We start from the raw sequence: 54,826 nt of genomic DNA, 5'->3' as shown, positions 1-54,826 counted from the left end.
CGGTTGCGGCGGGCGACGAAGATGATGTCGCCGCACTCGGCCAAAGCCCTCCGCAGTCCCCCCAGCCGCGCGGCCGAGACCTTGGCATCGACATGGACCGCCACCCGGGCGCCGCCATCCGCCCAGATGCGCGCCAGCCGCGCGACCAGGTCCAGATCGCCATGGCACAGCACCACCACCCCCAGGCGCACCGCCGCCGTCATGCCCAGCTCCCGCGAGAGATCAGGCCCAAATCCTCCAGCTGCCGCCAGTCGCGGTATTCGCGCGATTCGCTGCACCACAGGTCTACGCCCCGATGCAGGCCGTCGTGATAGGCGCGGTATTCCCGGCTGTCGCCGTAATGCTGCCGCCGATCAAGTTCCTCGGCCGACTTGGCGGCGAAGCTGGACAGGAACTTGGCGTGCAGCAGACAGCCCGAGATCAGCTCGCCCCCGTCCTCGTCATAGACCAGGTTCAGGCCGCGCGGCAGCAGCATGTGGGTCGAACTGACATAGGCATAGCGCGCGTCCCATTTCACCAGCGGGATCTTGTTCAGCGCCGGGCTGGCCAGCGGGTCATGGGAAAAGAACGCCCGCCTGCGCGGCCCGCCCTGGATCCACAGGTTGCCGAAATAGCCGTTCTTCTGGATCGAATAATTGGCCGGATCGAACCAGCGGGCGACCGCGAAGGGATCCTGGCCTTGGGCGCAGAAGGCATCCTCGATCGGGCCCTTGGGATACATGTCCAGCAGCATCGCCGGAAAGGACCGCCGCCCGGACGCCTCCAGCCAGCTTGTCAGGGCCGTCAGCGGACGCTGATCCATATGCGGATAGACCAGGAATTCGTCGGGATCGACCGTCAGACACCAGTGCCCCCGGCCATGGCGCCGCAGCAGCGCGTTCATCCAGTCCATGCCGAATCGCGCGGCCTTGTAGCTGGCATCGGTCCACCACAGCGACACGTCGGGCTGGGCGCGCAGGTAATCGGCGCCGCCGTCGCTGCTGTCGTTGTCCACCATCAGGAAGTGGCGGACCCCCAGCCCACGATAATAATCCAGGAACCAGGGCAGACGCGCGCGCTCGTCGCGCAGGGTGACAAGGCACAGAATGTCGCCTGGCCCGATCCGGCGGGTGCGGTCCGACAGCGCGCGCAGGGCTCCGCCGCCCAGGATGCCGCGCGCGATCAGGCGCTGGCGTTCCGCACGGCGGCGCAGGCGGCTGACCAGGGGATGCCCGCCTAGGCCCCGCATCGCCACCCCTGCCGATCCCCACCCTGACGCCTGCCTGTCATGATGTCCGAATGCGTCGAATACACGCATTTGGCAAGAGCGTTGATCGCCCCTTCAACCGTCGGACGACAGCCATGCTCCTCGGCCCATCAGCCGCAGGTCAAGCAACTGCCGCCAGCCGGAATATCGGACGGATCCGCCATGCCACAGGACCGGCGCCGCCGCGACGGCGCGATGATAGGGGCGATAGCCGTCCGGATCGACGAAATACTGCCGCCGGACCAGCTCCTCGGCGGCGCGGGCGGCGCTGTCGGGCAGGAACTTGCCATGCAGCAGCACCCCGGACAGGCGCGGATCGCCGGGGCCGTCATATTGGTCGTTCAGCCGGGGCGGCAGCAGCGAGTGAGTCGAGTTGACATAGACATAGCGCCGGTTCCACCGCACCAGAGGCAGCTTGTTCAGCGTCGGTCCCCGGTCCGGCTCGCCGGGAAAGAACACCCGTTCGCGGACCCCGCCATGCAGGATGCGGTTGCGCCTGGGCGACATCACGCGGCAGCGATAGGGGGCGGGATCGAACCAGGGCAGTCGGTCGGCCAGAGGCGCCTGCGGTCCGGCCTCGGCCCGGTCCAGCGGGCCGCGCGGATACAGATCCAGCATCATCGCCCCCATCGCCGGGCGGCGGGCGGCGTCCAGGTGCGCGGCCAGGTGCGGCAGCGGGCGGCGGTCCCAATCGGGATAGATCAGCAACTCGTCTGCATCGACGGTCAGGCACCAATGGCCGTGGCCGTGCCTGAACAGCAGCGCGCCCAGCCAGTCCATCCCGAACCGCGCCGCGCGATAGCTGCCGGGCGCCTGCCACAGCGACACGTCGGGCTGGTCGCGCAGCAGGCGGTCGCTGCCATCGGTGCTGGCATTGTCGACGATCAGGAAATGCGCGACGCCCAGCCTGCGGTAATGATGCAGGAATTCGGGCAGGCGCAGGGTTTCGTTGCGGATAGCCGCGAAACACAGGATGTCGCCGGGGCGGATCGCCGNCCGCAGTGCGATCCGCCAAGGGGATCAGGTCACGGCCCGCGCGCAGGCAGCGCCACAGCAGCGCGCGTCGTTTCCAGCGCAGGCGCCAGGCCGACCAGGCGCGCCGCAGGGCTGGCGGGCCGCCGGTCACGCCTGGTAAGAGCCGTTCTGATGCCAGCGCCAGGCATCCGCGATCATCTGCTTCATGGTGGACCGATGCGGCTGCCAGCCCAGTTCCGCCTTGGCGCGAGTGCTGCCGCAGACCAGCTTGACGGCATCGCCGCCCCGGCGCGGGCCGTCCACCATCGGCACCGGGCGGTTGGTGACATGGCGGGTCGCGTCCACGACCTCGCGGACCGAGAAACCGTCGCCGGTGCCCAGGCAGAAGACCCGGCTGGCCTTGCCCGCGCGCAGCCATTCCAGGCCCCGGACATGCGCATCGACCAGATCCATCACATGCACATAGTCGCGGATGCAGGTGCCGTCCGGCGTCGGATAGTCGGTGCCATGCACCGTCAGCGCCGCGCGCTTGCCGTCGACCGCATCCAGGATCAGCGGGATCAGATGGGTTTCGGGGCGGTGATGTTCGCCCACCTCTCCGTCGGGATCGGCGCCCGCGACGTTGAAATACCGAAAGATCACCGAGCGCAGCCCGTGGGACGCGCCGAAATCGGCCAGCATGTCCTCGATCGCGCGCTTGCTGGCGCCATAGGCGTTCAAGGGCGCCTGGGGGGTATCTTCGTCCAGAACCTCTCCGTCGCTGTCGCCATAGGTCGCGCAGGTGGAACTGAAGACGACATCCAGGCAGCCCGCGTCGATGGCGGCCTCGATCAGGTTCAGCGATCCGCTGACATTGTTGCGCCAGTACTTGCCGGGTTCGGCCATCGCCTCGCCCACCTGGCTGAGGGCGGCGAAATGCAGGACGGCGGCGGGGCGATGTTCGGCGAAGGCCGCGTCAAGCGCCGCCCGGTCCAGCAGGTCGGCCTGCACGAAGGGTCCGAACTTCACCGCATCGCGCCAGCCGGTCGACAGATTGTCCAGCGTGACGGGCAGATAGCCCGCCGCAGCCAGGGCCTTGCAGGCGTGCGAGCCGATATAGCCCGCGCCCCCCGTCACCAATACCGTTCGCGACATGCGTTTATTCGGCCGCCCGGCGCATCGACATGATGTCGTGCAGGTATTCGGCGAATTCTTCCTTCAGTTCGTCGCGCTCGAGCCCGAAGGCGACGGTCGCTTGCAGGAAACCGGCCTTCGATCCGCAGTCGAAACGCTGGCCCCGGAAGCGCAGGCCGAACACGTCGCGGCCTGCCGCGATGTCGTCGGCGATGGCGTCGGTCAGCTGGATTTCCCCGCCCGACCCAGCCTTCAGCTTGTTGAGGTTCTGCATCACCGTCGGCGCCAGGATATAGCGGCCGATCACCGCCAGGTTCGACGGCGCAGTGCCCAGCGGGGGCTTTTCGACCATGCCGCGCGCCCTGACGATGGCGCCCATATCCTCGGCCACGTCCAGGACGCCGTAGGCCTGGGCCTTTTCGGGCGCGACCTCCATCGTGGCGACCATGCTGCCGCCGGTCTCGCCATAGGCCTCGATCATCTGTTGCAGGCAGGGGGGTTCGCCCATGATCACGTCGTCGGTCAGAACCACCGCGAAGGGTTCGTCATCGGCCAGCAGGCGGCGCGCGCACCAGACCGCGTGGCCCAGGCCCAAGGCCTTGTGCTGGCGGATATAGGCGATGGCGCCCGATTCCATGTTGGTGCCGCGCAGGGTTTCCAGAAGCTCGGTCTTGCCGGATTTCTTCAGGCTGCTTTCCAGTTCGTGCGCGTGGTCGAAGTAATCCTCCAGCGCGCCCTTGCCGCGAGAGGTGACGAAGATGAATTCGGTGATGCCGGCGGCCCGCGCCTCGTCGATCGCGTATTGGATCAGGGGCCGGTCGACCAGGGTCATGATCTCTTTCGGGATGCTTTTCGTGGCGGGAAGGAAGCGTGTCCCCAGACCAGCCACGGGGAAGATGGCCTTGGTAACTTTACGAGTCATCGTGCTGACACCTTTTTCGATCTTTCGCGGCGGACAATGGCCCGACACAGCTTAACGCTAAGTCATCCACAAACGCTGCATCTGCAAGCCGCATCATAACGGCGTCGGCAACTTGGCGCCAATGCAATCGCAGAAAAGCGCGTCGGATTTACAACGAATGCTGCCGATTTCCGAAAAGCAGGGGCTTTCAGTCCAGATTCATCGCCCGCATCATCTCCTCCAGCCGCGGCACGTCCTGGGGATTGTTCAACTCCCAGAATTGGCGGCCCCGCGATTCGACCTCGACGCAGAGGATCCGGCGGCCGCGTTCCAGGAACCGCAGCTGCTCCAGCCCCTCCAGCCTTTCCAGCGGGCCTTCGTCCCAGGTCGCGTATTCGGCAAGGGCTGCGGGGCGATAGGCATAGACGCCCACATGGTGAAAGACCGGGCTGGGATCGTCGTCGCCGAACGGACCCGCCGCGAAGGGGATCACTTCCTTCGAGAAATACAGCGCCTGCCGGTCATGGCCAAAGACCGCCGTGGTCCCGCCCACCCGGCCCGCATGGCGGTCGGCGATCAGGTCCGCGCGCATCCGCCCGGTGCAGCGCAGGACCGGGGTCGCTACGTCCGATTGCGGATCGGCGCGCAGACCCGCCACCAGATCCTCGACGAACCAGGCGGGGGTCAGGGGCGCGTCGCCTTGCAGGTTGACCACGATCTCGGGCGTCAGGCCCAGGTTGGCCACGGCTTCGGCGCAGCGTTCGGTGCCGTTGCGGCAGGTCGTGGCGGTCATCACCACCTGCGCGCCGAAGCCCTGCGCATGGTCGCGGATTCGGTCGTCGTCGGTGGCGACCACCACCCGGTCGACGCCCGTCACCGCCATGGCTGCGTCCCAGCTGCGCCGGATCAGGCTGCGCGCCTGACCCGACGCGCCGCGCAGATCGACCAGCGGCTTGCCCGGATAGCGGGTCGAAGCATGGCGCGCGGGAATGACGATCAGGACCGACATCAGGCTTTCACCAGCAACACGCCTGGGGCGAAGGCGATGAAGAACGGGTTCTCGAACCCCGGCTTGCCATAGGCCAGCGGCGTGTGGTCGTCGAAGCGCACCACCTCTCCGCCCGCGCCGCGCAGCACCGCATCGCCCGCCGCCGTGTCCCATTCCATCGTGCGGCCCAGGCGCGGATACAGATCCGCCTCGCCGGTCGCCACCAGGCAGAATTTCAGCGAGGATCCCGCACTGGTCATGTCGCGCACCGCATATCTGGCGATGTAATCGTCGGTCGCCGCGTCGCGATGCGACTTCGAGGCCACCACCATCAGCCCGCGATTGTCCGGGATCGGGTTCACGCCGATGGGCACGACCTGGCCCGGCTCGTCCCCGAACGGCCCCGTCTCCTCGACCGAGCGGCCGTCGGCGGTGGTATAGAACAGCCGACCCCTGGCGGGGGCATAGACGACGCCCAGCCGCGGCACGCCGTTTTCGACATAGGCGATGTTGACGGTGAAATCGCCGCGCCGCTGCACGAATTCCTTGGTCCCGTCCAGCGGATCGACGATCAGGAAGGTCTGCGCCGTCCGGGCATGGCTGGCGGCCTGTTCTTCGGTGATCAGGGGGATGTCGGGAAAGGCCTGGGATAGCCCGGCCGAGATCAGCGCATCGGCGGCCTCGTCTGCGGCGGTGACGGGCGAATCGTCGGATTTGGCGCGAACGTCGAAATCCTCGGCCTGATAGATCTCCATGATCCGGACCCCGGCCTGCAACGCCAGGCGCCGCATCTGTGCGATCAGTCGTTCCAATTCCATCTTCTTTCCTTCCCGCACGGCCCGCCTGGCGCGGTCCCGCCGATTGTGACGGGCACCAATCCCCCTTATGATCGCGGCCGACGGCTTGGGCAAGCGCCCCAAGGTCGCAGGCAAGGCGCGGCGCGGGCTTTGTTCAACCAGCGGAAGACCAGAACGATCGTCCAGGCCGCCGGCGCCACGCTGGGCCTGATCTATCACCAGACCGTCTACAACCTGCGCAACGACCATCGCAACGCGGTGGTGGGGCTGCTGCTGACGATCCTGCAATCGGCGATCTTCATGATGGCCTTCCTGCTGATCTATCTGGTCATGGGGGTGCGCAACTCGCCCATCCGGGGCGATTTCATGCTGTACCTGATGTCGGGCATCTTCATGTTCATGGTCCATGTCCAGACATCGGGCGCGGTGGCGGGCAGCCATTCGGTCTCGGGCGGGCTGACCAAGCACGAACCGCTGAATCCTGCGGTCCTGATCGCCTCGGCCGCGCTGGCGGTGCTGTATCGCCAGACGATCAGCTGCATCGCGATCCTGTGGCTGTATCAAGTCCTGGTCGCGCCCATCCATGTCGACTTCTGGCCCGGAAGCCTGGGGATGTATCTGCTGGCCTGGTTCTCGGGCGGGTGCATCGGCCTGATCTTCCTGGGCGTCCGGCCCTGGTCGCCGCGCGGATCGCGGCTGGTCACCACGGCCTATCAGCGCATCAACATGTTCGCCTCGGGCAAGATGTTCGTGGGCAACGTGGTTCCCAACGCGCTGCTGCCCTGGTTCATCTGGAACCCGCTGTTCCACATCATCGACCAGCAACGGGGGTTTCTGTTCATCAATTATACCCCCCTGAAAACCGATCCGCTTTATGCGCTGTGGTTTTCGCTGGCGGCGATGATGGTGGGGCTGCTGATCAACTTCACCACCCGCAAATACGAATCCCTCAGCTGGACGGCGGCCGATTGATCGCGCGCAAAATGCCCGCATCGGGCGCTTGCGGGGCTTGAAACCATCCCTATATACACCCCCGAAGCGTCCGGGTTCCCGGACTTGGAACCGCATTTGGGATCGGGCCTCGGGGGCCATAACGGACCTGAAGCCCTCTGGAATCGCCGCAAGAAGGAAACAAGCATGTCAAAAGTCATCGGCATCGACCTCGGCACCACCAACAGCTGCGTCGCGATCATGGACGGCAGCCAGCCCAAGGTCATCGAGAACAGCGAAGGCGCCCGCACCACGCCGTCCATCGTGGGCTTCACGGATGGCGAACGCCTGGTCGGCCAGCCCGCCAAGCGCCAGGCCGTCACGAACCCCACCAACACCGTCTTTGCCGTGAAACGCCTGATCGGCCGCCGCATCGGCGACGAGGCCGTGGAAAAGGACCGCAAGCTGGTTCCCTATGCCATCGTCGACGGCGGCAACGGCGACGCCTGGGTCGAGGTGAAGGGCGAGAAATATTCCCCCGCGCAGGTCAGCGCGATGATCCTTCAGAAGATGAAGGAAACCGCGGAAAGCTATCTGGGAGAGCCGGTGACGCAGGCCGTCATCACGGTCCCCGCCTATTTCAACGACGCCCAGCGTCAGGCCACCAAGGACGCGGGCAAGATCGCGGGCCTGGAAGTCCTGCGCATCATCAACGAACCGACCGCGGCCGCGCTGGCCTACGGGTTGGACAAGAAGGACAGCAAGACCATCGCCGTCTATGACCTTGGCGGCGGCACCTTCGACATCACCATCCTGGAAATCGACGACGGCTTGTTCGAGGTGAAGTCCACGAACGGCGACACGTTCCTGGGCGGCGAAGACTTCGACATGCGGATCGTCAATTACCTGGCGGACGAGTTCAAGAAGGAACACGGCGTCGATCTGACCAAGGACAAGATGGCCCTTCAGCGCCTGAAGGAAGCCGCCGAAAAGGCCAAGATCGAACTGTCCTCGTCCTCGCAGACCGAGATCAACCAGCCGTTCATCAGCATGGACAAGAACAGCGGCACGCCGCTGCACCTGGTCATCAAGCTGACCCGCGCCAAGCTGGAAAGCCTGGTGGGCGACCTGATCAAGCGCACCATGAAGCCGGTCGCCGACGCCATCAAGGACGCGGGCGTGTCGAAATCCGACATCGACGAGATCGTCCTGGTCGGCGGCATGACCCGGATGCCCAAGGTGATCGAGGCCGTGACCGAGTTCTTCGGCAAGGAACCCCACAAGGGCGTCAACCCCGATGAGGTCGTGGCCCTGGGGGCCGCCATTCAGGCGGGCGTTCTGCAAGGCGACGTGAAGGACGTGGTCCTGCTGGACGTGACGCCGCTGTCGCTGGGGATCGAGACCCTGGGCGGCGTGTTCACCCGGCTGATCGACCGCAACACCACGATCCCGACCAAGAAGTCGCAGATCTTCTCGACCGCGGAAGACAACCAGAACGCGGTGACGATCCGGGTGTTCCAGGGCGAACGCGAGATGGCGGCCGACAACAAGCTGCTGGGCCAGTTCAACCTGGAAGACATCCCGCCCGCGCCGCGCGGCCTGCCGCAGATCGAGGTGACCTTCGACATCGACGCCAACGGCATCGTCTCGGTTTCGGCCAAGGACAAGGGCACCGGCAAGACCCAGAACATCACCATCCAGGCCTCGGGCGGTCTGACCGACGAGGATATCGAGCGGATGGTGAAGGACGCCGAAGCCAATGCCGAGGCCGACAAGTCCCGCCGCGAGCTGGTCGAAGCGCGCAACCAGGCCGAAAGCCTGATCCATTCGACCAAGAAGTCGCTGGAAGATCACGGCGACAAGGTGGACAGCTCGACCGTCGAGGCGATCGAACTGGCGGTCGGCGCGCTGGAGGAATCGCTGAAATCGGACGACGCGGGCAAGATCCGCGGCGGCATCCAGAACGTGATGGACGCGTCGATGAAGCTGGGCGAGGCGATCTACAAGTCGCAGCAGTCCGCCTCTGACGGCGGCGACGATGAGGGCGACCAGCCCCGCAACGTCGACGACGACATCGTGGACGCCGATTTCGAGGATCTCGGCGAAGACAAGAAGCGCGGCTGATCCGGGCCGCACCCTCTCGGGCCGGTCCGCCGAATGACGCGGGCCGGCCCTTTCGTTGGGGAACCAGACAGGACGAAACATGGCCAAGCGCTGCTACTACGAGGTTCTGGGCGTAACGCGCGGGGCCTCGGCCGAGGAAATCAAGAAAGCCTATCGCCAGAAGGCGAAGGAACTGCATCCCGACCGCAACAAGGACAATCCCCAGGCCGAAGCCCGCTTCAAGGAAGCGAACGAGGCCTATGATTGCCTGAAGGACGACCAGAAGAAGGCGGCCTATGATCGGTTCGGCCATGCAGCCTTCGAAGGCGGCGGCGGCGGTTTCGGCGGGCGTGGCGCGCATCCGGGCGATTTCGGCACGGCCTTCGCCGATGTGTTCGAGGATCTGTTCGGCGACATGATGGGTCGCCGGGGCGGCGGCGGCCGGACCCGCGCGCAACGCGGCCAGGATCTGCGCTATAACCTGCGGGTCAGCCTGGAAGAGGCCTATACCGGCCTCAAGAAATCGATCACCGTTCCCGGCTCGATCGCCTGCGACGAATGCGCGGGCACCGGGGCCGAGGGCGCGACCCAGCCCGCCACCTGCCCGACCTGCGCGGGCATGGGCAAGGTCCGGGCGCAACAGGGCTTTTTCACCGTCGAACGCACCTGCCCGACCTGCGGCGGTCAGGGCCAGATCGTCAAGAATCCCTGCCAGGCCTGCCACGGTGCGGGCCGCATCGAACGCGAACGCACCCTGTCCGTGAACATCCCCGCGGGCGTCGAGACCGGCACCCGCATCCGCCTTGCCGGTGAAGGCGAGGCCGGGCTGCGTGGCGGTCCTGCGGGCGATCTCTATATCTTCATCGAGGTTCAGGACCACCCGATCTTCCTGCGCGACGGCAAGATCCTGGCCTGTCAGGTGCCCGTCAGCATGGCCACCGCCGCCCTGGGCGGCGAGGTCGAGGTGCCCACCATCGACGGCGGCCGCGCCCGCGTGAAGGTTCCGGCGGGCAGCCAGTCCGGCCGCCAGATGCGCCTGCGCGGCAAGGGGATGCCGCCGCTGCGCCACGGCCCCAGCGCCTCGGGCGAACCGGGTGACATGCTGATCGAACTGACCGTGGAAACGCCCGTGAACCTGACCGCCCGGCAGCGCGAACTGCTGCGCGAATTCGAGGCCGAGCAGGCCGACAACAGCCCCCAGTCTGACAGTTTCTTCAACAAGGTCAAAAGCTTCTGGGACGGCATGACGCGCTGATGCGGCGTTAACCTTTTCTTCACCGGCACGGGTCCATGCTGGCGCCATGGACCCGAATCGCACCTTTGGCGAAATGCCCCTGCCGCTGTTTGCGCCGGCCCCGGACGAGGCGCCGCCGCTGCCGCTGCCCCAGGGCAAGGCGCCGTCCTATCTGGCCGATCACCGCGCCCGACTGCGCGACCGCTTCATGACCGGCGGCGCGGCGGCCATGCCCGATTACGAATTGCTGGAACTGGTGCTGTTCCGCGCCATCCCCCGCCAGGACGTGAAGCCCCTGGCCCGCCGGCTGATCGAAACCTTCGGCGACTTCAACCGCGTGCTGACCGCCCCCACCGCCCGTCTGGACCAGGTCGAGGGCGTCGGCCCCGCCGTGGTCACCGAACTCAAGATCGTCGAGGCCGCGGCGCAGCGCATGGCCCGCGCCCGCGTCATGCACCGCCCCGTCCTGTCCGGCTGGGACGCGCTGCTGGATTACTGCCACACCGCCATGGCGCATCGCGAGATCGAGCAGTTTCGCGTCCTCTATCTCGACCGCAAGAACGTGCTGATCGCGGACGAGGAACAGGCGCGCGGCACCGTCGATCACGTCCCCGTCTACCCGCGCGAGATCATCCGCCGCGCCCTGGAACTGAACGCCTCGGCGCTGATCCTGGTTCACAACCACCCCTCGGGCGATCCCACCCCGTCGGACGCCGACATCACCATGACCGCCCGTATCGCCCAGGCCGCCGACAGCATGGGAATCACCATCCACGACCACCTGATCATCGGCAAGTCGCGCGAACTGTCCTTCCGCAGCCAGGGCCTGCTTTAGGTTTCTTCTTTGCGAAAATACCTTGGGGGGTGAAGGCCGCGCCAGCGGCCGAGGGGGCTGAAAGCCCCCTGCGCACCCCGGCCCTGCGACGAAATGCCCGCGACAATTTTCCAACAGCGGCAGGGGAATGGACCGGCGGCGCGGGGCTTACCCGCTGGACTGACGCAGAATTGAAGGCTAGAACCGCGGGCGCGAAGGCTGCGACGATGCGCGGCCCGGATTGTCGTATCGGCCGGTCCCCGGCCCGAATTGGAGAATGACCCGTGTCCCACGCAGACGAACACGTAGGCACCCGGAGGGATTTCCTCTATTATGCCACGGCGGGCGCAGGCACGGTGGCTGCCGGAGCCGCCGCCTGGACGCTTGTGAACCAGATGAACCCCTCGGCCGATGTCCAGGCGCTCGCCTCGATCCAGGTCGATGTCAGCGGCGTCGCCGAAGGCACGCAGCTGACCGTCAAATGGCTGGGCAAGCCCGTGTTCATCCGCCGCCGCACCCCGGCCGAGATCGAGGCGGGCCGCGCCGTGGACCTGAACGACCTGATCGACCAGAACGCGGAAAACGCCAACAAGCCGGGCGAACCCGCGACCGACCAGAACCGCACCCTGGACGAGGCCGGGGAATGGCTGGTCCAGATCGGCGTCTGCACGCATCTGGGCTGCGTTCCCATCGGCGACGGCGCCGGCGATTTCGGCGGCTGGTTCTGCCCCTGCCACGGCTCGCATTACGACACCGCCGGGCGCATCCGGCGCGGGCCCGCGCCGCAGAACCTGCATATCCCCGTCGCTGAATTCATCAGCGACACCACCATCCAGCTGGGCTGAGGAGGGCTTCGCATGGCCGGAATTCCGCACGACCATTACGAGCCGAAGACAGGCTTCGAGAAATGGCTCCACCGCCGCCTGCCGATCGTCAGCCTGGTCTATGACACGCTGATGATCCCCACCCCCAAGAACCTGAACTGGTGGTGGATCTGGGGCATCGTCCTGGCCTTCTGCCTGGTCCTGCAGATCGTCACCGGCATCGTGCTGGTGATGCATTACACGCCGCATGTCGACCTAGCCTTCGCCTCGGTCGAACATATCATGCGCAACGTGAACGGCGGCTACATGCTGCGCTATCTGCATGCGAACGGCGCCTCGCTGTTCTTCGCGGCCGTCTATATCCACATCTTCCGCGGCCTCTACTACGGCAGCTACAAGGCCCCGCGCGAGGTGACCTGGATCGTGGGGATGCTGATCTATCTGTGCATGATGGGCACCGCCTTCATGGGCTATGTGCTGCCTTGGGGCCAGATGTCCTTCTGGGGCGCGACCGTCATCACCGGCCTGTTCGGCGCCATTCCCGGCATCGGCGGCGCCATCCAGCAATGGCTGCTGGGCGGACCGGCCGTGGACAACGCCACGCTGAACCGCTTCTTCTCGCTGCACTATCTGCTGCCCTTCGTGATCGCGGCCCTGGTCGCCGTGCATATCTGGGCCTTCCACACCACCGGCAACAACAACCCCACCGGGGTCGAGGTGCGCCGGACCAGCAAGGAAGAGGCGCAGAAGGACACCCTGCCGTTCTGGCCCTATTTCGTGATGAAGGACCTGTTCGCCCTGGGCGTGGTGCTGATCGTGTTCTTCGCGGTCGTGGGCTTCATGCCGAACTATCTGGGCCACCCCGACAACTATATCGAGGCGAACCCGCTGGCGACGCCCGCCCATATCGTGCCGGAATGGTACTTCCTGCCCTTCTACGCCATCCTGCGCGCCTTCACGGCGGATGTCTGGATCGTGCAGATCGTCCAGTTCCTGTCCTTCGGCATCATCGACGCCAAGTTCTTCGGCGTGCTGGCGATGTTCGGCGCGATCTTGGTCATGGCGCTGGTGCCCTGGCTGGACACCTCGCGCGTGCGCTCGGGCCGCTATCGGCCGCAGTTCAAGTGGTGGTTCTGGCTGCTGGCCTTCGACTTCATGCTGCTGATGTGGTGCGGCGCGATGCCGGCCGAGGAACCCTATGCCTCGATCTCGCTGGTCGCCTCGGCCTATTGGTTCGCCTATTTCCTGATCATCCTGCCCCTGCTGGGCGTGATCGAGAAGCCCGAGCCGATGCCCGCCACGATCGAGGAAGACTACCTTGCGCATTACGATTCGCCCACGCGCATGGCCGAGTAAGGAGAGCCAGACAATGACCCTGAGAACCAAGACGCTCTCGGCTGTTGCGGTGCTGGCGATCTCTGCGGGGGGCTATGCCCTTGCGCAGGACGCGGCCACGCCCGCCCCGGTCCAGCAACCGACCGGGACGCAGCAGTCGTCCGAACCCTCCGCGATCCCTGCCCCCGCCGGGCAGGATGCGGCCCAAGCGCCCGCCGCGCCGGCGGAAGCCGGATCCGGGCAGTCCCCGACCGGGGAAACCGCGACCGCCCCCACGCAGTCGTCCGAGCCGACATCGACTCCGGCCCCGGCCGAGCAGACCCCGATGGAGGCGCCCGCCGCGCCGTCGGCCACCGCCGACACCGCAGCCGAGCCTGCCGAAGCGGCCCCCGCTGCGGAGGAACCCGCAGCTGAAGCCCCCGCCGCCGACGCAGCTCCGGCCGAAGAGCCTGCCGCCGAAACCGCCGCGCCGGAGGCCGCCGGTGAACCCGCCGCGGATGCCGTTCAGGTGACCGAGGGCGAGGAGGCCGCCGTTCCCGCCGAAACCACCGGCACCGTGGTGGCCGAGGAAGGCCATGACGACATCGAAGGCGCGGCCGGGGAAGAACACGCCGCCGCCAGCCACGGCGCCCCGCATATCGAGGACATCTCGTTCAGCTTTGAAGGGCCATTCGGGAAATACGACCAGTTCCAGCTTCAGCGCGGCTTGCAGGTCTATACCGAGGTCTGCGCGGCCTGCCACGGCATGAAGTTCGTGCCGATCCGCACGCTGCATGACGACGGCGGTCCCGGCCTGCCGGAAGATCAGGTCCGTGCCTATGCAGCGAACCTGACGCCGATCCTGGATCCCGAAACCGGAGAGGAGCGTCCGCGCCTGCCGACCGACCATTTCCCGACCGTGTCGGGCGATGGCATGGGCCCGGATCTGTCGCTGATGGCCAAGGCCCGCGCGGGCTTCCATGGTCCGCAGGGCACCGGCATCAACCAGTTCCTGCGCGGCATCGGCGGACCGGAATACATCCACGCCATCCTCACCAGCTATACCGGCGAGGAAGTGGAACAGGCCGGCAGCGTCTTCTATCAGAACACCGCCTTCGCCAGCGGCAACATCGCCATGCCGCCGCCGCTGTCGGACGACCTGGTGACCTACGAGGACGGCACTCCCGCGACGGTCGACCAGATGGCCCGCGACGTGTCGGCCTTCCTGATGTGGACCGCCGAACCCAAGCTGACCGACCGCAAGCAGGTCGGCCTGGTGTCGGTGCTGTTCCTGATCGTGCTGACCTCGCTGCTGTATCTGACCAACAAGCGGCTGTGGGCGCCCCACAAGGGCAAGCTGCACCGCAAGCAGTAACCCGCAGTTCAACGAACCGGACGCGCCCCCAGCGGGGCGCGTTTTTCATTGCGTGGGCGGGCTGGACAAGCCGCGCGCTTCCGGCAACATCGCACAAGGCAGCGGAGGGGCGGTCTTATGGCAATCTGGAACCTGGGGTCGATCAATATCGACCATGTCTATCGGCTGGACCACCTGCCGCGACCCGGAGAGACGCTGGCCGCGCCCCGCTATGTCCAGGGACTGGGCGGCAAGGGCGCGAACCAGTCGGTCGCCGCGGCCTGCGCGGGCGCAGACACCCATCACCTGGGCGCCATGGGTCAGACTGACGACTGGGTCATCGACCGGCTGTCGCGGCGGGGCGTCGTCACCACCGACATCCTGCGGATGGCGGACCAGGTCACCGGCCATGCCATTATCCTGCTGGACGGGCAGGCCGAAAACGCCATCGTCATCCATCCCGGCGCCAACCGGGCGCTGACGCCCGTGATGCTGGCCGATCCGCTGTCGGAAATCGCGGCGGGCGATACGCTGCTGATCCAGAACGAAACCAGCTGCCAAGTCGAGGCCGCGCGCGCCGCCCGGCAGGCAGGCGCCCGCGTGATCTATTCCGCCGCGCCCTTCGACATCGCCGCCGTGCGGGCGATCCTGCCCCATGTCTCGATCCTGGCAATGAACGCGGGCGAGGCCGAGGCGCTGTTCGCAGCCATCCCCGGCGACCTGCCGGTCGAGGGCCTGCTGATCACCCGAGGCGGAGAGGGGGCGGAATATCGCGACCTGACCACCGGCACGGTTCATCGCCAGGCGGCCTTTCCCGTCGATCCGGTCGACACGACCGGCGCGGGCGATACCTTCGCAGGTTATTTCGCGGCATCGCTGGATCGCGGCGAGGCAATTCCCCAGGCCCTGCGGCTGGCCTCGGCCGCCGCCGCGCTGAAGGTCACGCGGCACGGCGCGGGCGAGGCGATCCCGACCCGGGCCGAAGTGCTGGACTTCCTGGCCGCACGGCCGGCAGATCAGCCCAGCGAATAGCCGGTGCCGCGCACGGTGCGGACCGGGTTGTTGCCGCCGTTCTGCATCAGCGCCTTGCGCAGGCGGCCCACATGCACGTCGATGGTGCGCGTATCCACATAGATGTCGCGGCCCCAGACCCGATCCAGCAGTTGTTCGCGCGTCCAGACCCGGCCCGGCTTTTCCATCAACGTGGACAGCAGCCGGAACTCGGTCGGTCCCAGATGCAACGCCTGGCCCGCGCGAAAGACGCGGTGTTCGGCGGCGTCCAGGATGATGTCGGCGAAGGACAGGCGTTCGCCCATGCTTGCAGGCCGGGTGCGGCGCAGTTGCGTGCGCAGCCGCGCCATCAGTTCGACCACGGAATAGGGCTTGACGACATAATCGTCGGCCCCGGTTTCTAGGCCCCTCACGCGGTCCGTTTCCTCGCTGCGCGCCGACAGCATGATGATCGGGATACCGCGGGTCGAGGGATCGGCCTTGACCTGGCGGCAGACCTCGATCCCCGAGACCTTGGGCAGCATCCAGTCCAGCACCATCAGGTCGGGCTGTTCTTCCTGGACCAGCAGCAGCGCGTCCTCGCCATTGTCGGCGACGACGACCTCGAACCCCTCGGCCTCGAGGTTGTATTGCAGAACCTCGCGCTGTGCGCATTCATCCTCGACCACCAGGACGCAGGGGGCTTGCCGTGCCATCGATCAGCCCCCGCTGGCCGCGTCCGTCTCGACGAACGGCACGCTGTTGTCCTTGGGGCGCGAATCGTCGGGCAATTCGCCGCTGACCAGATAGATCACCTGTTCGGCGATGGCGGTGGCCAGATCGCCCATGCGTTCGACGTTCTTGGCGATGAAATGCAGGTGCATGCAGGGGGTGATGTTGCGCGGATCCTCCATCATGTGGGTCAGGAATTCGCGGAACAGCGCGTTGTACATCTGGTCCACCTCAAGATCGCGCTGGCGCACGTCCTCGGCCAGTTGGGCGTCGCGGCGGATATAGCTGTCCAGCGCGTCCTGGACCATCTTGCCGACCGCCGTGCTCATCCGGCGCAGCGCCAGGCCCGAGCCTTCGATGGGCGGCATCTGCGACAGGACATGGGTGCGCTTGGCCATGTTCTTGGCATAGTCGCCGATCCGTTCCAGCGAATGCGAGATCTTCATCACCGCCAGGACCATGCGCAGGTCGGTGGCGGTCGGCGCGCGCAGGGCGATCAGCCGGGCGGCGTCCTCGTTCAGTTGCAGTTCAAGCGCGTCGATGGCCTTGTCGCGGCGGCGGACCTGTTCGGCCAGCTCCTCGTCGCGGGTCTCCAGGGCGGTCGCGGCGTCCTGGATCGCGGCCTCGACCATGCCGCCCATCTTGACGGCAAGGGCCTGGATGGTTTCCAGGTCGCGGTCGAAGGCCGACGAGATATGTTTTTCGCGGTTCATGGGTGCTGCCCTTCTGTTGCCTCAGCCGATCCGGCCCGAGATATAGGCCTCGGTCCGGCTGTCCTGCGGCTTGGTGAAGATGTCGTCGGTATCGCCGTATTCGACCAGGCTGCCCAGGTGGAAGAAGGCGGTCTTCTGGCTGACGCGGGCGGCCTGCTGCATCGAGTGGGTGACGATCACCACGGAAAACTGGCTGCGCAGTTCCTCGATCAGCTCCTCGACCTGGGCGGTGGCGATGGGGTCAAGGGCCGAACACGGCTCGTCCATCAGCAGAACCTCGGGGCTGGTGGCGACGGCGCGGGCGATGCACAGGCGCTGCTGCTGGCCGCCGGACAGGCCGGTGCCGGGTTCGTGCAGGCGGTCCTTGACCTCGTTCCACAGGGCGGCGCCGCGCAGGGCCTTTTCGACGATGGCGTCCAGTTCCGCACGGTTGCGCGACAGCCCGTGGATGCGCGGGCCGTAGGCCACGTTGTCATAGATCGACTTGGGGAACGGGTTCGGCTTCTGGAACACCATGCCGACCTTGGCGCGCAGCTGCACGGGATCGACGCGGCGGTCATAGACATCCTCGCCGTCCAGCAGGATCCGCCCCTCGACCCGCGCGATGGGGATCGTGTCGTTCATGCGGTTGATGCAGCGCAGGAAGGTCGATTTGCCGCAGCCCGACGGGCCGATGAAGGCAGTCACGGTCTTGTCCTGGATGTCCACGTCGACATCCTTCAGCGCGTGCTTTTCACCGTAATAGACCTGGACCTTGCGGGCCGAGATCTTGATGTCTGTCTGGGTCACGGCGTTCTCCGCGCGGTTTATGTCGTACATCATAATGTCCTCTCTCGGTCCGATTACCAGCGGCGTTCGAACTTGCGGCGCAGCCAGATGGCAAGCAGGTTCATGCACAGCAGGAAGATCAGCAGCACGATGATCGCCCCCGATGCCCGTTCGATGAAGGCCGGATCCGACCGCTGCGTCCAGTTGTAGACCTGCACCGGCAGGGCGGATGCGGGATCCATCAGCCCGCCCGGCAGCCCATCGGGGAAGTTGCGCACGAAGGCGACCATGCCGATCAGCAGCAGGGGCGCGGTTTCGCCCAAGGCCTGGGCCAGGCCGATGATCGTGCCGGTCAGGATGCCGGGCATCGCCAACGGCAGGACGTGGTGAAACACCGACTGCATCTTCGACGCGCCGACGCCAAGGGCCGCGTCGCGGATCGACGGCGGCACCGCCTTCAGCGCCGCACGGGTCGAGATGATGATCGTGGGCAGCGTCATCAGCGTCAGCACCAGACCGCCGACGATGGGCGCCGATTGCGGCAGGCCGACGAAGTTGATGAAGGCGGCCAGACCCAGGATCCCGAAGACGATGGAGGGCACCGCCGCCAGGTTCGAGATATTGACCTCGATGATGTCGGTCAGGCGGTTCTTGGGGGCGAATTCCTCAAGATAGATGCTGGCAGAGACGCCGATCGGCACTGCCAGCACCAGCACCACCAGCATCATGTAGAACGATCCCAGGATGGCGACGCCCACGCCGGCGGCTTCGGGACGCTGGTCCGAGGCATCGGCATTGGTCAGGAAGTTCCAGTTGAAACGGGTGACCATCTCGCCCCGGTCGGCCAGTTCCTGCGCCAGCTGCAATTGCTGGGGCGAGGTGTTGCTGTCGCGCGCGGCGCTGTCCATGGTGACGCGGCCCTTGAAGAAGCCGTCGATGCGGCCCCCCACCAGCACGTCAAATTCGACGGTCTGGCCGACCAGGTCGGGATCGGCCAGCACCCGGTCGCGGACCTGGGCCGAGGCCTCCTTGGAAATCAGGCTGTCGATGTCCTTTTCGGTCAGCCCCTCGATCTGGATGCCGTGGCGAGCGACTGTCGCCTCGACCGCCGCGTCCAGCACCCGGCCATAGGACAGGGTCAGGACCTTGGCCATCTCGTCAGGGTTGCGGTTGCCCTGGGGATCCAGGACGGCGGCGTCCAGGGTGACGGGAATGTTCAGGTAGGTCTGGCGGAAGGCGCCCGACCCGTCGCGAAGGATCGTCGCCAGCAGCACCACAAGCGCCAGCATGGAGATGGCGATGGCGGCGACCCCGTATCCGCGGAAGCGGCTTTCGGCGGCATTGCGGCGGCGGGTGCGGGCATCCTGGGCCAGCAGCGATCCGGTGCGGCGCTCGGGCGCGGCGGCGGGCTGGGAAAGCGGCATGTCGGTCATTCGTACTGCTCGCGATATTTGCGCACGATGTAGAGCGCGACCACGTTGAGGGCGAGGGTGATGACGAACAGCGTCAGACCCAGGGCAAAGGCCACCAGCGTCTCGGGCGAGTTGAAGTCGCTGTCGCCGGTCAGCTGGCTGACGATCTTGACGGTGATCGTCGTCATCGCCTCAAGCGGGTTGAGGCTCATCTGCGCGGCGGCACCGGCGCCCAGGACCACGATCATCGTCTCGCCGATGGCGCGGGACGCGGCCAGCAGGACCGCCCCGACGATGCCCGGAAGGGCCGCGGGCAGCACCACCTGGCGCACGGTTTCCGACGGCGTGGACCCCAGGCCCAGGGCGCCGTCGCGCAGGCTTTGCGGCACGGCGTTGATGATGTCGTCGGACAGCGAACTGACGAAGGGGATCAGCATGACGCCCATCACCAGCCCCGCCGTCAGCACCGACGATCCCGAATTGCCCAGGCCCAGCGGTTGCGCGAAATAATCGCGCAGCAGCGGCCCCACGGTGATCAGGGCGAACAGGCCATAGACGATGGTCGGGATCCCGGCCAGCACCTCGATCGCGGGCTTGGCGATGCTGCGGACCCGGCGGGTGGCGTATTCCGACATGTAGATCGCCGCGAACAGGCCGATGGGGACCGAAACCAGCAGCGCGATGAAGCTGATATACAGCGTGCCCCACAGCAGCGGCACGATGCCCAGTTGCGAATTGCCCTGGAAGCGCGGCGTCCATTCGGTGCCGAAGAAGAAGGTTTTCCAGTCGTAAAGCTGGAAGAAGCGCCCGGTCTCGAAGACCAGCGACAGCACGATCCCCGCCGTGGTGACGATGGCGATCAACGAGCACAGCATCAGCAGGCCCAGCACCATACGTTCGACCGCGTTGCGGGCCTGGAACTGCTGGCCGACGCGCATCACGCCCCAGGCCAGCCCGGCCACGGCGGCGGCCAGCGCCACCAGCCCGGCCACCGGACCGGCGCTATCGGACAGCACCCCGGCCATGCGCAGGATCGAGGCGACGGCCAGCACCGCCAGCGGCGGCAGCAGCGCGGTCAGCGCGACGCTGTAGCCGTGATAGGTCGGACGGCTGTGCAGCTTGCGGACATCCGGGCCGGCCGTCGCGAAGGCGCGGCTGCGGCCAATGACATAGCCGGCGGCGGCCAGCAGGAAACTTGCGAAAACGGCCCATGACAGCGGCATTCGGGCGGTCCTTCATGAGGAACGGAAAGGACGGGCGGCGCGGATCGCCCGCGCCGCCCGCCTGGGCGTCATTGCATGGTGGTTTCGTTGGCGACGGCTTCCTGGGTCGCGGCCAGTTCCGGGTCCGACACCAGGCCGTATTCGGCCAGCGGGCCGTCGGGACCGGCCACCTCGTCCGAGACGAAGAATTCCACGAAGTCCTTCAGGCCGTCGATCTGGCCGATATGGGCCTTCTTCACATAGAAGAACAGCGGGCGCGACACCGGGTATTCGCCCGAGGCGATGCTTTCGGTCGACGGCGTGACGCCGCTGATCGTGCCGACCTTCAGCTTGTCAGTGTTGTTTTCATAGAAGGACAGGCCGAACACGCCGATGCCGTTGGGCGAGCTTTCGATGCGGGCCAGCGTTTCCGTGTAATCGCCGTCGATGTCCACGGCCTTGCCGTCGGTGCGCAGCGTGGTGCAGGCTTCCTCGGCCGCGTCCTCGTCCATGCCCGAGGCCTTGAAGGCTTCCAGCGCGCCCGATTCCTCGCAGCCCGCCGCGATCACCTTTTCCTCGAAGACTTCACGGGTGCCGTGCTTGGTGCCGGGGATGAAGGCCAGGATTTCCTGCTGGGGCAGATCCGGGTTCACCTGGTCCCAGGTGGTGTTCGGGTTGTCGACGACCTGGCCGTCCTTGACCACCTTGGCGGACAGGGCGTTGAACCAGTCGGCGGGGGTATAGGCGAAATCCGGGCCGCTGGCGGAATTGGCGAAGACGATCCCGTCATAGCCGATGCGGACTTCCATGATGTCGGTCACGCCGTTGGCGGTGCAGGTCTCGCGTTCCTTGTCGCGGATCGGGCGGCTGGCATTGGCGATGTCGACGGTGTTTTCGCCGACGCCCTCGCAGAATTTCTGCAAGCCGCCGCCGGTGCCGCCGGATTCCACGACCGGGACCGGGAAGCCGGCGTTCTCACCGAACAGTTCGGCAACGATGGTGGAATAGGGCAGGACGGTGGACGACCCCGACACCTGGATCTGATCGCGGGCGGCAGCGGCAGTGGCCGAGGCGGCGATCACGGCCAGGGCCGAGACGGTGAATTTCACGGTGGACATGGATCTCTCCTGTTACTTCACGCCCAGAGTGGGGCTGTGCGTGACCTAAGCGCCACAGGTGACGCTTGTGCGAAAGAAACATGACAGTCGTGTGACAAGACGCGGATTCATGGCGATTCCGCGCCGAAATTGTGACAATCAGCCGATCCGACCGCGCGCGCCGCCGGTCTGGGCGCGGTCCATCAGCAGGTGGTCCAGAATCACGCAGGCAGCCATGGCCTCGGCCACGGGTACCGCGCGGATGCCCACGCAGGGGTCGTGGCGGCCCTTGGTGATCAGGTCGATGTCGCGCCCCTGACGGTCGATGGTGCGGCGCGGCGTGGTGATGGAGCTGGTCGGCTTGACCGAGAACCGCACCACGATCGGCTGTCCGGTGCTGATCCCCCCCAGGATGCCACCCGCGTGATTCGACAGATAGATCGGCCCGTCGTTGCCCATGCGGATCTCGTCGGCATTGGCGGTGCCGGTCAGGGCGGCGGCGGCCATTCCCTCGCCGATCTCGACGCCCTTCACGGCGTTGATCGACATCATCGCGGCGGCCAGGTCGGTGTCGAATTTCGCATAGACCGGCGCGCCCAGGCCGGGCGGGCAGCCCTCGACCAGCACCTCGATGGCGGCGCCGACGCTGTTCTGGTCCTTGCGGATGGTGTCCAGGTAATCGGACCACTGGTCCACGGCGGTGGCGTCGGGCAGGAAGAACGGGTTTTCCGCGATGGCGCGGGCGTCGAATTTCGCCCGATCCAGATGCAGCGCGCCCATCTGCACCATGTATCCGGTGATCCGCAGGCCGGGCAGCAGATCGCGCAGCACCGCCTGGGCCACGCCGCCCGCCGCGACCCGCGCCGCCGTTTCGCGCGCCGAGGACCGCCCGCCGCCGCGATGATCGCGATGGCCGTATTTCAGGTGATAGGTGATGTCGGCATGTCCGGGGCGGAAGGCTTGCGCGATCTCGCCGTAATCCTTGGACCGCTGGTCGGTGTTCTCGATCATCAGTTGCACGGGCGTGCCGGTGGTGCGGCCCTCGAACACGCCCGACAGGATGCGGACCTGATCGGCCTCGCGCCGTTGCGTCGTGTGCTTGCTGGTGCCGGGGCGGCGGCGGTCCAGGAAGGCTTGGATGAACGCTTCGTCCAGGGCCACGCCGGGGGGGACGCCATCGACGGTCGCGCCCAGCGCGGGGCCGTGGCTTTCGCCCCAGGTGGTGAACCGGAATTCGCGGCCGAAGGTGTTGTAGCTCATGCGGTCTCTCCGGTCAGGGCCTTGAGTTCATAGATCAGATCCAGCGCCTCGCGCGGGGTCAGGGCGTCGGGATGAATGTCCTTCATCCGCGCGTCCAGCGGGCTGTCCTTGGTCCTGGCGGGCGCAGGGGCGGGCGGCACGGCGCGGAACAAGGGCAGGTCGTCGATCAGCGCCGCGGGGCGGGCGGCGCCCTCTCGTTCCCCGGATTCGAGCGCGTCCAGAACCTGCCGTGCCCGATCCACCACGGATGCGGGCAACCCCGCCAGTCGCGCGACCTGCACACCATAGCTGCGGTCGGCGGCGCCCTTCCTGACCTCGTGGAGAAAGATCACCTCACCTTCCCATTCGCGCACGGCGACGGTGGCGTTGTCCACCCCGTCCAGCTTGGCCGACAGGGCCGTCATCTCGTGGTAATGGGTGGCGAACAGCGCGCGGCAGCGGTTCGCCTCGTGCAGATGCTCCATCACCGCCCAGGCGATGGACAACCCGTCCCAGGTGGCGGTGCCGCGCCCGATCTCGTCCAGGATCACCAAAGCGCGGTCATCGGCCTGGTTCAGGATGGCGGCAGTCTCGACCATTTCCACCATGAAGGTGGACCGGCCCCGCGCCAGATCGTCGGCGGCGCCCACGCGGCTGAACAACTGGCTGACCAGCCCGATATGGGCGCGGCGGGCGGGCACGAAGGCCCCCGCCTGCGCCAAGACCGCGATCAGCGCGTTCTGGCGCAGGAAGGTGGATTTTCCGGCCATGTTCGGCCCGGTCAGCAGCCAGATCGCCGGGGTATCCCCTTCGGTCAGGGCGCAGTCGTTGGCGACGAAGCTTTCAGCCTTGCGCTTCAAGGCGCGTTCCACGACCGGATGGCGGCCCCCCTCGATCACGAAGGCGCGGCTGTCATCCACGACGGGCCGCGTCCAGCCCTCGCCCGTGGCAATGTCGGCAAAGGCTGCGGCCAGGTCGATTTCCGCCAGCGCACGCGCCGCCTGGCCGATCTGCGGCGCACGGTCCAGCACCGCCGCGCGCAGGCGGTCGAAGATGCCCCGCTCGATCTCCAAGGCGCGGTCGCGGGCATTGAGGATCCGGGTTTCCAGTTCCGACAGATCCACCGTCGTGAAGCGGATCTGGTTGGCGGTGGTCTGGCGGTGGATGAAGGTCGCGTTCAGCGGCGCGGCCATCATCCGTTCCGCATGGGTGGTGGTCGTCTCGATGAAATAGCCCAGCACGTTGTTATGCTTGATCTTCAGGCTGGGCACCCCGGCCAGCGCGGCATAATCGGCCTGCATCCCGGCGATGACCCCACGGCCTTCGTCGCGCAGCCGCCGGGTCTGGTCCAGGTCGTCGTCATAGCCCGCCGCCACGAAGCCGCCATCGCGCGCCAACAAGGGCGGTTCGGCCACAAGCGCGTCGTCCAGCAGCCGGATCAGATCATCGTGCCCGATCAGGTCGCGCGCGGCATCCGCCAGAACCGACGCCGCATCGCCGGGCAGGCGCGCGGCAATCGCCGCGCCCTGCGACAGCCCCGCCCGGATCGCCGCCAGATCGCGCGGCCCGCCCCGGTCCAGCGCCAGACGCGACAAGGCCCGGTCCATGTCGGGAACACGCGCCAACGCGGCCCGCAGATCCGCCATCAGGCGCGGATCGTCGGCCAGCATCGCCACCGCATCCTGCCGCGCATGGATCAGCGGCAGGTCGCGGCTGGGCGCGCTGATGCGCCGCTCCAGCAGCCGCGCCCCCGGCGCCGTCACCGTCCGGTCGATGGCCGACAGCAGCGACCCCTCTCGCCCCCCGGACAGCGCCTGCGTCAGTTCCAGATTGCGCCGGGTCGCAGCGTCGATCTGCATCGCGCCGCCCGCGCGTTCCCGCACCGGGGGGCGCAGCAGCGGCAGTTTGCCCTTCTGCGTCAGGTCCAGATAATCGACGATGGCACCCATCGCCGACAGTTCCGCGCGGGTGAAGCTGCCGAACCCGTCCAGCGTTTCGACGCCATAGAGCGAACACAGACGCCGCGCCCCCGCCGCGCTGTCGAAGGCGGAGGCGTGCAGGTCGGTCAGCGCCGCCCCCGCCTCGGCCGCCAGATCGTCCAGCCCCGAGCCGTCGCAGGCCAGCACCTCGCGCGGCGCCAGACGCGCCAGTTCCGGGGCCAGGCGCGGCAGCGGGCAGTCCATCACCTGGAACGCGCCCGTGGAAATATCCACCCAGGCCAGCGCGCATTCCTCGCGCACCTGGGCAAACGCCGCGAGATAGTTGTGCCGCCGCGCCTCCAGCAGCGATTCCTCGGTCAGGGTGCCGGGGGTGACAAGGCGCACCACGTCGCGGGCCACGACCGACTTGGAGCCACGCTTCTTCGCCTCGGCCGGATCCTCCATCTGCTCGGCGATGGCCACGCGGAACCCCTTGCGGATCAGCGTCAGAAGATAGCTTTCGGCGGCATGGACCGGAACCCCGCACATCGGGATCGGCTCGCCCCCATGCGTGCCGCGTTTCGTCAGCGCGATGTCCAGCGCGGCCGATGCCGCCACCGCGTCGTCGAAGAACATCTCGTAGAAATCGCCCATCCGATAGAACAAGAGCGCGCCGGGATTGGCGTCCCGGATCGCCAGGTATTGCGCCATCATCGGGGTCGGCTGGTCGGTCATGTCCTTCGTCATGGCGCTGTTTCTATCCGCTTGCGCGAGCGCGCGAAATCCCTACATTCAAACCCTACCTCGGGGGGCCATCCTGGCTGAGACGCGCAAGCGGACCCGTTGAACCTGATCCGGCTAGCACCGGCGGAGGGAAGGTGACGCTGTCCTTTCTTTCGGAACCCTTGTGGAAAGGAGACAGCGATGCGCATACCCCTGCTTTTGGCCGCCCTGGCCGCGACCCCGGCGATGGCCCAGGACAAGCCCGTCCTGACCGTCTATGCGGGCGAATCGATCACCAGCGAATGGGGCCCCGGCCCGAAGATCGAGGAAGGGTTCGAGGCGATCTGCGCCTGCGACCTGCGCTTCGTCACCGGGGACGAGCTGTCGCGCGTGCTGATGGAGGGCGAGCGGACCGAGGCCGATATCGTCTTCGGCCTGAACACCGACGTGACCGCCCGCGCCCGCGCATCGGGCCTGTTCGCGCCGCATGGGCAGGACACGTCCGACCTGTCGCTGCCCGTTGCATGGACCGATCCGATCTTCCTGCCCTACAACTGGGGCGAGACCGCCTTCATCTATGACGAAACCCGGCTGGAAAACCCGCCCGCCAGTTTCGCGGACCTGCTGGACGCGCCTGACGACCTGAAGATCGTGATTCAGGATCCGCGCTCCTCGGTCTCGGGGCTGGCGCTGCTGCTGTGGGTCAAGGCGGTTTACGGCGATGACGCGCCCGAGGCCTGGGCCAAGCTGGCCCCCAAGGTGCTGACCGTGACCAAGGGCTGGTCGGAATCCTATGGCATGTTCACGGAAGGAGAGGCCGACATGGTCCTGTCCTATACCACCTCGCCCGCCTATCACATCGCCTCGGAAAACGACACGACCAAGAAGGCCGCGATCTTCCCCGAGGGTCATTACTTCATGGCCGAACTGGCCGCGCAGATCCGCACCACCGACCAGCCGGAACTGGCGCAGCGATTCATGGACTGGATCCTGACGCCGGAATTCCAGGCGATGATCCCGCTGGCCAACTGGTCGCTGCCCGCCAAGCTGCCGCAGGACCAGTGGCCGCAGGTGATGCGCGACCTGCCGCGCCCGGACAAAACCCTGTTCTATACCGAGGACGAGGCAGAGGCCGCGCGCGGTCCCGCGCTGGACGAATGGCTGCGGGCCTTCGCGGGCTGACCGCGCCCGAGGTCGGGGGCGCCGTCGCCGCCGCCGGCCTTGCCCTGCTGGTCGGCGGCACCCTGGCCGCTGTGGCCTGGGCCGCGCAGGGGCTGGGCGGGCTTGGCCCCTGGGACTGGCGCGCGGTCTGGTTCACGATCTGGCAGGCCGCGTTGTCGGCTACGCTGTCGGCGTTCTGCGCAATTCCGGTTGCCCGCGCCCTGGCGCGGCGGCGCTTTCCGGGGCGGGGGATCCTGGTCACGCTGCTGGGCGCGCCCTTCATCCTGCCGGTGATCGTGGCGATCATGGGACTGATCGCGGTCTTCGGGCGCAGCGGCGCGGTAAACGACGGCCTGCGCCTGCTGGGCCTGCCCGAGATCAGCATCTATGGCTGGCAGGGCGTAATCCTGGCACATGTCTTCTTCAACCTGCCCTTGTCGGTGCGGCTGATCCTGCAAGGCTGGCAGGCGATCCCGGCCGAACGGTTCCGCCTGGCCGAAGGCCTGGGTTTCGGCCCCCGCGACGTGGCCCAGCATCTGGAACGCCCGATGCTGCGGGCCGTGCTGCCCGGCGTCTGGCTGGCGGTGTTCCTGGTCTGCCTGACCAGCTTCACCGTGGCCCTGGCGCTTGGCGGAGGGCCGCGCGCGACCACGGTGGAACTGGCGATCTATCAGGCCTTCCGCTTCGACTTCGATCTGGGCCGGGCGGCCAGCCTGGGGCTGATCCAGGTCGTCCTCTGCGTGGCGGCGATGGGTCTGGCCCGCTGGATCGCGATCCCGGCAGCGTTCGGCGCAGGGCTGGACGCGGCCCACCGCCCCGCCGCGCCCGGCGGCTGGCGGCGATGGAGCGATGCGCTTGTGATCACAGCGGCGGCGGGCTTTCTGGTCTGGCCGATGGCGGCGGTCACGGCGCGCGGGCTGCCCCGCATCCCCGCCCTGCCGCCCGAGGTGTGGGAGGCTACGCTGCGGTCGGTCGTGATGGCGCTGATCTCGGCCCTGCTGGCCCTGATCCTGTCGCTGCTGCTGGCCTTGTCGCTGGCGCGCGGACGGCTGCGCTGGATCGAGACGGCGGGAATGCTGCCGCTGATCGCCTCGCCCCTGGTGCTGGGGACCGGGCTGTTCATCCTGCTGCGCCCGTGGATCGCGCCGCAGGCGATGGCGCTGCCGGTGACGGTCGGGGTCAATGCGATCATGGCCCTGCCCTTCGGCCTGCGCGCGCTGATCCCGGCGGCGCGGACACTGCATGGCGATTACGGGCGGCTGGCCGATTCGCTGGATCTGCGCGGGCTGGCACGGCTGCGGCTGCTGACGGTGCCGCGTCTTGCCCGTCCGCTGGGCTTCGCGGGCGGGCTGGCGGCAGCGCTGGCGATGGGCGACCTGGGTGTGATCACACTGTTCGCCGCCGACCGGCCGACGCTTCCCTTGCAGCTGTTCCAGTTGATGAATTCCTATCGCATGGACGACGCGGCGGCTTGCGCGGTGCTGCTGATGGCGATCAGCTTCGGCCTGTTCTGGATCTTCGACAAGGGGGGCCGCCTTGCTTGAATTCGACGCCATCCGCGTGACGCGCGGCGCTTTTACCCTTTCCGCCGATCTGTCGGTGGACCAAGGCGCGCGGGTTGCAGTGATCGGCCCGTCCGGGTCCGGCAAATCCACGCTGCTGTCGCTGGTCGGCGGGTTCCTGGCGCCGGATCACGGGCGGATCCGGCTGGACGGGCAGGACATCACCGCCCTGCCTCCGGGGCGGCGCCCGGTGTCGATGCTGTTCCAGGACCAGAACCTGTTCCCGCATCTGACGGTGGCGCAGAACGTTGGCCTGGGCCTGCGCCCCGACCTGCGCCTGTCCGAACCACAGCGCTGCCGCGTGGCGCAGGTTCTGGCCGAGGTCGGGCTGGAGGGGACCGAGGGTCGCCGCCCCGCCGACCTCTCGGGCGGCCAGCAAAGCCGCGTGGCCCTGGCCCGCGTGCTGCTGCGGGCGCGCCCGGTTCTACTGCTGGACGAGGCCTTCGCGGCCCTTGGCCCGGCATTGAAGGCCGAGATGCTGGCCCTGCTGGGGCGCATCGCCGACCAGACCAGGGCCACGGTGCTGATGGTGACGCATAATCCAGGCGACGCACGCCGCTTCGCCCCGCAGACGATCCTGGTCGAGGGCGGCGTGGCCCATCCCCCGGTCGCGACCGGCCCGCTGCTGGACAACCCGCCGCCGGGGCTGAGGGCTTATCTGGGGTGAACGACCGCAGGTGGCGAAGGCCCTGTAAAGCGATCTACAGGTTGAACACCCGTTCCGGCTGGACCGTGCCGCCCTGATACCGCCCGATGCAGACCGGCCCCTTGGCATCCGCGACCCAGACCAGATCGCCCCATTCCGCCGTGCCCGTCACCTGTCCCGGATTGCCGTTGCGGATCCGCACCGTGCCCTCGGGCGTGGCGCGCAGCATCGGCAGGTCGGTCAGCGCCGTTTCCAGCGGCAGAAGCTGCGTGTCCAGCCACTCCTGCGCGTCCCGGTCGATCCTGTCGAAGGGCACCGCGCCCTCGACCTCGAACGGGCCGGACCAGGTGCGGCGCAGATGGGCCACATGGCCCAGGCAGCCAAGCGCGCGCCCCAGGTCGCGGGCGATGGAGCGGACATAGCCGCCCTTGCCGCAGACCATCTGGAATCGCGCGCTGTCCTGGTCGCACTCCAGCAGGTCCAGGCTTTCGACCCACAGGGGGCGGGCGGCCAAGTCCAGATCCTCGCCCTCTCGCGCCAGGTCATAGGCGCGCTCGCCATCGACCTTGACAGCGGAAAAGGCGGGCGGCACCTGCATGATGTCGCCGATGAACGCGGGCAGCGCGGCCAGAATCGCGGCGCGATCGGGGCGGGCGTCCGACCGGCGCACGACCTGACCCGAGGCGTCGTCGGTCGTCGTCTCGGCCCCCCAGTTGACCGTGAAGTCATAGCATTTCAGCGCGTCGGTGATGGTGGCGACGGTCTTGGTCGCCTCGCCCAGGGCCACGGCCAGGACGCCTGTCGCATCGGGGTCCAGCGTGCCCGCATGACCCGCCTTCTTCGCATCCAGCGCCCAGCGGACCTTGGCGACCACCGCGGTCGATCCGACCCCGGCGGGCTTGTCCACGATCAGCCAGCCATTGATGTCGCGGCCCTTCTTGCGTGCCATGGGATCCCCTTGCAAACGGAAGGCGGCGGCATAGCCAGCCGACCGCGCAAGGTCAACCGGCCCGGTTCACTCGGCGCCGTCCACCAGCCCGATGATCGGCCCCAGCGAGCGCCCGAAATCCGCCCGGTTCACCCTTGGCGCATAGAGCCTGCTGATCGACCCGTCGAAATACAGCGCGTCGCGCACCCCCAGGCCGTCGCGGAACAGCCGCCCGAATTCATGGAAGGTGACGGCCCGGTCGGAAATCGCGAACCACGCGGTCTGACCGTCCGGCGACACGCCGACGCCGTTGCGGATATAGCGGCTGTCGGAATCGACCAGAAAGCGCGGGTGCAGGTCGCCGTCGATGACCAGCATCGGCCCGGATTGCGTGGCAAGGCGGCAGTCGGGGCGCGCGGCGGCAAAGGCGCGGCTTTCGATCACCTGGAAGGGACGCGCGCCGCCGGTGCAGAAGACGCCGTTCGGCAGCATCCCGAAATTGTCGCGGCTTTCCCCGGTGACGATGGGTTGCAGTTCGATCCCGTCGATGACCAGCAGGCCCACGGGGCGATAATCGGCGTGATACATGCCCGCGTTCATGGCGAAGGACAGGCGCTCGCCCTGGCGCAGCGTGGCGCGGACATTGGCGAAATTGCGCAGCGGCTGGCCGTCCTGCCCGTCCTGCCACAGGCGCAGGGCGGGCTCCTGCGCGGCGGAAACCTCGCAGACGACATAGCCCTGGCCGTCATGGGTCATCCGCCCGCAGCCGTCCGCCGCCGCCGGGATCGCCCAGGCCAGCAGCATCCCGACCGCCACCCCAAAGGGGCGCAGGTCAACCGGCATCGTCGTCCGCGCCGCCTTCCACATCGCGGCGGACGCGTTCGTCGGCGAACAGGCGGCGGGTGTCGTCCATGCGGTCGAAGGTCTCGTCCAGCTGGAAGCGCAGCTGCGGCGCGTATTTCAGCGTCATCGCCTTGGCGACCAGGTGGCGCAGTTCGGGCGCGTTGCGGCGCAGGGCGGCCAGCGCGTCCTCGGCATCGTGGCCGCCGAGTGGCAGCACATAGGCGGTGGCCACCTTCAGGTCGGGCGAGGTGCGGACCTCGCCCACGGTGATCGAATGGCGGTTCAGATCCGGGTCATGCACGTCGGCGCGCAACAGCACGTCCGACAGGGTGCGGCGGATCAGTTCGCCCACGCGAAGCTGGCGCTGCGAGGGGCCGGGGCCATGGGAAAAACGGTTCTGTGCCATATGTCCCGATGTAGGGGGTCGCGGGCCGCGCCGCAACGGGATATGACGCGGCAAACCCCGCGAAAGGAGGCCCCGCCATGAGCGATCTGCAGAACACCGACGCGCCCGCCCTGCCGGGGATCGTCGTCACCGGCGCATCCGGGCGGATGGGGCAGATGCTGATCCGGCTGATCGCGGACAACCCCGAGGTGCGGCTGGCGGGCGCCCTGGAACGGCCCGGCCATGCCTGGATCGGCCAAGATGTGGGCGAATGCATGGGCGGCGCGCCCCTGGGTGTCGCGGTCAGCGACGACGCGGTGACGGTGATCGCGCAGGCGCAGGCGGTGATCGATTTCACCGCGCCCACAGCGACCGTGGCATTCGCCGAACTGACCGCGCAGGCCCGTGCGGTGCATGTGATCGGCACAACCGGGCTGGAACAGGCGCATCTGGATTACCTGAAGGCCTGCGCCCGCCACGCGCCGATCATCCGCGCAGGCAACATGAGTCTGGGCGTCAACCTGCTGGTCGGCCTGACCCGCAAGGTCGCCGCCGCCCTGGGCGAGGACTGGGACATCGAGGTGGTCGAGGCCCATCACCGCATGAAGGTCGACGCGCCCTCGGGCACCGCGCTGATGCTGGGAGAGGCCGCCGCCGAAGGGCGCGGCAAGACGCTGGCCGACCTGCGCACGCCGGCGCGCGAAGGGATAACCGGCGCGCGGGCGCCGGGATCCATCGGCTTCGCCGCCATCCGCGGCGGCGACGTGGTGGGCGAGCATGACGTGATCTTCGCGGGCGAAGGCGAACGGATCGTGCTGCGCCACCTGGCGACCGACCGGGCGATCTTCGCACGCGGCGCCATCCGCGCGGCGATCTGGGGCCAGGACAAGGGGCCGGGCGAATACGACATGCAGGACGTGCTGGGGCTGAACTGATGGCCAGCGAAGATTGCCTGTTCTGCCGGATCGCGGCGGGCGGCCTGCCTGCCCATGTCCTGCACGAGGACGACCATATCCTGGCCTTCCTGGACCTGTATCCGGTGCGGCCGGGCCACACCCTTGTGATTCCCAAGGCGCATCATGTCTGGTTCGAGGATCTGCCCCCCGACCTCGCGACCCGCATCACAACCTGCGCGCAGGGCCTGGCCCGCGCGATGAAGCGGCTCTATGGCGTCCCGCGCGTGTCGATGCTTTATACCGGCATCCATGTCGCCCATGCCCACGCCCATGTCGTGCCGATGCACCATGTCCATGACGTGACCTCGCTGGCCTATCTGGGCGAGGGGCCCCAGGGCTTCACCGCCCCGCCGCAACTGCCGCCCGAGGAGATGGCGCGGATCGCCGGCGACCTGAAGGCGGCGTTGCGGGCCTAAGCCCCGAACCCGATCAGGATATTGATCGACGTTCACCCTTCTGATTCGCTCCATGCTTGTCATGGGGGGACGGAGAATGGCGTCAGGATTTGGGCTTGGACGGCCATCGAGCCGTTGTTGCCGCGCAACCAGCCGGGGACGTGGCGGGGGCCGCCGGTTTCGGTCCTGGTTCGGCGCTCTACCAGCCGGGCCGCGCAACGCCGAACGGGAACGCCGCGACCTCGCTTGACTTGGGGGACGGTTCGTGGCTTGGCTGGCGGTGCTGGTTCCTGCCTGTGGCAGGCGAAGAGGGAATGCGCCAGGCCACCCGGCCCAAGCGCAGCCGCCCCCGCGACCGTGACCGGAGAGGATGTCCACCGCCACTGGCCCCCAAGCCGGGAAGGCAGGACAGCCGCCAGGGCCAGTCCCTGACATCCGCAAGCCGGGAGACCTGCCAGCACCCGCCCCGGAAGGGGCCGTGAAACGCGCGCGACCGGGGTGATGTCGCTGTGCCGGATGGTCCTGGCCCATGGCCGACGACCCTTTGGCCCGTCCATCCCGCCGCCACAAGGCATCTGGCCGGAGGGGCCGTGGCTGAGACATATGAACTGGTGGTCTGCACCACCTGCCGCCTTCCGGGGGCCGACCCCCAGGCCGAACGCGACGGCCGTCGCCTGTCCGACGCCCTGGCCGCCGCCGGGATCGGCCATCGGCGGCAGGAATGCCTGTCCGCCTGCGCGCGCGGCTGCGCCGTGGTGCTGCGCGGGGCGGGACGCTGGACCTATGTCCAGGGCGCGCTGGATCCCGACCGCGACTTGGACGACCTGATCGCCATGATCCGCGCCTATGCCGCGTCCGACGACGGCGTGGTGCCCTGGCGCGACCGCCCCCCCGTCATCCGCAAGAACACCATCGCCCGCATCCCGCCGCAGGAGGCCTGAATGTCGCTTGAGAAAACCCCCGTCACCATCGTCACCGGATTCCTGGGGGCCGGAAAGACCACGCTGATCCGGCACCTGCTGCAACATCCCGGCGGGCGGCGGCTGGCGGTCCTGGTCAACGAATTCGGCGACGTGGGCGTGGATGGCGACCTGATCCGCGACTGCGCCGACGCCAATTGCCCCGAGGCGAATATCGTCGAACTGACCAACGGCTGCATCTGCTGCACGGTGGCCGACGAATTCATCCCATCGATCCAGCGGCTGATGGCGATGGACCCGCGCCCCGATCACATCGTCATCGAGACATCCGGCCTGGCGCTGCCCAAGCCGCTGTTGAAGACCTTCGACTGGCCCGACCTGCGTTCGCGCATCACCATCGACGGGGTGATCGCGGTGGCCGACGCCGAGGCCGTGGCGGCGGGCCGCTTCGCCCCCGATCCCGCCCGGCCCGGCAATGCCGATACGGGCGACGGCGCGGATGCCGATCACGAGACGCCGCTGTCCGAGGTCTTCGAGGACCAGATCGCCTGCGCCGACCTGGTGCTGCTGTCCAAGCCCGACCTGGCCGGCCCGGACGGCCTGGCCCGCGCCCGCGCGGCGATCGAGGCCGAGGCCCCCCGGCCGCTGCCCATGCTGCCTTTGGCCGAAGGCGTCATCGACGCCCGCGTGGTCCTGGGCCTGGGTGCCGCGGCCGAGGACGGGTTGGACGCCCGCCCCTCGCACCATGACGGGGCCGAGGATCACGACCATGACGATTTCGACACCATCGTCGTTGACCTGCCGGAACAGGCCGATCCCGACGCGCTGGCGGACAGGATCCAGGCGTTGGCCAGCCGCCGGAACATCCTGCGCGTCAAAGGCCATGTCGCGGTCTCGGGCAAGCCTCTGCGGCTGCTGGTGCAGGCGGTGGGGCCGCGTGTCCGCCATCAGTTCGACCGCCCCTGGGGCGACCGGCCCCGGCGCGGACGGCTGGTGGTGATCGCCGAAAAGGGCGACATCGACCGCGCCGCCATCGAAGCCGCGCTTTCCTGACATGCACGTCCTGTTCCGCGAAACCCACGGGCTGGAGGAAGCAGCCGCGCCGCGCGATCTGGGGCAGACGCCCGCAGATCTGGTGCTGCTGTCCTTTTCCGACAGCGACCTGGGCGCCTTCGCGGCGGGATGGCACCGGGGGCGGACCTCGCTGCCCTCGCTGCGGCTGGCGAACCTTGCGGGGCTGACGCATCCGCTGTCGGTCGATACCTATATCGAGCGCACCCTGTCGCAGGCCAGGGGCATCCTGGTCCGGCTGATCGGCGGGGCATCCTGGTGGTCCTATGGGGTGGAACAGCTGTCCCGGCTGGCCCGGCGGAACGGCATCGCCCTGGCCGTTCTGCCTGCGGACGGCCGCCCGGACGAGGCGCTGGACCGGGCCTCGAACCTGCCGCCGTCGACGCTGCGGCGGCTGACCGCGCTGTGCGATGCGGGCGGAGAGGTCGCGGCGCAGGCGGCGCTGGCCCAGCTTGCGCTGGCCGCAGGGCTGTATGCGGGGCCGGTGGCGGGGCCGAAGGCGCTGCCGCCCTTCGGGTTCTGGCATCCCGGCACGGGTCCGTCGGACGGTCCGCCCAGCGGCGATGGCCCCCTGGTGGCGATCCCCTTCTATCGCGCCTGGCTGGCGGCGGCGGATACCGATGGAATCGGCGCGCTGATCGCGGCTTTCGACGCAAGGGGCTTCCGCGCCGCGGGCCTGTTCCTGCCCAGCCTCAAGGACAGGGCCGCGGCGGACTGGCTGCGCGCCACGCTGCCCGGCCTTGCCCCGGCCGCCATCGTCAACGCCACCGCCTTTTCGGCGCGCTCGGACAAGGGATCGCCGCTGGACGCCGCCGGGGCGCCGGTCTTCCAGGTGATCCATGCGACCAACGACCGCCGCGCCTGGGCCGGATCGGATCGCGGCGTATCGCCCTCCGACCTGGCGATGCACATCGCCCTGCCCGAGGTCGACGGTCGCATCGGCGCCGGGGCGATCTCGTTCAAGGATGCCGCCGCGTGGGATTCCGACCTGCAATTCGCCCGCGCCCGGCACCGCGCCGATCCGGCCCAGGTCGCGGCCGCCGTGGACCGGGTGGCGGGCTGGCACCGGCTGTCCACGACCCCGCCCGCGCGGCGGCGCGTCGCCCTGATCCTGTCCACCTATCCCGGCAAGGCGCATCGGATGGCCCATGCGGTGGGCCTGGACGCCATCGCCTCGGCCCAGGCGATGCTGGCCGATCTGGGACAGGACGCGGGCGCGGCGCCGCTGGAACAGGCGCTTGCGACCGGCCGCATCCGCTGGCCCCTGGCGGAATACCGGCGGGCGCTGTCCCGCCTGCCGGACCCCCTGCGCCAGGCCCTGCATACGGTCCATGGCGCGCCCGAGGATGACGCGGCCATCGAAGGCGGCGCCTTCGCCTTTGCCGCGATCCGGCGCGGCAACGCGCTGATCGCGCTGCAACCCGAACGCGGCCAGCCCGCCGACCGCGAAGGCGAATACCACGACACCACCCGCACTCCGCGCCACGCCTATGTCGCCTTCTACCTGTGGCTTCAGGACCAGGCCGACGCGCTGGTCCATATCGGCGCGCATGGCACGCTGGAATGGCTGCCCGGCAAGGCCGCCGCGCTGTCGCCCGCCTGCTGGCCCCAGGCGCTGACCGGGGCGCTGCCCGGGGCGCTGCCGGTGATCTATCCCTTCATCGTCAACGATCCGGGCGAGGCGGCGCAGGCCCGTCGCAGGCTGGGCGCGGTGACGCTGGGCCACCTGCCGCCGCCGCTTGCGCCCTCGGGCACGCCCGCGCCGTTCCTGCGCCTGGAACGGCTGCTGGACGAATATTCGCTGGCCGATGGGATGGACGCCCCCCGCCAGGCCCGGCTGGTCGCCGCCATCCGGGCCGAGGCGCAATCGGCCGGGGTCGAGGACGACCTGGGCATCCCCGGCCATGCCAGCCCGGCCGAGGCGATTCCGCTGATCGACCGCTTCGTCTGCGACGTGAAGGATTCGCAATTCGCCGAAGGTCTGCATGTCTGGGGGCGCGGCACGCCCGATGGCCGGGGCTTCACGGGCGACGCGGCTTCGGCCGCCGCCGAAAAGGCCGCGCTGCTGGACGCCCTGGCGGGCCGCCGGATCGAACCGGGACCGTCGGGATCGCCCTGGCGCGGGCGCAGGGACGTGCTGCCGACCGGGCGCAATCTTTTCGGCACCGATCCCCGCGCCGTGCCCTCGGCCGCCGCCCATGCGCAGGGCGTCAGGCTGGCCGAGGAACTGCTGCGCCGCCATTTGCAGGACCAGGGCGACTGGCCGCGCGGGCTGGTGGTGAACCTGTGGGGGTCGGCCACCATGCGCACGGCGGGCGAGGAATTCGCCATGGCGCTGCACCTGGCCGGGGCGGCGCCGGTCTGGGACGACCAGTCGGGCCGCGTCACCGGATTTCAGATCGTGCCGCTGGCGCTGCTGGACCGGCCGCGCATCGACGTGACGCTGCGCGTCTCGGGCCTGTTCCGCGACGTGTTCCCCGACCTGGCCCGGCTGTTCGAACAGGCGACGGCGGCGCTGGCCCGGCGCGACGAGGCTGCCGACATGAACCCCTATGTCGCGGCGCCGTCCGGGCCGCGCGTCTTCGCCCCCGCCCCCGCCCGCTATGGCCTGGGGCTTGCGACGGGACCGTTCACCCCCGAGGCCCGGCAGGCGGCCGGAGAGGCATGGCTTGCCGCCTCGGGCCACGATGCCGAAGGCGCCCCCGCGCGCGCGATGCTTGAGGCCCGGCTGCGCGGCGCCGACGCTTTCGTCCACCTTCAGGATCTTCCCGAAACCGACCTGCTGATGGCCGAGGATTACGCCAGCCACGAGGCCGGTTTCGCCGCCGCCCTGGCCACCCTGGGCGGTCAGGCCGCCCTCTACCACCTGGACGCGACCCGCCCCGACGCCCCCCGCGCCCGCACCCTGCCCGAGGAGATCGCGCGCGTGGTCCGCGCGCGAGCCGTCAATCCCCGCTGGCTGGAATCGATGATGCGGCACGGCTTTCGCGGCGCGGCGGAAATCGCCGCCACCCTGGACCACATGGCGGCCTTCGCGCATCTGGCCGGGGTGGTGCCGCCGCATCTGTTCGATCTCTATCACGCCGCGACCCTGGGCGATCCTCGGGTGGCGGATTTCCTGGAGGCCAGCAATCCCCAGGCCCAGGAGACGATGCGGGCGACATTCGCGGCCCTGGCAGACGCCGGGCTGTGGCAAAGCCGGTCCAACAGCATCGCGGCGGGGATCAGATGAGCGGTCGGGTCAAGGGCTGGTGCCCCGGCGCGCTGACGCCGATGCCGTCCGGCGACGGGCTGGTGCTGCGCGTCCGCCCCCGTTCCGGGCGGCTGACGCCCGCGCAGATGCTGGGCCTGGCCGATCTGGCAGAGCGGTTCGGCGACGGCGCGGTCACGCTGACCAGCCGGGCGAACCTGCAACTGCGCGCGGTCGCGCCTGCCGATCTGGAGGCCGTCCAGGCGGATCTGCGGCGGCTGGATCTGATCGACACCGATCCCGCGCAGGAGACGCGCCGCAACATCCTGGTGTCGCCGATCTGGACACAGGGCGATCCCACGATGGCCCTGGCGGCCGAACTGGCGGCGCGCCTGGCCGAATTGCCGCCCCTGCCCGCCAAGTTCGGCTTTGCGATCGACACCGGCCCGGCGGCGATCCTGACCGGCGCATCGGCCGACCTGCGGATCGAGCGGTCGTCATCGGGCCTGATCCTGCGCGCCGAGGGCATGGCGCGCGGCCAAGCGGTCCCCGCCGCGCGGGCCGTGACCCGCCTTGTCGCGCTGGCGCACTGGTTCGCGGCGCAGCCCGGCGCGCGGCGGATGGGACTGCTGGTGGGCGGCGGCGCGCACCCGCCGCTGGCCGCCGATGCCGCGCCCCTGACGACCCCGCCGCTGCGGCCCGGCCCGGCCGCGCCGGGCACCTGCGTCGCCGCGCCTTTCGGGCGGATGGCCACGGATGCGCTGCGCGCCGTCGCCGTCGCGCCCGCGCGGCCGACCCCCTGGCGGTCGCTGGTCATCGAGTCCGCGTCGCCGCCCCCGCATCCCCAGGCCATCACCCACCCGGACGATCCGCGCCTGCGGGTGGCGGTCTGCGTGGGCAAGCCCCGTTGCCCCTCGGCCAGCGTCGAGACGATGCGCCTTGCCCGCGACCTTGCGCCCCTGGTGCCGCCGGGCGCGGTCCTGCATGTCGCCGGATGCGCCAAGGGCTGCGCCCATCCCCGGCCCGCCGACCTGGTGCTGACCGGACGAGACGGCCGCTTCGATCTGCTGCGCGGCGGCCGTCCCGGCGATCCGCCGCAGCGCCGCAGCCTGGATCCCGCCGACATTGCCGCTCTGCTGAAAGACCCCCATGCCCCATCTTTATGAAACCGACGGCGCCGCGATCTATCGCGCCTCTTTCGCGACCATCCGCGCCGAGGCCGACCTGTCGCGCTTTGCCCCCGACGAGGAGATCGTCGCCGTCCGCATGATCCATGCCTGCGGGATGGTGGATCTTGCGGCGCATATCCGCTTTGCCCCCGGCTTCGCCATCGCCGCGCGCCGGGCGCTGGAAGGGGGCGCGCCGATCCTCTGCGACGCGCGCATGGTCAGCGAGGGGATCACCCGCGCCCGCCTGCCCGCCGCGAACCCCGTCCTCTGCACCCTGCACGCGCCCGAGGTTCCCGGCCTGGCCGCCAGCCTGGGCACGACCCGTTCGGCCGCCGCGCTGGAACTGTGGCGGCCGCATCTGGCGGGCGCGGTCGTCGCCATCGGCAATGCGCCGACCGCGCTGTTCCACCTGCTGAACATGCTGGAGGATCCGGCCTGCCCGCGTCCCGCCGCGATCATCGGCTGCCCGGTCGGCTTCATCGGCGCGGCGGAATCCAAGGCTGCCCTGGCGGCCGACGGCCCCACGCCCTGGTGCATCGTGGACGGACGGCTTGGCGGGTCGGCGATCACCGTCGCTGCGGTCAACGCCCTGGCGAGCCGGGTCGAATGATGGGCAAAATCCTGTGCATCGGCCTTGGCCCCGGCGACCCCGACCTGATGAGCCTGCGTGCCCACCGGCACCTGACACGGGCGCGCGTCGTCGCCTATTTCCGCAAGGGTGGCCGCCCCGGACAGGCGCGCCGCATCGCCGAGGGGCTGATCCCGGCGGGCGCCGTCGAACTGGCGATGGAATATCCCGTCACCACCGAAATCGCCGTCCAGGATCCCGCCTATGGCGCCGCGCTGCGGGCCTTTTACGACGACTGGGCCGCGCGGCTGCAAGAAGCCGCCCTGACGGACGATGTGGTGGTGCTGTGCGAAGGCGATCCGTTCTTTTTCGGATCCTTCATGCACCTGCACGCCCGCCTGCCGCGCGATCTGGTCGAGGTGGTTCCGGGCATCCCCGGCATGGCCGGATGCTGGACCGCGACGGGCCAGCCGATCACCTGGGGCGACGACATCCTGACCGTGCTGCCCGCGACCCTGCCCGAAGCCGAACTTGCGCGCCGGATCGCCGATACCGACGCGCTTGTGGTGATGAAGATCGGCCGCAACCTGGGGCGGCTGCGTGCGGCGCTGACCGCCGCCCGACGGCTGGACCAGGCCTGGCTGGTCGAATACGGCACCATGCCGGGCCAGCGGGTGCGCCGCCTGGCGGATGTCGAGGGGCCGGTGCCCTATTTCTCGATCGTGCTGATCCACGGCCAGGGGCGCAGGCCGTGACCGGCTGGCTGGTCATCGCGGGGCTTGGCCCCGGCGCCGCCGGGATGATGACGGCCGAGGTGCGGGACGCCCTGGACCAGGCCACCGACGTGATCGGCTATGGTCCCTATGTCGCCCGCATCGCGCCGCGCGCGGGGCTGGTGCTGCACCCCTCCGACAACCGGGTGGAACTGGACCGCGCCACGCGGGCGTTGACCCTGGCCGCCATGGGGCGGCGGGTGGTGGTCGTCTCGTCCGGCGATCCGGGGGTCTTCGCCATGGCCTCGGCCGTGTTCGAGGCGATGGAGCGCGGCCCGGCCGACTGGCAGGGCCTGGATCTGCGGGTGCTGCCGGGGATCACCGCGATGCTGGCGGCGGCGGCGGCGGCGGGCGCGCCCCTGGGGCATGATTTCTGCGCCATCAACCTGTCGGACAATCTCAAGCCGCTTGATCTGGTGCTGGAACGCGTGCGGCTGGCGGTCCAGGCCGATTTCGCGATGGCCTTCTATAATCCCCGCTCGGCCAGCCGCCCGCATCAGTTCGGCGCGGTGCTGGATCTGCTGCGCGGAATCTGCGGCCCCGGCCGGCTGATCACCTTCGCCCGCGCCGTTTCGACCCCCGGCCAGCAGATCCGCACCGTCGCCCTGTCGCAGGCCACGGCCGAGATGGCCGACATGCGCACGGTGGTTCTGGTCGGCTCGTCCCGGACGCGGCGCGTCGGCCGCTTCGTCTATACGCCGAGGTCGGCATGACACCAGGCCAGCACATCCTCGACCGTCGCGGCGGTGGGGCGATCCGGCACGGGCGGCCGGGCGATCATCACCACCGGAATGCCCAGGGCGCGGGCAGCCGCCAGCTTGGCGCTGGCCCCGCCGCCGCCCGCGTTCTTGGCGACGATCAGGTCGATGCGGTGGCCTTCCAGCAGCGCCCGGTCGCCCGCCACATCGAAGGGTCCGCGCGCGATCACCACGGTCGCATCCGGCAGCGGCAGCGGATCGTCGGGACGGTCCACCAGACGCAGCAGATAATGGTGCTGCGCCTGACCCCTGAAATCCGCAAGCTGCTGGCGGCCGATGGACAGGAACACCCGGCGCGGCGGGCCGTCCAGGGCGCGCGCCGCCGCGGCCATGTCGGCCACCTCGGTCCAGTCGTCGCCTGGACCGGGCTGCCATGCGGGCCGCTCCAGCGCCAGCAGCGGCAGGCCGGTCAGCGCGCTTGCCGCCACCGCGTTGCGGCTGATCCGCGCGGCAAAGGGATGGGTCGCATCGACGATCCGGGCGATCCGGTTCGCCCGCAGCCAGTCGGCCAGCCCTGCGGCCCCGCCGAAGCCGCCCACCCGCACCGGCACCGGCTGCGGGCGGGGCGACTGGACCCGGCCCGCATAGGACAGGATCGCGGCCATCCCCCGCTGGGCCATCGCCGCGGCAAGGCGACTGGCCTCGGTCGTGCCGCCAAGGATCAGGGTCGTCATGGCTGAATGGCTTTCCATCATCGGTATCGGCGAGGATGGCCCGGACGGTCTGTCCGCCGCAAGCCGCCATGCGCTGCGATCGGCGGCGGCGGTGTTCGGCGGGCCGCGTCATCTGGCGATGATCGACCATCCCGACCGCCGCCCCTGGCCGGTGCCCTTTTCCATCGCCCCGGTGCTGGCCCTGCGCGGGCAGCCGGTGGCGGTCCTGGCATCCGGGGATCCGTTCTGGCACGGCGCGGGCGGCACGCTTGCGGCCGCCCTGGCGCCCGGCGAATGGCGGGCCTTCCCCGCGCCCTCGGTCTTTTCCCTGGCCGCCGCGCGCATGGGCTGGCGGATCGAGGACACGCTGTGCCTGGGCCTGCACGCCGCGCCGCTGGGGGGACTGCGCCCACATCTCGCGCCGGGCCGTCGCGCGATCCTGACGCTGCGCGACGGCGCGGCAGTGGCCGAGCTGGCCCGCTGGCTGGCGGCCGAGGGGTTCGGGGACAGCGCCCTGGCGGTCATGGAGCATCTGGGCGGCGCGCGCGAACGGATCCGCCATGCCCGCGCCGAGGCGCTGGACCTGGCCGATATAGGCGCCCTGGTCGCGGTCGCCGTGACGGTCCAGGGCGCGGGCCGGGTCATGCCCCGCGCCTCGGGCCTGGCGGATGACTGGTTCGACCATGACGGCCAGATCACCAAACGGCCGGTCCGCGCCCTGGCGCTGTCGGCCCTGGCGCCGCGCCCCGGCGAGATGCTGTGGGACATCGGCGCCGGGTCGGGATCGGTGGGGATCGAATGGCTGCTGGCCGACCCGTCCTGCCGCGCCGTCGCGATCGAGCGGGACGCGGCACGCGCCGAACGGGCGCGCGGGAACGCCGACCGGCTGGGCGCGGGGCGGCTGGCGATCCGGGCGGGAGAGGCCCTGGACCTGCTGGACGGACTGCCGCCCCCCGATGCCGTCTTTGTCGGCGGCGGCGGCGACGACGCCCTGCTGGCCGCGCTGTGGGACCGTCTGCCCGCGGGGTGCCGCCTTGTCGCCCACGCCGTGACCCTGGAAACCGAGGCGCTGCTGGCCGCCTGGCACCATGCCCAAGGCGGCAGCCTGCTGCGGATAGAACTGTCCGAGGCCGCGCCGCTGGGGCGCAGGCGAGGCTGGAAGGCAAGCTATCCGGTCGTGCAATGGAGCGTGACGCGATGAGACATGCAGGCGTCGGATTTCGCAGCGGGGCCACGCTGGATTCGGTCCGCGATGCGCTGCGCCGCGCCGGAGGCGGCGGGCTGACGCGGATCGCCATTCCGGCAGTCAAGGCGGCCGATCCGCTGGCCGCCGAACTGGCCGCGTCCGGTCTGGCCCTGACCCTGATCCCGCCCGATGCGCTGGCCCGCACACCGACCCCCACGCAAGGCCCGCCGTCGCTGCGCACCCACCGCACCGGCAGCGTCGCCGAAGCCTGCGCGCTGATCGCCGCCGGGCCTGGCGCGCGCCTGCTGGCGCCCCGCACCATCAGCCAGGACCGCATGGCGACCGCCGCCGTCGCGGAAGGAGTCGATCCATGACCGTCCATTTCATCGGCGCCGGTCCCGGCGCCCCCGACCTGCTGACGCTGCGCGGGCGCGACCTGATCGCGGCATCGCCCGTCTGTCTCTATGCCGGGTCGCTGATCCCCCCGGCGGTGCTGGCCCATTGCCCGCCCGGCTGCCGGATCGTCGACACCGCCCCGCTGGACCTGGACGCCATCATGGCCCAGATCGCAGCGGCACATGAGCGCGGCCTTGACGTGGCGCGGCTGCATTCGGGCGATCTGTCCGTCTGGTCGGCCATGGGCGAACAGTTGCGCCGCCTGCGCGCGGCGGGGATCCCCTATACGGTGACGCCGGGCGTGCCGTCCTTTGCCGCCGCCGCCGCCGCCCTGGGGGCGGAACTGACCCTGCCGGGCCTTGCGCAAAGCGTGGTGCTGACCCGCACGGCGGGCCGCGCCTCGGCCATGCCGCAGGGCGAAAGCCTTGCCGCCTTCGCCGCGACGGGCGCGACCCTGGCGCTGCATCTGTCGATCCACCGGCTGGCCCAGGTCGCAGCCGAACTGATCCCCCATTACGGCGCCGACTGCCCGGCGGCCGTCGTCTGGCGGGCAAGCTGGCCCGACCAGCGGCTGGTGCGCGGCACCCTGGCCGACATCGCCGCGCAGGTCGGCGACGGGATCGAGCGCACCGCCCTGATCCTGGTCGGCCGCGCCCTTGCGCAAGAGGGATTCGACGACAGCCGCCTGTACGCCGCCGATTACGACCGGCGCTTTCGCGGCGGGCGCGGCGACGCGGTGACGCCGTGACGGCGGGGCTGATCGTCTCGGCCGCGCGGTCGGGCAGCGGCAAGACCACGGTGATGCTGGGCCTGCTGCGCTGCCTGGCCGAGGACGGCTTGGCCGTGCAGCCGTTCAAATGCGGCCCCGACTATATCGACCCGGCGTTTCACCGCGCGGCCTGCGGGCGGGCGTCCTTCAATCTGGACAGCTGGGCGATGCCCATGGGCCTGCTGACGACGCAACTGGCGCGGGCGGACGGCTTCGCCCTGGCCGAGGGGTCGATGGGCCTGTTCGACGGCGTGGCGGCGGACGGCGAGACCGGCAACGGCGCCAGCGCCGACATCGCCGCGCTGACTGGCTGGCCGGTGCTGCTGGTGCTGGATGTCTCGGGCCAGGCGCAGACGGCGGCGGCCCTGACCCTGGGCATGGCCGGGTTCCGCGACGATGTGCGGGTGGCGGGGGTGATCCTGAACCGCGTCGCCTCGGCCCGGCACGAACGGCTGTGCCGCCTGGCCTTCCAGGCGCGGGGCATCCCCGTCCTGGGGGCACTGCCCCGGCGCGGCGACCTGACCATCCCGGAACGGCATCTGGGCCTGGTGCAGGCGGCGGAACACCCGGATCTGGAAACCGCGATCCGCTCCTATGCGGCCTTCCTGCGCGCCCATGTCGATCTGGACGCCGTCCGGGCCGCAGCGCGGGGCGGTGCCGTGCCGGGGACCGGCGGGCGCCCGGTGCCGCCGCCCGGCCAGCGGATCGCGTTGGCGCAGGATCAGGCGTTTTCCTTTGTCTATCCGCATCTTCTGGACGGCTGGCTGCGGCAGGGGGCCGAGGTGCTGACGTTCTCTCCTCTGGCCGATCAGCCGCCGCCGGACGCGGATGTCTGCTGGCTGCCGGGGGGCTATCCCGAACTGCATGCCGGGCGGATCGCGGGCGCGGCCCGGTTCCTGGACGGGCTGCGCCGCTTTGCGGCCACCCGTCCGGTGCATGGTGAATGCGGCGGCTACATGGTGTTGGGCCGGGCGCTGATCGACGCGGCCGGGACCAGCCATCCGATGGCCGGGCTGCTGGGGCTGGTCACCAGCTATCAACAACGGCGGATGCATCTGGGCTATCGGCTGGCGCGGCTGTCGGATCCGATGCCGGGCCTGCCCGCCGGGACGCGGCTGCGGGGGCACGAGTTCCATTATTCCGCCATCCTCGACCAGCCGGATGCCGCCCTGGCCCAGGTGGAGGATGCCGACGGCGCGGCGGTGGCGGAAACTGGATCGCGGCGCGGCCGCGTCACCGGCACCTTCTTCCACCTGATCGCGCAGGCCGCATGACCTGCGTCTTCGTCTGCGCCGAATGCCCCGGCGGGGCAAACAGGCTGGCGGCGATCCGGGCCGCGCTTGGCGGGACCGCCTGCACGGTGCGCGCGGCGGGGTGCATGTCCGGCTGCCGCAGCGGCGGCTCCGTGGCGGTCAGGGCGCCGGGGCGGATGGCCTATCTGTTCGGGCCGGTGGACGGCGGCGACGGCCAGCGGCTGCGCCGGTTCCTGGATCTCTACCACGCCGCGCCGGGCGGAGAGATCCGCGATGCGCGCCCGCTGGGTCCGCTGCGCTTCAAGGTTCTGGCGCGCATTCCCGACGCTTGACCGTCGGCCCCGGCGGTGCCAGTCTGGCGGTGTGCAAGGTGCGGCCCGCAAGGCTGCATGGGAACAGGGATCACCAACCCGACCGCCCCCGCGACTGTGAGCAGAGAGCCGATCCGGCACGCCACTGTGGCCCCGCGCCATGGGAAGGCAGGAAAGGCAGCGACCTGCGAGTCAGGAGACCGACCTAGCGCGAAACGCAATCCGCCGTCGGGGATGACGGCAAGGAGGGACGACATGACGACGCTTTCCCGCGCATCGGCCGCGGTTTCCACATCGCTGCGCGACATCTTCATCGTGGCCGCCATCGGCGCGGTTCTGGTCTTCACGGCCGGCCTCGCGCAGTCCGAGACGCTGCACGACGCCGCCCATGACGTGCGCCACGCCACCGGCTTTCCCTGCCACTGATGCTGTCGCGTCTTTTGTCCAGCGCCCTGATCGCTGGTGCTGCCGCAGGGCTGATTGCCGCCCTGTTGCAGTTGGGCTTTGTCCAGCCCGTCCTGCTGCACGCCGAACTTTACGAAGGCGGCGAACTGACCCATTTCGCGGCGCCCAGTGACCACCATCACCACGACGCGGCGGACACTGCCCATGACCATGATCACGCCGAAGGCGCCGCCGCTGCGGCCCATCCCGACATGGGCGGCCTCGACCTGAGCCGCGACGGATTGTCGGTGCTGTTCTCGATCCTGGTCTATGCCGGCTATGCGCTGCTGCTGGTGGCCGCCATCGCGCTGGCCGAAAACCGCGGCCATGCCGTCACCGCGCGCCAGGGGCTGCTGTGGGGCGTCGCGGGTTTTGTCGCGGTGCAGCTTGCGCCCGCCTTCGGCCTTGCCCCGGAACTGCCCGGCATGGCCGCCGCCGACATCACGCAGCGCGAGATCTGGTGGCTGGCCACCGTCGCCCTGTCCGCTGTCGCGCTGTGGCTGATCGCCTTCGGCAAGTCCTGGGCCGAATGGGCGCCCGCCATCGTCCTGGCCGCCCTGCCCCACCTGGTCGGCGCGCCGCACCCGGCCGAACTGACCGGCCCCACCCCGCCCGAGCTTGCCGCCCAGTTCGCGGGCCGCGCCCTGGGCGTGGGCCTGGTGGCCTGGGTCGCCCTGGGCCTGCTGACGACCACCCTATGGTCGCGCGGCCGCGCCTGATCCCCGTCCCGGCGCCCCGGCGCCGGGATCGCGCCGCAGCAGATAGATATCCATGATCCACCCGTGCCTGTCGCGGGCTGCCTGCCGCGCAGCGACGATGCGCGGTCCAGCCTCGGACAGCGGGCCTGCCTCGACGATCTGGTCCGGCATTCCGACATAGGCGCCCCACCAGATGCGGACCCCGGCGGGATCCAGCGTCTGGAAGCTGTTCATGCCATCCAGCATCACCACCAGCGTATCGACGCCCGCCGGCCAGCCCTCGTCGCGCAGCCGCCGCCCGGTGGTGACAAGGAAGGGCGCGCCGATCTCGTTCAGGGGGATCGCATGGGCCGCCGTCAGCCCTTGCAGCGACATGATCCCCGGCACCACATGGACGGTCATGGCCCGCCGGTCCGCCAGCCGCGCCGCAATGCGCAGCGAACTGTCATAGAGAGCCGGATCCCCCCAGATCAGCAGCGCCACCCGCAGCGCACCGGGATGGACCGCGATTACCCTCTCCCAGCAACCGGCGATCGCCTCGTGCCAGTCCAGCACGCCGCCTTCATACCCGCCCGAGGCATCCCGAACCGGCAGGTCGAATTCCGCCAGCACCGTTTGCGGATTGGTCAGCACCTCGTCGCAGATCCGGCGCCGCGCCTGGGCCAGTTCCGCCTTCTCCTCGCCCTTGCGGGGAATCAGGATCAGATCGGCACGGTTGATCGCCGCGACGGCCTCAAGCGTCAGATGCGCGACCCGTCCCATGCCGATGCCGATAAGCCAAAGTTCCATCCCCGATGCCCCGCCCTGGACCATGCAAGGCGCTTCTGACCGCGGCTCCGGCGGCGGTCAAGCGGCCTTCCTACCATTACAGTTTCGTTTTTAATTTGATATGAGAGCGTTTCGCTACGGCCTGATGCGCTCGTCGCCACAATGACCATGCGATGATCTGTGCGGGCTGGGCTCATGGATATGAGGCATGTTCCGCCATCGGTTTGAGGAACATGCCGATTGCGCAGCGGACTGATCGTCGAAGCCGATCTCACCCGCGCTACGGGCCGCGCCGGGCGGCAGGCCGCGATCGATATGATCCACCGCCATTCGCCGGGCTCGAGCCGGAGGCTGACGCTCGGCGCCGACAAGGGATATGATGCCGCGGAGTTCGTCACCGATCTGCGGCACGCCTGCCCGCCTATGCTTTTTTACCCTTCTACATTGACCAGGATGACGGCTGGACCAAGTCACTCGAATCCTTTGCGAATCTCGCGCAATACAGCGCCTACAAAAAGCCGGTCATCGAATTTCACACCGGTATTCTGCCGAACGAGTTCTATGTCTTGGAAGCGAACAAGCGTCAGATCCAGGTCCCCACATGGACAATGACAGCCGTCAGCCAGGCCAATGCTCTTCTCCGCAGTTGATAGCGGGGCTTGTAAAGCGCGTGCACGAGATCCTGAAACGGGCGGAACAGGCTGGTTTCGGCGCCAGAGTTGCAGCCTCCTTCGAGGCCGACAAGGCGCTCATGGATGATATGTGGGGCGAGGACTGAGGGTCGGTAGAGGCTTGGATCTTACAAACCATGGGCCAGGTTGAGGGGCGAGCATGAGCGAAACCGACGCACTGATACGCGCCGAGATTGCCGCGATCATTAGAGACACCGCACGTATCCGCGAACGACCTGTCTGGCAGACTATGCTGGCGGGCGCCGCAATTGTTGTTCTGGGCGTCACCCTCGGCTCTGCTCTGGCTTTGCTTAGCTGAGGTGTGAACGTTGCAGCCACGATATCCTGTGGGGTGCGGGTGGCACTACTGCGATCTATTCCAATGATTTATGAGGTATTCAGCCTGATCGCGAGGCAACTTCCGTAATCAAAAAGGCAGAACTATCCGCCCCTTATCAGTCAATAACTGGTCGGAGCGAGAGGATTCGAACCTCCGACCCCCTGCTCCCGAAGCAGGTGCGCTACCAGGCTGCGCTACGCTCCGACCGTGGTGGGGCAGGTAGCGCGGGCTGCGGGCGAATGCAAGCCCCGTCAGGGGCGCGGCGGCCATATTCTTTGCAGCAGCGAGGTGCGGGGCGCCGTTACCGTCTCCGCGCGGATGCGCGAGGCGATCACGGGGCGGTTGGCGGAATTGCCGCCTCTGCCTTCGCGCCAGACGATATAGATACCCGACCCGATGATCACCGTGGCGCCCAGGACGGTGGGCAGATCCAGAACCTCGTCGAAGAAGATCCAGCCATAGGTCGTGGCCCAGAGGATCTGCGAATACTGCATGGGCGCGACGATCGCGGCCTCTCCGGCGCGATAGGCGAGGATCAGCAGGAATCCCGCGATCAGTCCCAGACAGGCGATCACCCCGGCCAGCGCCAGATGCGGCAGCGCCATCGGCCGGTATTCGATGGCCAGGGACGCGCCGGTAGCGAGGAAGTTGCCCAGCATCGGCCACATCAGCAGGACCAGCGGGCGTTCCGACCGGCCCAGCTTGCGCAGGATCACCGCGGTCATCGCCGATCCCATGGCCGCCGCCAGCGCGGCCGCATGACCCAGCCCCAAGGGCTGCGCGCCGGGGCGCAGCACGATCAGAACGCCCGCCAGGCCCGCCACGACCGCCAGCCAGCGGTGCATCCCGACCCGTTCGCCCAGGATCGGGATCGACAGGATCGTCACCAGCAGCGGCGCGGCGAACAGGATCGCATAGACCTGCGCCAGCGGCAGCTGCGAGAACGCGAAGAAGCTGCCCATCCCGGCAATCACCCCCACCACGGTGCGGGCCGCGACCCATCCGGGATTGGCCGGGCGCAGCGTGCCGGGGGTGGGATCGCGCATGATGATGACCATCACCAGCGGAAAGGACAGCAGCGACGAAAAGAACAGCACCTGCAAGGCGGGATACTGCGTGCCCAGCGTCTTGATCACCACGTCATGCGTCGCATAGAGGCCCATGGCCAGCAGGGCCAGGGCCGCACCGCGGACGTTTGACGCGCCCTCCATCAGCCCTGGGACAGGGTCGCGACGATGCGGTCGCCCATCTGCGAGGTCGAAACCGGGGTGCCGCCGTCGGGCCCCATCAGGTCGGCGGTGCGCACGCCGTCGGCCAGAACCCGCTCCACCGCGCGTTCCAGGTCGGACGCCGCCCGGCCCTCGTCGAAGGAATAGCGCAGCGCCATCGCGAAGGACAGGATGCAGGCGATCGGGTTGGCCTTGCCCTGCCCCGCGATGTCGGGGGCGCTGCCGTGGACGGGTTCGTACATCGCCTTGGGCCGGCCGTTCGCCATCGGCGCCCCCAGGCTGGCCGATGGCAGCATCCCCAGCGATCCGGTCAGCATCGCCGCCGCGTCCGACAGCAGGTCGCCGAACAGGTTGTCGGTGACGATCACGTCGAACTGGCGCGGGTTGCGGACCAGCTGCATGGCGCCGTTGTCGGCATACATGTGCGACAGCTCCACGTCGGGGTATTCGTTGTCATGGACCCACTGCACCTCTTCGCGCCAGAGGATGCCGGATTCCATCACATTGGCCTTTTCCATCGAGCAGACCCGGTTCGACCGCTTGCGCGCCAGTTCGAAGGCCGACCGGGCGACGCGGCGGATTTCGCCGCTGGTGTAACGCTGGGTATTGATGCCGACGCGGCCGCCTTCGTTGTCGGGGTTGTTGTCGTCGGCATGGATGCCGCGCGGCTCGCCGAAATAGACCCCGCTGGTCAGTTCGCGCACGATCAGGATATCCAGCCCGGCCACCACGTCCCGTTTCAGCGACGAAAAATCGGCCAGAGCGTCGAAGCATTGCGCCGGGCGCAGGTTGGCATACAGATCCATTTCCTTGCGCAGGCGCAGCAGCCCGCGTTCGGGCTTGAGGCTGAAATCCAGCGTGTCGTATTTCGGCCCGCCGACCGCGCCCAGCAGCACCGCGTCGACCGATTGCGCCAGCGCCATGGTGTCGTCCGTCAGCGGCACCCCATGCGCGTCATAGGACGACCCGCCGACCAGCCCATGGCGGACATCGAAGGACATGCCGCGATTGGCGGAAAACCAGTCGATGACCTTGACCACCTCGGCCATGACCTCGGGACCGATCCCGTCGCCGGGCAGGATAAGCAGGGAATAGCTGTCGGACATGGTTCCTCCTTACGGGCGCGATGCCCCTGCGGCACTAGCCAAGGGCCGCCGCGGGGTCAAGTTCGGGCAGGGCGCGGTCCGCGCCGAGCCGGCCCCCCGGCTGGACCTTGGCACGCGCAGGTTCCCGGTTGCGGGCGAATTGCACGTCTTGCACCTTTCCGCGCCCTGTCGCAGCTTGCGCGGCAAGGGAAGGAAAGCCGCTCATGCCCAAAATATCCGTGGGGATCGTCAGCCTGGTTCTGGCCTATGTCCTCAGCCAGTTCTATCGCGCCTTCCTTGCGGTGCTGACGCCCGTCCTGGGATCCGAGCTTGGCGCCACGCCCGGCGATCTGGCGCTGTCCTCGGGGTTGTGGTTCGCGACCTTCGCGGCGATGCAGATCCCGGTGGGGCGGATGCTGGACCGGATCGGGCCGCGCCTGACGGTGGCCCTGCTGCTGGGGGCCGCCGGAGGGGCGGGGGCCGCGATCTTTGCGTCGGCTCAGGCGCCCTGGCACCTGCACTTGGCGATGGCGCTGCTGGGGGTGGGCTGCGCGCCCGCGCTGATGGGATCCTATTACATCGTCGCCCGCGAATATCCGGCGGCCGCCTTCGGCGCCATGGCGGGGATGATCGTGGGCTTCGGGTCGCTGGGCAACATCCTGGGCGCGACGCCGCTGGTCTGGGCCATCCAGGCCCTGGGCTGGCGCGCGACCATGGCGGGCCTGGGCGCCTCGACGGTGGCGGTGGCCCTGCTGATCGCGCTGACGGTGCGCGACCCGGCCCGGCTGGGTGCGGACCATCCCCAGGGATCGCTGGCCGAGGTGCTGCGGATCCGCGCGCTGTGGTTCATCCTGCCCCTGTTCTTCGTGAACTATGCCGCGTCGGGTGCGATCCGGGGCCTGTGGGCCGCCCCCTATCTGGAACGGGTGTTCGGCGCGGACGCCACACTGATCGGGCGGGCGACGCTGGCGATGGGGCTGGCGATGATCCTGGGGAATTTCCTGGTCGCCCCTGCCGTGCGGCTGGTGGGCAGCCTGCGCCGGACGGTGCTGATCTTCACCGGCGCGACGCTGGCGGTGATGGGCTTCCTGTGCCTGAACCCCCAGCCCGGCCTGGGGTTGGCGGTGGTCCTGCTGGCGCTGATCGGGCTGTCCGGGGCGGGCTATGTGCTGCTGATGGCGCATGGCCGGTCGTTCCTGCCCGATCACCTGGTCGGGCGGGGGGTGACGTTCATGAACATGATCTCGATCGGCGGGGTGGGGGTGATGCAGTTCGCCTCGCGCCCGGTGTTCCAGGCGGCGTCCGGGGCCTTTGCGCCGCCGCAGGCATTCGCCCTGCTGTTCCTGTTCTTCCTGGTCCCGCTTGCCATCGGCTTCGCCCTGTATTTCCTGACGCCCGAGGCCCGGCATGGCTGAGCCCATGGTTGATCCGCTGGTCGTCGCCCCGAACCTGAAGCGCCGCCTGTCGGGCGTCACCGCGACCGTCGTGCGCCTGATCCCGGTGCAGGCCCGGATGATCGCGATCCGCGCCACCGGCCCCGGCCTGCCGCCCGAGGTGCCGCATATCCCGCTGATCCGCGCCGCCACCCTGCCGCGCGACCGCTGGCGGGTCTGGCACGCCCGGCGCAACACCGAAATGGCGTTGGGCCTGATCCTGCGGCGGATCCTGCGGCGGAAATACCGGCTGCTGTTCACCTCGGCCGCGCAGCGTCGCCATACCGGCTTTACCAAATGGCTGATCCGCCAGCAGGACGCGCTTGTCGCCACCTCGGACAAGGCCGCCAGCTATCTGGACCGGCCCGCGACGGTGGTGATGCACGGGGTCGATACCGACATCTTCCGACCCGCGTCCGACCGGGCGGCGCTGCGCCGTGACCTAGGCCTTGATCCCGATGCGGTGCTGATCGGCTGCTTCGGCCGGGTGCGCGCCCAGAAGGGCGTCGACCTGCTGGTCGAGGCCGGGCTGCGGCTGTTGCCCGACCGCCCGCAGGCGCGGATCCTGTTCACCGGGCGCATCACCCCCGACAACCGCGCCTTCGCAGACGACCTGCTGGCCCGGATCGCGGCGGCGGGCCTGTCGGACCGGATCCGCTTCCTGGGCGAGCTGCCCTGGGATCAGGTGGTGCGCCATTACCAGGCGCTGGATCTGTTCGCCGCCCCCGCCCGCTGGGAGGGCTTCGGCCTGACCCCGCTGGAGGCGATGGCCTGCGCTGTGCCGACCGTGGCCGCCCGCGTCGGCGCCTATGAGACGCTGATCCGGGACGGCGTGACAGGCAGCCTGGTGCCGCCCGACGATGCCGACGCCCTGACCGACGCCCTGCGCCGCTGGCTGGACGACGATGCCGGCCGCGCCGATGCGGGCCGTGCCGCGCTTGCCCATGTCGCCGCCAACCACGCCATCGAGACCGAGGCCCGCGCCCTGGTCGCCCTCTATCACGACCTGCTGGCCCGGCCATGAACAAGCTGCGCTTCTATGCCGCCCGAACCCTGCGCGACGACGCGGCGCTGCAAGCCCTTTCGGTTCCGCAGTCCGACCTGCTGGCCGAACTGGCGGGCAAGACCGTCGCGCTGATCGGCAATGCCCGGTCGCTGGCCGAAACCCGCCACGGCGCGGCCATCGACGCCGCCGACCTGGTGATCCGCATCAACCGCGCGCCGATGCCGTCCCCGGAAAGCCACGGCACGCGGACCGATTGGCTGGCCCTGGCGGTGCGGCTGGCGGATGCCGACCTGGCCCGCATCGCCCCCAGGCGCGTGTTGTGGATGTCGCCCAAGCGCAAGCGGCTGGGCTGGCGCATCGCGCATGGCGACGGCTTCTATCTGCATCCCCTGGCCGATTACCATGCGCTGAAGGATCGCCTGGCCGCCCCGCCCACCACCGGGGCGATGATGATCGACCTGGCGCTGCGATCGGGCTTGGCCCGCCTGACGCTGCACGGCTTCGACTTCTTCGCCAGCCAAAGCCTGTCGGGCAGCCGCACCGCCGACCAGGTGCCCCACGACTTCGGGGCCGAGGCCGCCTGGGTCGCGGACATGCAGCGCCGGGACGGGCGGCTGATCCTGGCCTGACCCGGCCCGCCCGGCCCTTTCCCCTTCCCTTGCTGGCTTGCGTGCGCTAAAGCCACGCGACCGCCAGAAAAGGAGTCCCAAGGAGATGGGTTACAAAGTCGTCGTCGCAGGCGCCACGGGGAATGTGGGCCGCGAAATGCTGAACATCCTGTCGGAACGCATGTTCCCCGTGGACGAGATTGCCGCGCTGGCCTCGCGCCGGTCGCAGGGCACCGAAGTCAGCTTTGGCGACAAGACCATCAAGGTGAAGGACATCGAGCAGTTCGACTGGACCGGCTGGGACATCGCGCTGTTCGCCATCGGCTCGGACGCCACGAAAATCCACGCGCCCAAGGCCGCCGCGGCGGGCTGCGTGGTGATCGACAACTCGTCGCTGTATCGCTATGACCCCGACATCCCGCTGATCGTGCCCGAGGTGAACCCGGACGCGATCCAGGATTACCGCAACAAGATGATCATCGCGAATCCCAACTGCTCGACCGCGCAGATGGTGGTGGCGCTGAAGCCGCTGCACGACCGCGCGCGGATCAAGCGGGTGGTGGTCAGCACCTATCAGTCCGTCTCCGGCGCCGGCAAAGAGGGCATGGACGAGCTGTGGGACCAGACCAAGGGCATGTATGTGCCCGGCCAAGAGGTCGCGGCCAAGAAGTTCCAGAAGCAGATCGCCTTCAACGTGATCCCACAGATCGACGTGTTCCTGGACAGCGGCGATACCAAGGAAGAATGGAAGATGGTCGCCGAGACCAAGAAGATCCTGGATCCGGCGGTCAAGGTCACGGCGACCTGCGTGCGCGTCCCGGTCTTCGTCGGCCATTCGGAATCCATCAACATCGAGTTCGAGGATTTCCTGGACGAGGACGAGGCCCGCGACATCCTGCGCGAGGCGCCGGGCATCCTGGTCGTGGATAAGCGCGAGCCGGGCGGGTATACGACTCCGGTCGAATGCGTGGGCGATTTCGCCACCTTCGTCAGCCGCATCCGCCAGGACGTGACGGTCGAAAACGGCCTGAACCTGTGGTGCGTCAGCGACAACCTGCGCAAGGGCGCCGCGCTGAACGCCGTGCAGATCGCCGAGTTGCTGGGCAATCGCGTGCTGAAAAAAGGCTGATCGGGTGTTCGACTGGATCACCGGATTCCTGGACGGCGGCGGGGCTGTGGCCATCGCCGCCCTCATGTTTCTGGAAAACGTCTTTCCGCCCATCCCGTCGGAACTGATCATGCCGCTGGCGGGCTTCAACGCCG

General features: G+C 68.9%; 56 protein-coding genes, 1 tRNA gene, 1 pseudogene and 3 riboswitches (2 of these 61 cut by a window edge). Of the genes and pseudogenes, 35 read left to right on the top strand and 23 right to left on the bottom strand.

All coding sequences use genetic code 11. The features are described 5' to 3' along the window. The 7 genes from ACTJI6_RS01620 to cysQ form a co-directional block, all read right to left on the bottom strand. On the bottom strand, positions 1-203 hold the 5' portion of the coding sequence (locus tag ACTJI6_RS01620) for a DUF5927 domain-containing protein (RefSeq protein WP_440797251.1). The gene continues 1,489 nt to the left of window position 1, outside the view; the window shows 203 of its 1,692 coding nt (coding positions 1-203); its start codon is at positions 201-203; its stop codon lies beyond the left edge, outside the window. Next, a complete protein-coding gene (locus ACTJI6_RS01615; RefSeq protein WP_440797249.1) occupies positions 200-1,228 on the bottom strand; it encodes a glycosyltransferase family 2 protein in 1,029 nt (342 codons plus the stop codon). The genes ACTJI6_RS01620 and ACTJI6_RS01615 overlap by 4 nt, the downstream gene beginning before the upstream one ends. Before the next feature lie 93 nt (positions 1,229-1,321). Then, complete coding sequence (locus tag ACTJI6_RS01610; protein ID WP_440797336.1) at positions 1,322-2,152, bottom strand: glycosyltransferase family 2 protein; 831 nt, start codon at positions 2,150-2,152, stop codon at positions 1,322-1,324. A 216-nt stretch (positions 2,153-2,368) separates the two neighbouring features. Continuing rightward, entirely contained in the window at positions 2,369-3,355 is a 987-nt protein-coding gene (gene galE / locus ACTJI6_RS01605; RefSeq protein ID WP_440797246.1) for a UDP-glucose 4-epimerase GalE, read from the bottom strand. A gap of 4 nt (positions 3,356-3,359) precedes the next feature. Then, positions 3,360-4,256 carry a UTP--glucose-1-phosphate uridylyltransferase gene (locus tag ACTJI6_RS01600; protein WP_126153943.1) on the bottom strand — a complete coding sequence of 299 codons (897 nt, stop codon included), beginning with the start codon at positions 4,254-4,256 and terminating at the stop codon, positions 3,360-3,362. Positions 4,257-4,443: 187 nt separating this feature from the next. After that, positions 4,444-5,244, bottom strand: a complete 801-nt coding sequence (locus ACTJI6_RS01595) for a 3-deoxy-manno-octulosonate cytidylyltransferase (protein WP_440797244.1) — start codon at positions 5,242-5,244, stop codon at positions 4,444-4,446. Continuing rightward, complete coding sequence (cysQ, locus tag ACTJI6_RS01590; protein WP_440797242.1) at positions 5,244-6,041, bottom strand: 3'(2'),5'-bisphosphate nucleotidase CysQ; 798 nt, start codon at positions 6,039-6,041, stop codon at positions 5,244-5,246. Before cysQ ends, ACTJI6_RS01595 begins: the two co-directional genes overlap by 1 nt. A gap of 129 nt (positions 6,042-6,170) precedes the next feature. Between cysQ and ACTJI6_RS01585 the strand changes: the two genes are divergently transcribed. The 8 genes from ACTJI6_RS01585 (at position 6,171) to ACTJI6_RS01550 (ending at position 15,625) form a co-directional block, all read left to right on the top strand. After that, entirely contained in the window at positions 6,171-6,992 is an 822-nt protein-coding gene (locus tag ACTJI6_RS01585) for an ABC transporter permease (RefSeq protein WP_440797240.1), read from the top strand. A gap of 165 nt (positions 6,993-7,157) precedes the next feature. Next, complete coding sequence (gene dnaK / locus ACTJI6_RS01580; RefSeq protein ID WP_440797238.1) at positions 7,158-9,074, top strand: molecular chaperone DnaK; 1,917 nt, start codon at positions 7,158-7,160, stop codon at positions 9,072-9,074. A gap of 79 nt (positions 9,075-9,153) precedes the next feature. Next, complete coding sequence (gene dnaJ, locus ACTJI6_RS01575; RefSeq protein WP_440797236.1) at positions 9,154-10,308, top strand: molecular chaperone DnaJ; 1,155 nt, start codon at positions 9,154-9,156, stop codon at positions 10,306-10,308. A 46-nt stretch (positions 10,309-10,354) separates the two neighbouring features. Beyond that, positions 10,355-11,122, top strand: coding sequence for a RadC family protein (radC, locus tag ACTJI6_RS01570; RefSeq protein ID WP_440797234.1), 768 nt, complete (start codon positions 10,355-10,357; stop codon positions 11,120-11,122). Positions 11,123-11,385: 263 nt separating this feature from the next. After that, on the top strand, positions 11,386-11,946 hold the full coding sequence (gene petA / locus ACTJI6_RS01565; RefSeq protein ID WP_126153950.1) for a ubiquinol-cytochrome c reductase iron-sulfur subunit: 561 nt from the start codon (positions 11,386-11,388) through the stop codon (positions 11,944-11,946). Between the two features lie 12 nt (positions 11,947-11,958). Next, on the top strand, positions 11,959-13,281 hold the full coding sequence (gene petB, locus ACTJI6_RS01560; protein WP_440797232.1) for a cytochrome b: 1,323 nt from the start codon (positions 11,959-11,961) through the stop codon (positions 13,279-13,281). Positions 13,282-13,294: 13 nt separating this feature from the next. Further along, complete coding sequence (locus tag ACTJI6_RS01555; protein WP_440797230.1) at positions 13,295-14,614, top strand: cytochrome c1; 1,320 nt, start codon at positions 13,295-13,297, stop codon at positions 14,612-14,614. A 117-nt stretch (positions 14,615-14,731) separates the two neighbouring features. Then, positions 14,732-15,625 carry a ribokinase gene (locus tag ACTJI6_RS01550; protein WP_440797228.1) on the top strand — a complete coding sequence of 298 codons (894 nt, stop codon included), beginning with the start codon at positions 14,732-14,734 and terminating at the stop codon, positions 15,623-15,625. On the opposite strand, the gene phoB is transcribed toward ACTJI6_RS01550, so the two are convergent. From phoB to mutS, 8 genes are all read right to left on the bottom strand, one after another. Then, on the bottom strand, positions 15,610-16,299 hold the full coding sequence (phoB, locus tag ACTJI6_RS01545; protein ID WP_440797226.1) for a phosphate regulon transcriptional regulator PhoB: 690 nt from the start codon (positions 16,297-16,299) through the stop codon (positions 15,610-15,612). The two genes, ACTJI6_RS01550 and phoB, sit on opposite strands and share 16 nt — an antisense overlap. Before the next feature lie 3 nt (positions 16,300-16,302). Continuing rightward, complete coding sequence (gene phoU, locus ACTJI6_RS01540) at positions 16,303-17,028, bottom strand: phosphate signaling complex protein PhoU (RefSeq protein ID WP_440797224.1); 726 nt, start codon at positions 17,026-17,028, stop codon at positions 16,303-16,305. A gap of 21 nt (positions 17,029-17,049) precedes the next feature. Next, positions 17,050-17,847: a phosphate ABC transporter ATP-binding protein PstB gene (pstB, locus tag ACTJI6_RS01535; protein WP_440797222.1), complete on the bottom strand. Its 798-nt coding sequence runs from the start codon at positions 17,845-17,847 to the stop codon at positions 17,050-17,052. A 23-nt stretch (positions 17,848-17,870) separates the two neighbouring features. Then, positions 17,871-19,229 carry a phosphate ABC transporter permease PstA gene (gene pstA / locus ACTJI6_RS01530; protein WP_440797220.1) on the bottom strand — a complete coding sequence of 453 codons (1,359 nt, stop codon included), beginning with the start codon at positions 19,227-19,229 and terminating at the stop codon, positions 17,871-17,873. After that, positions 19,226-20,431: a phosphate ABC transporter permease subunit PstC gene (gene pstC / locus ACTJI6_RS01525; protein ID WP_440797218.1), complete on the bottom strand. Its 1,206-nt coding sequence runs from the start codon at positions 20,429-20,431 to the stop codon at positions 19,226-19,228. The genes pstA and pstC overlap by 4 nt, the downstream gene beginning before the upstream one ends. Before the next feature lie 68 nt (positions 20,432-20,499). Next, positions 20,500-21,528 carry a substrate-binding domain-containing protein gene (locus ACTJI6_RS01520; protein ID WP_126153958.1) on the bottom strand — a complete coding sequence of 343 codons (1,029 nt, stop codon included), beginning with the start codon at positions 21,526-21,528 and terminating at the stop codon, positions 20,500-20,502. A gap of 138 nt (positions 21,529-21,666) precedes the next feature. After that, positions 21,667-22,767: a chorismate synthase gene (gene aroC, locus ACTJI6_RS01515; RefSeq protein ID WP_440797216.1), complete on the bottom strand. Its 1,101-nt coding sequence runs from the start codon at positions 22,765-22,767 to the stop codon at positions 21,667-21,669. Beyond that, the gene (gene mutS / locus ACTJI6_RS01510) at positions 22,764-25,400 is read right to left on the bottom strand and encodes a DNA mismatch repair protein MutS (RefSeq protein ID WP_440797334.1); all 2,637 of its coding nucleotides are present in this window, start codon (positions 25,398-25,400) and stop codon (positions 22,764-22,766) included. The genes aroC and mutS overlap by 4 nt, the downstream gene beginning before the upstream one ends. A gap of 60 nt (positions 25,401-25,460) precedes the next feature. Next, positions 25,461-25,558: riboswitch (TPP riboswitch) on the top strand. A gap of 31 nt (positions 25,559-25,589) precedes the next feature. On the opposite strand from mutS, the gene ACTJI6_RS01505 reads away from it, so the two are divergent. The 3 genes from ACTJI6_RS01505 to thiQ are packed head-to-tail and all read left to right on the top strand — an operon-like array spanning position 25,590 to position 28,778. Next, a complete protein-coding gene (locus ACTJI6_RS01505) occupies positions 25,590-26,570 on the top strand; it encodes a thiamine ABC transporter substrate-binding protein (protein ID WP_440797214.1) in 981 nt (326 codons plus the stop codon). Continuing rightward, positions 26,546-28,093 carry a thiamine/thiamine pyrophosphate ABC transporter permease ThiP gene (locus ACTJI6_RS01500; RefSeq protein WP_440797212.1) on the top strand — a complete coding sequence of 516 codons (1,548 nt, stop codon included), beginning with the start codon at positions 26,546-26,548 and terminating at the stop codon, positions 28,091-28,093. Before ACTJI6_RS01505 ends, ACTJI6_RS01500 begins: the two co-directional genes overlap by 25 nt. Next, on the top strand, positions 28,086-28,778 hold the full coding sequence (gene thiQ / locus ACTJI6_RS01495; RefSeq protein ID WP_440797210.1) for a thiamine ABC transporter ATP-binding protein: 693 nt from the start codon (positions 28,086-28,088) through the stop codon (positions 28,776-28,778). The genes ACTJI6_RS01500 and thiQ overlap by 8 nt, the downstream gene beginning before the upstream one ends. A 34-nt stretch (positions 28,779-28,812) precedes the next feature. Here the strand turns inward: thiQ and truB are convergent, their stop codons facing one another. From truB to rbfA, 3 genes are all read right to left on the bottom strand, one after another. Further along, on the bottom strand, positions 28,813-29,706 hold the full coding sequence (gene truB, locus ACTJI6_RS01490; RefSeq protein WP_440797208.1) for a tRNA pseudouridine(55) synthase TruB: 894 nt from the start codon (positions 29,704-29,706) through the stop codon (positions 28,813-28,815). A gap of 66 nt (positions 29,707-29,772) precedes the next feature. Continuing rightward, positions 29,773-30,528 carry a phosphodiester glycosidase family protein gene (locus ACTJI6_RS01485; RefSeq protein WP_440797206.1) on the bottom strand — a complete coding sequence of 252 codons (756 nt, stop codon included), beginning with the start codon at positions 30,526-30,528 and terminating at the stop codon, positions 29,773-29,775. Continuing rightward, a complete protein-coding gene (gene rbfA, locus ACTJI6_RS01480; RefSeq protein ID WP_126153966.1) occupies positions 30,518-30,934 on the bottom strand; it encodes a 30S ribosome-binding factor RbfA in 417 nt (138 codons plus the stop codon). Before rbfA ends, ACTJI6_RS01485 begins: the two co-directional genes overlap by 11 nt. Positions 30,935-31,011: 77 nt before the next feature. Between rbfA and dapB the strand changes: the two genes are divergently transcribed. The 9 genes from dapB to cobJ all read left to right on the top strand — a co-directional run bounded on the left by dapB (position 31,012) and on the right by cobJ (position 40,668). Further along, a complete protein-coding gene (gene dapB / locus ACTJI6_RS01475) occupies positions 31,012-31,848 on the top strand; it encodes a 4-hydroxy-tetrahydrodipicolinate reductase (RefSeq protein WP_440797204.1) in 837 nt (278 codons plus the stop codon). Then, the gene (locus ACTJI6_RS01470; protein WP_440797202.1) at positions 31,848-32,285 is read left to right on the top strand and encodes an HIT family protein; all 438 of its coding nucleotides are present in this window, start codon (positions 31,848-31,850) and stop codon (positions 32,283-32,285) included. The genes dapB and ACTJI6_RS01470 overlap by 1 nt, the downstream gene beginning before the upstream one ends. A 247-nt stretch (positions 32,286-32,532) precedes the next feature. Further along, positions 32,533-32,737: riboswitch (cobalamin riboswitch) on the top strand. Between the two features lie 117 nt (positions 32,738-32,854). Further along, entirely contained in the window at positions 32,855-33,205 is a 351-nt protein-coding gene (locus tag ACTJI6_RS01465) for a DUF1636 domain-containing protein (protein ID WP_126153969.1), read from the top strand. Next, positions 33,206-34,237, top strand: coding sequence for a cobalamin biosynthesis protein CobW (gene cobW, locus ACTJI6_RS01460; RefSeq protein WP_440797200.1), 1,032 nt, complete (start codon positions 33,206-33,208; stop codon positions 34,235-34,237). Between the two features lies 1 nt (position 34,238). Continuing rightward, on the top strand, positions 34,239-37,487 hold the full coding sequence (gene cobN / locus ACTJI6_RS01455) for a cobaltochelatase subunit CobN (RefSeq protein WP_440797198.1): 3,249 nt from the start codon (positions 34,239-34,241) through the stop codon (positions 37,485-37,487). Then, complete coding sequence (locus tag ACTJI6_RS01450) at positions 37,484-38,611, top strand: cobalamin biosynthesis protein CobG (RefSeq protein ID WP_440797196.1); 1,128 nt, start codon at positions 37,484-37,486, stop codon at positions 38,609-38,611. The genes cobN and ACTJI6_RS01450 overlap by 4 nt, the downstream gene beginning before the upstream one ends. After that, positions 38,595-39,224, top strand: a complete 630-nt coding sequence (locus ACTJI6_RS01445; RefSeq protein ID WP_440797194.1) for a precorrin-8X methylmutase — start codon at positions 38,595-38,597, stop codon at positions 39,222-39,224. The genes ACTJI6_RS01450 and ACTJI6_RS01445 overlap by 17 nt, the downstream gene beginning before the upstream one ends. Next, positions 39,224-39,937 (top strand): precorrin-2 C(20)-methyltransferase, encoded by a 714-nt coding sequence (gene cobI, locus ACTJI6_RS01440; protein WP_126154085.1) that lies wholly within the window; start codon positions 39,224-39,226, stop codon positions 39,935-39,937. Before ACTJI6_RS01445 ends, cobI begins: the two co-directional genes overlap by 1 nt. Continuing rightward, positions 39,934-40,668, top strand: a complete 735-nt coding sequence (cobJ, locus tag ACTJI6_RS01435; RefSeq protein WP_440797192.1) for a precorrin-3B C(17)-methyltransferase — start codon at positions 39,934-39,936, stop codon at positions 40,666-40,668. Before cobI ends, cobJ begins: the two co-directional genes overlap by 4 nt. Here the strand turns inward: cobJ and ACTJI6_RS01430 are convergent. Further along, on the bottom strand, positions 40,647-41,387 hold the full coding sequence (locus ACTJI6_RS01430; RefSeq protein ID WP_440797190.1) for a cobalt-precorrin-6A reductase: 741 nt from the start codon (positions 41,385-41,387) through the stop codon (positions 40,647-40,649). The two genes, cobJ and ACTJI6_RS01430, sit on opposite strands and share 22 nt — an antisense overlap. Between ACTJI6_RS01430 and cbiE the strand changes: the two genes are divergently transcribed. The 7 genes from cbiE to ACTJI6_RS01395 all read left to right on the top strand — a co-directional run bounded on the left by cbiE (position 41,386) and on the right by ACTJI6_RS01395 (position 46,444). Continuing rightward, complete coding sequence (cbiE, locus tag ACTJI6_RS01425) at positions 41,386-42,567, top strand: precorrin-6y C5,15-methyltransferase (decarboxylating) subunit CbiE (protein ID WP_440797188.1); 1,182 nt, start codon at positions 41,386-41,388, stop codon at positions 42,565-42,567. The two genes, ACTJI6_RS01430 and cbiE, sit on opposite strands and share 2 nt — an antisense overlap. Next, complete coding sequence (locus ACTJI6_RS01420) at positions 42,564-42,926, top strand: cobalamin biosynthesis protein (RefSeq protein WP_440797186.1); 363 nt, start codon at positions 42,564-42,566, stop codon at positions 42,924-42,926. The genes cbiE and ACTJI6_RS01420 overlap by 4 nt, the downstream gene beginning before the upstream one ends. Beyond that, positions 42,923-43,696: a precorrin-4 C(11)-methyltransferase gene (cobM, locus tag ACTJI6_RS01415; protein ID WP_440797184.1), complete on the top strand. Its 774-nt coding sequence runs from the start codon at positions 42,923-42,925 to the stop codon at positions 43,694-43,696. Before ACTJI6_RS01420 ends, cobM begins: the two co-directional genes overlap by 4 nt. Then, positions 43,693-44,991, top strand: coding sequence for a cobyrinate a,c-diamide synthase (locus ACTJI6_RS01410; protein WP_440797182.1), 1,299 nt, complete (start codon positions 43,693-43,695; stop codon positions 44,989-44,991). The genes cobM and ACTJI6_RS01410 overlap by 4 nt, the downstream gene beginning before the upstream one ends. Further along, on the top strand, positions 44,988-45,302 hold the full coding sequence (locus ACTJI6_RS01405) for a DUF1636 family protein (protein ID WP_440797180.1): 315 nt from the start codon (positions 44,988-44,990) through the stop codon (positions 45,300-45,302). The genes ACTJI6_RS01410 and ACTJI6_RS01405 overlap by 4 nt, the downstream gene beginning before the upstream one ends. 19 nt (positions 45,303-45,321) lie before the next feature. Then, positions 45,322-45,504: riboswitch (cobalamin riboswitch) on the top strand. 32 nt (positions 45,505-45,536) lie between these two features. After that, positions 45,537-45,707, top strand: a complete 171-nt coding sequence (locus ACTJI6_RS01400; protein WP_241232710.1) for a CbtB domain-containing protein — start codon at positions 45,537-45,539, stop codon at positions 45,705-45,707. Further along, positions 45,707-46,444 (top strand): CbtA family protein, encoded by a 738-nt coding sequence (locus ACTJI6_RS01395; RefSeq protein ID WP_440797178.1) that lies wholly within the window; start codon positions 45,707-45,709, stop codon positions 46,442-46,444. Before ACTJI6_RS01400 ends, ACTJI6_RS01395 begins: the two co-directional genes overlap by 1 nt. Here ACTJI6_RS01395 and cobF read toward each other — a convergent pair. Beyond that, entirely contained in the window at positions 46,421-47,212 is a 792-nt protein-coding gene (cobF, locus tag ACTJI6_RS01390; RefSeq protein ID WP_440797176.1) for a precorrin-6A synthase (deacetylating), read from the bottom strand. The two genes, ACTJI6_RS01395 and cobF, sit on opposite strands and share 24 nt — an antisense overlap. Positions 47,213-47,434: 222 nt before the next feature. On the opposite strand from cobF, the pseudogene ACTJI6_RS01385 reads away from it, so the two are divergent. From ACTJI6_RS01385 to ACTJI6_RS01375, 3 genes and pseudogenes are all read left to right on the top strand, one after another. Continuing rightward, a pseudogene (locus tag ACTJI6_RS01385) lies at positions 47,435-47,599 on the top strand (IS5/IS1182 family transposase); the annotation flags it as partial. A gap of 193 nt (positions 47,600-47,792) precedes the next feature. After that, positions 47,793-47,969, top strand: a complete 177-nt coding sequence (locus ACTJI6_RS01380) for a hypothetical protein (RefSeq protein ID WP_440797174.1) — start codon at positions 47,793-47,795, stop codon at positions 47,967-47,969. A gap of 53 nt (positions 47,970-48,022) precedes the next feature. After that, on the top strand, positions 48,023-48,181 hold the full coding sequence (locus ACTJI6_RS01375) for a hypothetical protein (RefSeq protein WP_440797172.1): 159 nt from the start codon (positions 48,023-48,025) through the stop codon (positions 48,179-48,181). 148 nt (positions 48,182-48,329) lie between these two features. Here the strand turns inward: ACTJI6_RS01375 and ACTJI6_RS01370 are convergent. The 3 genes from ACTJI6_RS01370 to leuB form a co-directional block, all read right to left on the bottom strand. After that, positions 48,330-48,406: transfer RNA gene (locus tag ACTJI6_RS01370), tRNA-Pro, on the bottom strand. 47 nt (positions 48,407-48,453) lie between these two features. Further along, positions 48,454-49,413, bottom strand: coding sequence for a DMT family transporter (locus tag ACTJI6_RS01365; RefSeq protein ID WP_440797170.1), 960 nt, complete (start codon positions 49,411-49,413; stop codon positions 48,454-48,456). After that, on the bottom strand, positions 49,413-50,537 hold the full coding sequence (leuB, locus tag ACTJI6_RS01360; RefSeq protein ID WP_440797168.1) for a 3-isopropylmalate dehydrogenase: 1,125 nt from the start codon (positions 50,535-50,537) through the stop codon (positions 49,413-49,415). Before leuB ends, ACTJI6_RS01365 begins: the two co-directional genes overlap by 1 nt. Positions 50,538-50,740: 203 nt before the next feature. Between leuB and ACTJI6_RS01355 the strand changes: the two genes are divergently transcribed. The 5 genes from ACTJI6_RS01355 to ACTJI6_RS01335 all read left to right on the top strand — a co-directional run. Continuing rightward, positions 50,741-51,931: an MFS transporter gene (locus ACTJI6_RS01355; protein WP_126153989.1), complete on the top strand. Its 1,191-nt coding sequence runs from the start codon at positions 50,741-50,743 to the stop codon at positions 51,929-51,931. Further along, on the top strand, positions 51,924-52,973 hold the full coding sequence (locus ACTJI6_RS01350) for a glycosyltransferase family 4 protein (RefSeq protein WP_440797166.1): 1,050 nt from the start codon (positions 51,924-51,926) through the stop codon (positions 52,971-52,973). The genes ACTJI6_RS01355 and ACTJI6_RS01350 overlap by 8 nt, the downstream gene beginning before the upstream one ends. Continuing rightward, positions 52,970-53,584, top strand: coding sequence for a glycosyltransferase family 29 protein (locus ACTJI6_RS01345; RefSeq protein ID WP_440797164.1), 615 nt, complete (start codon positions 52,970-52,972; stop codon positions 53,582-53,584). Before ACTJI6_RS01350 ends, ACTJI6_RS01345 begins: the two co-directional genes overlap by 4 nt. Positions 53,585-53,669: 85 nt before the next feature. Next, positions 53,670-54,692: an aspartate-semialdehyde dehydrogenase gene (locus tag ACTJI6_RS01340; protein ID WP_440797162.1), complete on the top strand. Its 1,023-nt coding sequence runs from the start codon at positions 53,670-53,672 to the stop codon at positions 54,690-54,692. Between the two features lie 4 nt (positions 54,693-54,696). Beyond that, positions 54,697-54,826: the beginning of a DedA family protein gene (locus tag ACTJI6_RS01335; RefSeq protein ID WP_126153992.1), read on the top strand. Its footprint extends 470 nt past the window's final position; 130 of the gene's 600 nt are visible here — the first part of the coding sequence; its start codon is at positions 54,697-54,699; its stop codon lies off the right edge, out of view.

Source organism: Paracoccus sp. 22332, assembly GCF_052045125.1.
Taxonomy (GTDB): domain Bacteria; phylum Pseudomonadota; class Alphaproteobacteria; order Rhodobacterales; family Rhodobacteraceae; genus Paracoccus; species Paracoccus haematequi_A.
The sequence above is the reverse complement of the archived record's forward strand: the minus strand, read 5'-3'. Positions and strand labels throughout refer to the sequence as shown.

What these genes read in the sequence shown, in the direction of transcription:
- ACTJI6_RS01420 (WP_440797186.1), top strand. Translation starts at nt 42,564, where the DNA reads ATGAGACATGCAGGCGTCGGATTTCGCAGCGGGGCCACGCTGGATTCG.
- cobM (WP_440797184.1), top strand. Translation starts at nt 42,923, where the DNA reads ATGACCGTCCATTTCATCGGCGCCGGTCCCGGCGCCCCCGACCTGCTG.
- ACTJI6_RS01400 (WP_241232710.1), top strand. Translation starts at nt 45,537, where the DNA reads ATGACGACGCTTTCCCGCGCATCGGCCGCGGTTTCCACATCGCTGCGC.
- leuB (WP_440797168.1), bottom strand. Translation starts at nt 50,537, where the DNA reads ATGTCCGACAGCTATTCCCTGCTTATCCTGCCCGGCGACGGGATCGGT.
- ACTJI6_RS01470 (WP_440797202.1), top strand. Translation starts at nt 31,848, where the DNA reads ATGGCCAGCGAAGATTGCCTGTTCTGCCGGATCGCGGCGGGCGGCCTG.
- ACTJI6_RS01505 (WP_440797214.1), top strand. Translation starts at nt 25,590, where the DNA reads ATGCGCATACCCCTGCTTTTGGCCGCCCTGGCCGCGACCCCGGCGATG.
- ACTJI6_RS01555 (WP_440797230.1), top strand. Translation starts at nt 13,295, where the DNA reads ATGACCCTGAGAACCAAGACGCTCTCGGCTGTTGCGGTGCTGGCGATC.
- ACTJI6_RS01450 (WP_440797196.1), top strand. Translation starts at nt 37,484, where the DNA reads ATGAGCGGTCGGGTCAAGGGCTGGTGCCCCGGCGCGCTGACGCCGATG.
- cobF (WP_440797176.1), bottom strand. Translation starts at nt 47,212, where the DNA reads ATGGAACTTTGGCTTATCGGCATCGGCATGGGACGGGTCGCGCATCTG.
- pstC (WP_440797218.1), bottom strand. Translation starts at nt 20,431, where the DNA reads ATGCCGCTGTCATGGGCCGTTTTCGCAAGTTTCCTGCTGGCCGCCGCC.
- ACTJI6_RS01365 (WP_440797170.1), bottom strand. Translation starts at nt 49,413, where the DNA reads ATGGAGGGCGCGTCAAACGTCCGCGGTGCGGCCCTGGCCCTGCTGGCC.
- ACTJI6_RS01615 (WP_440797249.1), bottom strand. Translation starts at nt 1,228, where the DNA reads ATGCGGGGCCTAGGCGGGCATCCCCTGGTCAGCCGCCTGCGCCGCCGT.
- ACTJI6_RS01600 (WP_126153943.1), bottom strand. Translation starts at nt 4,256, where the DNA reads ATGACTCGTAAAGTTACCAAGGCCATCTTCCCCGTGGCTGGTCTGGGG.
- cobW (WP_440797200.1), top strand. Translation starts at nt 33,206, where the DNA reads ATGTCGCTTGAGAAAACCCCCGTCACCATCGTCACCGGATTCCTGGGG.
- phoB (WP_440797226.1), bottom strand. Translation starts at nt 16,299, where the DNA reads ATGGCACGGCAAGCCCCCTGCGTCCTGGTGGTCGAGGATGAATGCGCA.
- ACTJI6_RS01485 (WP_440797206.1), bottom strand. Translation starts at nt 30,528, where the DNA reads ATGCCGGTTGACCTGCGCCCCTTTGGGGTGGCGGTCGGGATGCTGCTG.
- radC (WP_440797234.1), top strand. Translation starts at nt 10,355, where the DNA reads ATGGACCCGAATCGCACCTTTGGCGAAATGCCCCTGCCGCTGTTTGCG.
- aroC (WP_440797216.1), bottom strand. Translation starts at nt 22,767, where the DNA reads ATGAGCTACAACACCTTCGGCCGCGAATTCCGGTTCACCACCTGGGGC.
- ACTJI6_RS01595 (WP_440797244.1), bottom strand. Translation starts at nt 5,244, where the DNA reads ATGTCGGTCCTGATCGTCATTCCCGCGCGCCATGCTTCGACCCGCTAT.
- ACTJI6_RS01550 (WP_440797228.1), top strand. Translation starts at nt 14,732, where the DNA reads ATGGCAATCTGGAACCTGGGGTCGATCAATATCGACCATGTCTATCGG.
- phoU (WP_440797224.1), bottom strand. Translation starts at nt 17,028, where the DNA reads ATGAACCGCGAAAAACATATCTCGTCGGCCTTCGACCGCGACCTGGAA.
- ACTJI6_RS01500 (WP_440797212.1), top strand. Translation starts at nt 26,546, where the DNA reads ATGGCTGCGGGCCTTCGCGGGCTGACCGCGCCCGAGGTCGGGGGCGCC.
- dapB (WP_440797204.1), top strand. Translation starts at nt 31,012, where the DNA reads ATGAGCGATCTGCAGAACACCGACGCGCCCGCCCTGCCGGGGATCGTC.
- ACTJI6_RS01380 (WP_440797174.1), top strand. Translation starts at nt 47,793, where the DNA reads ATGGACAATGACAGCCGTCAGCCAGGCCAATGCTCTTCTCCGCAGTTG.
- ACTJI6_RS01350 (WP_440797166.1), top strand. Translation starts at nt 51,924, where the DNA reads ATGGCTGAGCCCATGGTTGATCCGCTGGTCGTCGCCCCGAACCTGAAG.
- mutS (WP_440797334.1), bottom strand. Translation starts at nt 25,400, where the DNA reads ATGACCGACCAGCCGACCCCGATGATGGCGCAATACCTGGCGATCCGG.
- dnaK (WP_440797238.1), top strand. Translation starts at nt 7,158, where the DNA reads ATGTCAAAAGTCATCGGCATCGACCTCGGCACCACCAACAGCTGCGTC.
- ACTJI6_RS01375 (WP_440797172.1), top strand. Translation starts at nt 48,023, where the DNA reads ATGAGCGAAACCGACGCACTGATACGCGCCGAGATTGCCGCGATCATT.
- cysQ (WP_440797242.1), bottom strand. Translation starts at nt 6,041, where the DNA reads ATGGAATTGGAACGACTGATCGCACAGATGCGGCGCCTGGCGTTGCAG.
- truB (WP_440797208.1), bottom strand. Translation starts at nt 29,706, where the DNA reads ATGGCACGCAAGAAGGGCCGCGACATCAATGGCTGGCTGATCGTGGAC.
- pstB (WP_440797222.1), bottom strand. Translation starts at nt 17,847, where the DNA reads ATGTACGACATAAACCGCGCGGAGAACGCCGTGACCCAGACAGACATC.
- ACTJI6_RS01355 (WP_126153989.1), top strand. Translation starts at nt 50,741, where the DNA reads ATGCCCAAAATATCCGTGGGGATCGTCAGCCTGGTTCTGGCCTATGTC.
- petB (WP_440797232.1), top strand. Translation starts at nt 11,959, where the DNA reads ATGGCCGGAATTCCGCACGACCATTACGAGCCGAAGACAGGCTTCGAG.
- cobN (WP_440797198.1), top strand. Translation starts at nt 34,239, where the DNA reads ATGCACGTCCTGTTCCGCGAAACCCACGGGCTGGAGGAAGCAGCCGCG.
- ACTJI6_RS01430 (WP_440797190.1), bottom strand. Translation starts at nt 41,387, where the DNA reads ATGACGACCCTGATCCTTGGCGGCACGACCGAGGCCAGTCGCCTTGCC.
- pstA (WP_440797220.1), bottom strand. Translation starts at nt 19,229, where the DNA reads ATGACCGACATGCCGCTTTCCCAGCCCGCCGCCGCGCCCGAGCGCCGC.
- cbiE (WP_440797188.1), top strand. Translation starts at nt 41,386, where the DNA reads ATGGCTGAATGGCTTTCCATCATCGGTATCGGCGAGGATGGCCCGGAC.
- cobI (WP_126154085.1), top strand. Translation starts at nt 39,224, where the DNA reads ATGGGCAAAATCCTGTGCATCGGCCTTGGCCCCGGCGACCCCGACCTG.
- dnaJ (WP_440797236.1), top strand. Translation starts at nt 9,154, where the DNA reads ATGGCCAAGCGCTGCTACTACGAGGTTCTGGGCGTAACGCGCGGGGCC.
- ACTJI6_RS01405 (WP_440797180.1), top strand. Translation starts at nt 44,988, where the DNA reads ATGACCTGCGTCTTCGTCTGCGCCGAATGCCCCGGCGGGGCAAACAGG.
- rbfA (WP_126153966.1), bottom strand. Translation starts at nt 30,934, where the DNA reads ATGGCACAGAACCGTTTTTCCCATGGCCCCGGCCCCTCGCAGCGCCAG.
- ACTJI6_RS01340 (WP_440797162.1), top strand. Translation starts at nt 53,670, where the DNA reads ATGGGTTACAAAGTCGTCGTCGCAGGCGCCACGGGGAATGTGGGCCGC.
- ACTJI6_RS01395 (WP_440797178.1), top strand. Translation starts at nt 45,707, where the DNA reads ATGCTGTCGCGTCTTTTGTCCAGCGCCCTGATCGCTGGTGCTGCCGCA.
- ACTJI6_RS01345 (WP_440797164.1), top strand. Translation starts at nt 52,970, where the DNA reads ATGAACAAGCTGCGCTTCTATGCCGCCCGAACCCTGCGCGACGACGCG.
- ACTJI6_RS01445 (WP_440797194.1), top strand. Translation starts at nt 38,595, where the DNA reads ATGCCCCATCTTTATGAAACCGACGGCGCCGCGATCTATCGCGCCTCT.
- galE (WP_440797246.1), bottom strand. Translation starts at nt 3,355, where the DNA reads ATGTCGCGAACGGTATTGGTGACGGGGGGCGCGGGCTATATCGGCTCG.
- ACTJI6_RS01520 (WP_126153958.1), bottom strand. Translation starts at nt 21,528, where the DNA reads ATGTCCACCGTGAAATTCACCGTCTCGGCCCTGGCCGTGATCGCCGCC.